At 44.7% G+C, this 57,671-nt stretch carries 53 protein-coding genes (2 of these 53 cut by a window edge); 26 read left to right on the top strand and 27 right to left on the bottom strand.

All coding sequences use genetic code 11. The features are described 5' to 3' along the window. The 5 genes in view from cyoA to cyoE are tightly spaced (at most 13 nt apart) and all read left to right on the top strand, a layout consistent with a single transcriptional unit that may run on beyond the window. Nucleotides 1-913: the 3' portion of a ubiquinol oxidase subunit II gene (gene cyoA, locus JEZ96_RS00500; protein WP_025008325.1), read on the top strand. It extends 131 nt beyond the left edge of the window; 913 of the gene's 1,044 nt are visible here — the last part of the coding sequence; the start codon falls outside the window, past its left edge; the stop codon is at nt 911-913. A gap of 2 nt (nt 914-915) precedes the next feature. Beyond that, a complete protein-coding gene (gene cyoB, locus JEZ96_RS00495) occupies nt 916-2,895 on the top strand; it encodes a cytochrome o ubiquinol oxidase subunit I (protein WP_128090205.1) in 1,980 nt (659 codons plus the stop codon). A gap of 1 nt (nt 2,896) precedes the next feature. Next, the gene (gene cyoC / locus JEZ96_RS00490; RefSeq protein ID WP_006079490.1) at nt 2,897-3,517 is read left to right on the top strand and encodes a cytochrome o ubiquinol oxidase subunit III; all 621 of its coding nucleotides are present in this window, start codon (nt 2,897-2,899) and stop codon (nt 3,515-3,517) included. Further along, the gene (gene cyoD / locus JEZ96_RS00485) at nt 3,517-3,858 is read left to right on the top strand and encodes a cytochrome o ubiquinol oxidase subunit IV (protein WP_011787512.1); all 342 of its coding nucleotides are present in this window, start codon (nt 3,517-3,519) and stop codon (nt 3,856-3,858) included. The genes cyoC and cyoD overlap by 1 nt, the downstream gene beginning before the upstream one ends. Nucleotides 3,859-3,871: 13 nt before the next feature. After that, the gene (gene cyoE, locus JEZ96_RS00480; protein ID WP_025008324.1) at nt 3,872-4,819 is read left to right on the top strand and encodes a heme o synthase; all 948 of its coding nucleotides are present in this window, start codon (nt 3,872-3,874) and stop codon (nt 4,817-4,819) included. A 138-nt stretch (nt 4,820-4,957) separates the two neighbouring features. On the opposite strand, the gene JEZ96_RS00475 is transcribed toward cyoE, so the two are convergent. The 4 genes from JEZ96_RS00475 to JEZ96_RS00460 all read right to left on the bottom strand — a co-directional run bounded on the left by JEZ96_RS00475 (nt 4,958) and on the right by JEZ96_RS00460 (nt 11,575). Next, nucleotides 4,958-7,117, bottom strand: a complete 2,160-nt coding sequence (locus JEZ96_RS00475; RefSeq protein ID WP_061782935.1) for a TonB-dependent siderophore receptor — start codon at nt 7,115-7,117, stop codon at nt 4,958-4,960. A 251-nt stretch (nt 7,118-7,368) separates the two neighbouring features. Continuing rightward, complete coding sequence (locus JEZ96_RS00470) at nt 7,369-8,766, bottom strand: basic amino acid/polyamine antiporter (protein ID WP_025008322.1); 1,398 nt, start codon at nt 8,764-8,766, stop codon at nt 7,369-7,371. Nucleotides 8,767-8,775: 9 nt separating this feature from the next. Further along, a complete protein-coding gene (locus JEZ96_RS00465; protein WP_061782921.1) occupies nt 8,776-9,678 on the bottom strand; it encodes a homocysteine S-methyltransferase family protein in 903 nt (300 codons plus the stop codon). A gap of 367 nt (nt 9,679-10,045) precedes the next feature. After that, nucleotides 10,046-11,575, bottom strand: a complete 1,530-nt coding sequence (locus JEZ96_RS00460; protein WP_061782920.1) for a DUF3612 domain-containing protein — start codon at nt 11,573-11,575, stop codon at nt 10,046-10,048. A gap of 253 nt (nt 11,576-11,828) precedes the next feature. On the opposite strand from JEZ96_RS00460, the gene JEZ96_RS00455 reads away from it, so the two are divergent. Continuing rightward, a complete protein-coding gene (locus JEZ96_RS00455) occupies nt 11,829-12,392 on the top strand; it encodes an aldolase/citrate lyase/malate synthase family protein (RefSeq protein ID WP_025008321.1) in 564 nt (187 codons plus the stop codon). A gap of 287 nt (nt 12,393-12,679) precedes the next feature. Next, the gene (locus tag JEZ96_RS00450) at nt 12,680-13,630 is read left to right on the top strand and encodes a YeiH family protein (RefSeq protein WP_061782919.1); all 951 of its coding nucleotides are present in this window, start codon (nt 12,680-12,682) and stop codon (nt 13,628-13,630) included. Between the two features lie 20 nt (nt 13,631-13,650). Here JEZ96_RS00450 and JEZ96_RS00445 read toward each other — a convergent pair whose 3' ends face one another. The 4 genes from JEZ96_RS00445 to JEZ96_RS00430 all read right to left on the bottom strand — a co-directional run bounded on the left by JEZ96_RS00445 (nt 13,651) and on the right by JEZ96_RS00430 (nt 17,575). Continuing rightward, nucleotides 13,651-13,797 (bottom strand): hypothetical protein, encoded by a 147-nt coding sequence (locus tag JEZ96_RS00445; protein WP_011787504.1) that lies wholly within the window; start codon nt 13,795-13,797, stop codon nt 13,651-13,653. A gap of 248 nt (nt 13,798-14,045) precedes the next feature. Beyond that, a complete protein-coding gene (locus JEZ96_RS00440; protein WP_014609550.1) occupies nt 14,046-14,669 on the bottom strand; it encodes a paraquat-inducible protein A in 624 nt (207 codons plus the stop codon). A 104-nt stretch (nt 14,670-14,773) separates the two neighbouring features. Continuing rightward, on the bottom strand, nt 14,774-15,964 hold the full coding sequence (locus JEZ96_RS00435) for an HD-GYP domain-containing protein (protein ID WP_011787502.1): 1,191 nt from the start codon (nt 15,962-15,964) through the stop codon (nt 14,774-14,776). A gap of 264 nt (nt 15,965-16,228) precedes the next feature. Beyond that, nucleotides 16,229-17,575, bottom strand: a complete 1,347-nt coding sequence (locus tag JEZ96_RS00430) for an ATP-binding cassette domain-containing protein (RefSeq protein ID WP_198779836.1) — start codon at nt 17,573-17,575, stop codon at nt 16,229-16,231. Between the two features lie 624 nt (nt 17,576-18,199). Between JEZ96_RS00430 and JEZ96_RS00425 the strand changes: the two genes are divergently transcribed. Further along, complete coding sequence (locus JEZ96_RS00425) at nt 18,200-19,558, top strand: isochorismate synthase (RefSeq protein ID WP_011787500.1); 1,359 nt, start codon at nt 18,200-18,202, stop codon at nt 19,556-19,558. A 33-nt stretch (nt 19,559-19,591) separates the two neighbouring features. On the opposite strand, the gene JEZ96_RS00420 is transcribed toward JEZ96_RS00425, so the two are convergent. Next, complete coding sequence (locus JEZ96_RS00420) at nt 19,592-20,326, bottom strand: hypothetical protein (RefSeq protein WP_025008319.1); 735 nt, start codon at nt 20,324-20,326, stop codon at nt 19,592-19,594. Between the two features lie 240 nt (nt 20,327-20,566). Here JEZ96_RS00420 and JEZ96_RS00415 point away from each other — a divergent pair, with 240 nt between their 5' ends. Together JEZ96_RS00415 and JEZ96_RS00410 are read left to right on the top strand one after the other, a co-directional pair. Then, nucleotides 20,567-21,226 carry a 7-cyano-7-deazaguanine/7-aminomethyl-7-deazaguanine transporter gene (locus JEZ96_RS00415; RefSeq protein ID WP_014609541.1) on the top strand — a complete coding sequence of 220 codons (660 nt, stop codon included), beginning with the start codon at nt 20,567-20,569 and terminating at the stop codon, nt 21,224-21,226. Between the two features lie 99 nt (nt 21,227-21,325). Further along, the gene (locus JEZ96_RS00410) at nt 21,326-21,784 is read left to right on the top strand and encodes a GNAT family N-acetyltransferase (RefSeq protein WP_025008318.1); all 459 of its coding nucleotides are present in this window, start codon (nt 21,326-21,328) and stop codon (nt 21,782-21,784) included. A 228-nt stretch (nt 21,785-22,012) separates the two neighbouring features. Here the strand turns inward: JEZ96_RS00410 and JEZ96_RS00405 are convergent, their stop codons facing one another. Both JEZ96_RS00405 and JEZ96_RS00400 read right to left on the bottom strand, forming a co-directional pair. Next, nucleotides 22,013-24,136 carry a sensor histidine kinase gene (locus JEZ96_RS00405; RefSeq protein WP_011787496.1) on the bottom strand — a complete coding sequence of 708 codons (2,124 nt, stop codon included), beginning with the start codon at nt 24,134-24,136 and terminating at the stop codon, nt 22,013-22,015. Between the two features lies 1 nt (nt 24,137). Next, the gene (locus tag JEZ96_RS00400; RefSeq protein ID WP_128090206.1) at nt 24,138-25,520 is read right to left on the bottom strand and encodes a sigma-54-dependent transcriptional regulator; all 1,383 of its coding nucleotides are present in this window, start codon (nt 25,518-25,520) and stop codon (nt 24,138-24,140) included. Between the two features lie 286 nt (nt 25,521-25,806). Between JEZ96_RS00400 and JEZ96_RS00395 the strand changes: the two genes are divergently transcribed. The 8 genes from JEZ96_RS00395 to mutM all read left to right on the top strand — a co-directional run bounded on the left by JEZ96_RS00395 (nt 25,807) and on the right by mutM (nt 32,852). After that, nucleotides 25,807-26,631: a substrate-binding domain-containing protein gene (locus JEZ96_RS00395; RefSeq protein WP_011787494.1), complete on the top strand. Its 825-nt coding sequence runs from the start codon at nt 25,807-25,809 to the stop codon at nt 26,629-26,631. After that, nucleotides 26,628-27,335, top strand: a complete 708-nt coding sequence (locus JEZ96_RS00390) for an ABC transporter permease (RefSeq protein WP_011787493.1) — start codon at nt 26,628-26,630, stop codon at nt 27,333-27,335. The genes JEZ96_RS00395 and JEZ96_RS00390 overlap by 4 nt, the downstream gene beginning before the upstream one ends. A 3-nt stretch (nt 27,336-27,338) precedes the next feature. Then, entirely contained in the window at nt 27,339-28,049 is a 711-nt protein-coding gene (locus JEZ96_RS00385; protein WP_025008316.1) for an ABC transporter ATP-binding protein, read from the top strand. Next, nucleotides 28,033-28,620, top strand: a complete 588-nt coding sequence (gene mobA, locus JEZ96_RS00380) for a molybdenum cofactor guanylyltransferase MobA (RefSeq protein WP_011920277.1) — start codon at nt 28,033-28,035, stop codon at nt 28,618-28,620. The genes JEZ96_RS00385 and mobA overlap by 17 nt, the downstream gene beginning before the upstream one ends. 33 nt (nt 28,621-28,653) lie before the next feature. Further along, nucleotides 28,654-30,453: a bifunctional molybdopterin-guanine dinucleotide biosynthesis adaptor protein MobB/molybdopterin molybdotransferase MoeA gene (locus JEZ96_RS00375; protein ID WP_198779835.1), complete on the top strand. Its 1,800-nt coding sequence runs from the start codon at nt 28,654-28,656 to the stop codon at nt 30,451-30,453. Between the two features lie 16 nt (nt 30,454-30,469). Continuing rightward, nucleotides 30,470-31,453: a GTP 3',8-cyclase MoaA gene (moaA, locus tag JEZ96_RS00370; protein WP_011920279.1), complete on the top strand. Its 984-nt coding sequence runs from the start codon at nt 30,470-30,472 to the stop codon at nt 31,451-31,453. A 95-nt stretch (nt 31,454-31,548) separates the two neighbouring features. After that, nucleotides 31,549-32,004, top strand: coding sequence for a hypothetical protein (locus JEZ96_RS00365; protein WP_025008314.1), 456 nt, complete (start codon nt 31,549-31,551; stop codon nt 32,002-32,004). A gap of 32 nt (nt 32,005-32,036) precedes the next feature. Next, entirely contained in the window at nt 32,037-32,852 is an 816-nt protein-coding gene (gene mutM, locus JEZ96_RS00360; protein ID WP_011920281.1) for a bifunctional DNA-formamidopyrimidine glycosylase/DNA-(apurinic or apyrimidinic site) lyase, read from the top strand. Nucleotides 32,853-32,912: 60 nt separating this feature from the next. On the opposite strand, the gene JEZ96_RS00355 is transcribed toward mutM, so the two are convergent. Together JEZ96_RS00355 and coaD are read right to left on the bottom strand one after the other, a co-directional pair. Beyond that, nucleotides 32,913-34,388 (bottom strand): capsule assembly Wzi family protein, encoded by a 1,476-nt coding sequence (locus tag JEZ96_RS00355; RefSeq protein ID WP_198779834.1) that lies wholly within the window; start codon nt 34,386-34,388, stop codon nt 32,913-32,915. Nucleotides 34,389-34,478: 90 nt separating this feature from the next. Further along, a complete protein-coding gene (coaD, locus tag JEZ96_RS00350; RefSeq protein ID WP_011920283.1) occupies nt 34,479-34,970 on the bottom strand; it encodes a pantetheine-phosphate adenylyltransferase in 492 nt (163 codons plus the stop codon). A 380-nt stretch (nt 34,971-35,350) separates the two neighbouring features. On the opposite strand from coaD, the gene JEZ96_RS00345 reads away from it, so the two are divergent. Beyond that, nucleotides 35,351-37,192: a DUF3413 domain-containing protein gene (locus tag JEZ96_RS00345; RefSeq protein ID WP_025008313.1), complete on the top strand. Its 1,842-nt coding sequence runs from the start codon at nt 35,351-35,353 to the stop codon at nt 37,190-37,192. 66 nt (nt 37,193-37,258) lie between these two features. Here JEZ96_RS00345 and rfbC read toward each other — a convergent pair whose 3' ends face one another. The 12 genes from rfbC to JEZ96_RS00285 all read right to left on the bottom strand — a co-directional run bounded on the left by rfbC (nt 37,259) and on the right by JEZ96_RS00285 (nt 47,632). Next, nucleotides 37,259-37,804, bottom strand: coding sequence for a dTDP-4-dehydrorhamnose 3,5-epimerase (rfbC, locus tag JEZ96_RS00340; protein WP_011920285.1), 546 nt, complete (start codon nt 37,802-37,804; stop codon nt 37,259-37,261). Nucleotides 37,805-37,849: 45 nt separating this feature from the next. After that, a complete protein-coding gene (gene rfbD, locus JEZ96_RS00335) occupies nt 37,850-38,734 on the bottom strand; it encodes a dTDP-4-dehydrorhamnose reductase (protein ID WP_061782917.1) in 885 nt (294 codons plus the stop codon). 112 nt (nt 38,735-38,846) lie between these two features. Further along, on the bottom strand, nt 38,847-39,614 hold the full coding sequence (locus JEZ96_RS00330; protein WP_014609534.1) for a glycosyltransferase family 2 protein: 768 nt from the start codon (nt 39,612-39,614) through the stop codon (nt 38,847-38,849). Nucleotides 39,615-39,652: 38 nt separating this feature from the next. After that, nucleotides 39,653-40,711, bottom strand: coding sequence for a CDP-glycerol glycerophosphotransferase family protein (locus JEZ96_RS00325; protein ID WP_025008310.1), 1,059 nt, complete (start codon nt 40,709-40,711; stop codon nt 39,653-39,655). Between the two features lie 59 nt (nt 40,712-40,770). Next, nucleotides 40,771-41,883 (bottom strand): DegT/DnrJ/EryC1/StrS family aminotransferase, encoded by a 1,113-nt coding sequence (locus JEZ96_RS00320; RefSeq protein ID WP_014609532.1) that lies wholly within the window; start codon nt 41,881-41,883, stop codon nt 40,771-40,773. After that, nucleotides 41,876-42,346 carry an acyltransferase gene (locus JEZ96_RS00315; RefSeq protein ID WP_014609531.1) on the bottom strand — a complete coding sequence of 157 codons (471 nt, stop codon included), beginning with the start codon at nt 42,344-42,346 and terminating at the stop codon, nt 41,876-41,878. The genes JEZ96_RS00320 and JEZ96_RS00315 overlap by 8 nt, the downstream gene beginning before the upstream one ends. Beyond that, nucleotides 42,324-42,746, bottom strand: coding sequence for a sugar 3,4-ketoisomerase (locus JEZ96_RS00310; protein WP_061782915.1), 423 nt, complete (start codon nt 42,744-42,746; stop codon nt 42,324-42,326). The genes JEZ96_RS00315 and JEZ96_RS00310 overlap by 23 nt, the downstream gene beginning before the upstream one ends. A gap of 3 nt (nt 42,747-42,749) precedes the next feature. Continuing rightward, the gene (gene rfbA, locus JEZ96_RS00305) at nt 42,750-43,625 is read right to left on the bottom strand and encodes a glucose-1-phosphate thymidylyltransferase RfbA (RefSeq protein ID WP_025008308.1); all 876 of its coding nucleotides are present in this window, start codon (nt 43,623-43,625) and stop codon (nt 42,750-42,752) included. A gap of 43 nt (nt 43,626-43,668) precedes the next feature. Beyond that, a complete protein-coding gene (gene rfbB, locus JEZ96_RS00300) occupies nt 43,669-44,760 on the bottom strand; it encodes a dTDP-glucose 4,6-dehydratase (RefSeq protein WP_025008307.1) in 1,092 nt (363 codons plus the stop codon). 37 nt (nt 44,761-44,797) lie between these two features. Next, nucleotides 44,798-45,778 (bottom strand): glycosyltransferase, encoded by a 981-nt coding sequence (locus JEZ96_RS00295; RefSeq protein WP_014609527.1) that lies wholly within the window; start codon nt 45,776-45,778, stop codon nt 44,798-44,800. A gap of 23 nt (nt 45,779-45,801) precedes the next feature. After that, a complete protein-coding gene (locus JEZ96_RS00290) occupies nt 45,802-46,518 on the bottom strand; it encodes a glycosyltransferase family 25 protein (protein WP_061782913.1) in 717 nt (238 codons plus the stop codon). Nucleotides 46,519-46,588: 70 nt separating this feature from the next. Continuing rightward, complete coding sequence (locus JEZ96_RS00285) at nt 46,589-47,632, bottom strand: glycosyltransferase family 9 protein (protein ID WP_025008305.1); 1,044 nt, start codon at nt 47,630-47,632, stop codon at nt 46,589-46,591. Nucleotides 47,633-47,730: 98 nt separating this feature from the next. On the opposite strand from JEZ96_RS00285, the gene JEZ96_RS00280 reads away from it, so the two are divergent. Beyond that, entirely contained in the window at nt 47,731-48,492 is a 762-nt protein-coding gene (locus JEZ96_RS00280) for a 3-deoxy-D-manno-octulosonic acid kinase (protein WP_014609525.1), read from the top strand. 40 nt (nt 48,493-48,532) lie between these two features. Here JEZ96_RS00280 and waaA read toward each other — a convergent pair whose 3' ends face one another. Then, the gene (gene waaA, locus JEZ96_RS00275; protein ID WP_198779833.1) at nt 48,533-49,798 is read right to left on the bottom strand and encodes a lipid IV(A) 3-deoxy-D-manno-octulosonic acid transferase; all 1,266 of its coding nucleotides are present in this window, start codon (nt 49,796-49,798) and stop codon (nt 48,533-48,535) included. 199 nt (nt 49,799-49,997) lie between these two features. Here waaA and JEZ96_RS00270 point away from each other — a divergent pair, with 199 nt between their 5' ends. The 5 genes from JEZ96_RS00270 to glpG all read left to right on the top strand — a co-directional run bounded on the left by JEZ96_RS00270 (nt 49,998) and on the right by glpG (nt 54,422). Continuing rightward, nucleotides 49,998-50,645, top strand: a complete 648-nt coding sequence (locus JEZ96_RS00270) for a TetR/AcrR family transcriptional regulator (RefSeq protein WP_011920295.1) — start codon at nt 49,998-50,000, stop codon at nt 50,643-50,645. Nucleotides 50,646-50,940: 295 nt separating this feature from the next. Continuing rightward, nucleotides 50,941-52,134, top strand: a complete 1,194-nt coding sequence (locus JEZ96_RS00265; protein ID WP_011920296.1) for a glycine C-acetyltransferase — start codon at nt 50,941-50,943, stop codon at nt 52,132-52,134. An 11-nt stretch (nt 52,135-52,145) separates the two neighbouring features. Beyond that, entirely contained in the window at nt 52,146-53,171 is a 1,026-nt protein-coding gene (tdh, locus tag JEZ96_RS00260; protein ID WP_128090207.1) for an L-threonine 3-dehydrogenase, read from the top strand. Nucleotides 53,172-53,274: 103 nt separating this feature from the next. Further along, nucleotides 53,275-53,580, top strand: coding sequence for a thiosulfate sulfurtransferase GlpE (gene glpE / locus JEZ96_RS00255; RefSeq protein ID WP_006084745.1), 306 nt, complete (start codon nt 53,275-53,277; stop codon nt 53,578-53,580). Continuing rightward, entirely contained in the window at nt 53,577-54,422 is an 846-nt protein-coding gene (gene glpG, locus JEZ96_RS00250; RefSeq protein ID WP_011787468.1) for a rhomboid family intramembrane serine protease GlpG, read from the top strand. Before glpE ends, glpG begins: the two co-directional genes overlap by 4 nt. Before the next feature lie 86 nt (nt 54,423-54,508). On the opposite strand, the gene elbB is transcribed toward glpG, so the two are convergent. Continuing rightward, the gene (gene elbB / locus JEZ96_RS00245; protein WP_011787467.1) at nt 54,509-55,171 is read right to left on the bottom strand and encodes an isoprenoid biosynthesis glyoxalase ElbB; all 663 of its coding nucleotides are present in this window, start codon (nt 55,169-55,171) and stop codon (nt 54,509-54,511) included. 386 nt (nt 55,172-55,557) lie between these two features. Between elbB and polA the strand changes: the two genes are divergently transcribed. Beyond that, nucleotides 55,558-57,671, top strand: the 5' portion of a protein-coding gene (polA, locus tag JEZ96_RS00240) for a DNA polymerase I (RefSeq protein ID WP_011787466.1). It continues 655 nt past the right edge of the window; only the first 2,114 of its 2,769 coding nucleotides appear in the window; its start codon is at nt 55,558-55,560; its stop codon lies beyond the right edge, outside the window.

The following is a 57,671-nucleotide window of genomic DNA, read 5'->3' as shown; positions in this document are numbered from 1 at the left end:
CCTACTCATGCTCATTGTCGTTATCCCTGTGATTGCCATGACATTGTACTTCGCGTGGAAATACCGCGATGGCCGTGATCAGGAAATCTATGCGCCTAAATGGGCACACTCAACGGCGATTGAAACCGTAGTGTGGATAGTGCCGATTGTGATCGTGATAGTGCTAGGTGTGATCACTTGGGGTTCGACCCATGATCTTGACCCCTATAAACCTTTAGAACATGAAGCGAAACCCGTCACGGTTGAAGTGGTGTCGCTGGACTGGAAATGGTTATTCATTTACCCAGAACAAGGCGTGGCATCGGTCAATGAGTTGGCGTTCCCAGCCAATGTGCCGGTGAACTTTAAGATCACCTCTGACACTGCGATGAACTCCTTTTTCATCCCTCAGTTAGGCAGCCAGATTTATTCTATGGCGGGCATGACCACTAAGTTGCATTTGATCGCTAACGAGCCCGGCACCTTCGACGGTATCTCAGCTAACTACAGCGGCGCCGGATTTGCGGGCATGAAGTTTAAAGCGATTGCCACCCAGACACCTGCCGACTTCGATGCATGGGTTGCCAAGTTAAAACAACAGGGCAAGACATTGGACTCAGCGGCCTACGCCACACTGGCTAAACCGAGTGAATACCATCCGGTTGAATACTTTGGCTCAGTCAGCAAAGGGATGTTTGACCAAATCGTGATGCAATACATGCACATGGACTCACATGAGGGCATGAAAGGTCACGAAGGAATGCAACACATGGGTGCCGACCACAACATGGCTGGCATGCACCACGATATGGCGCATATGGCAAGCGAACAGGCTATGCCAAACGCACAGAAAATGGCCGACACGGCAAGCTCAACCCATTCTGACACTTCATCTACAGAGCACTCATCCACTCATAAAGTGGAGGCGGAGTAATCATGTCATTTCTCGGTAAATTAAGCTTAGATGCGATTCCGTATCACGAGCCCATCATCATGGTGACCCTAGCGGTCGTCGCAGTGGTAGGTTTGTATATCACAGCCTTGATCACTAAACACAAAAAATGGAGCCTACTCTGGAATAATTGGTTAACCTCAGTTGACCATAAACGCCTCGGTATCATGTACATAGTGTTGGCTTTAGTGATGCTCATTCGTGGCTTCTCCGATGCCATTATGATGCGTACCCAGCAAGCACTCGCCACCAACGGCGCAGCAGGTTATCTGCCGCCTGAACATTACGACCAGATCTTCACCGCCCACGGCGTGATCATGATTATCTTTATGGCGATGCCATTTATGATAGGTCTAATGAACTTAGTAGTGCCGCTGCAGATTGGCGCACGCGACGTTGCCTTCCCCTTCTTGAATAACCTCAGCTTCTGGCTGACCGCCTCTGGCGCTGTGCTGATCAATATTTCATTGGGTTTAGGTGAATTTGCTAAGACAGGCTGGGTGGCGTATCCACCACTCTCAGAGCTGGCTTACAGTCCGGGGGTTGGGGTCGATTACTATATCTGGGCACTGCAGATTTCGGGCATAGGGACGACCTTAACCGGGGTGAACTTTATCGCCACCGTACTGAAGATGCGTGCCCCAGGCATGAAGCTGATGCAAATGCCAATCTTCACTTGGACTTGTACTTGGGCGAACATTTTGATCGTCGCGTCATTCCCTATCTTAACCGCCGTGTTAGCCATGTTAACGCTCGACCGTTATATGGATTTCCACTTTTTCACCAATGACGGTGGCGGTAACGCCATGATGTATATCAACCTATTTTGGGCGTGGGGACATCCTGAAGTTTACATCCTGATTTTGCCTGCTTTTGGTATTTTCTCCGAGGTGATCTCAACCTTTACGGCTAAGCGTTTGTTCGGTTACACCTCTATGGTGTGGGCGAGCGGTGCGATTTCAATTTTAGGTTTCATCGTTTGGTTACATCACTTCTTCACTATGGGCTCAAGTGCCAACGTCAACGCCTTCTTCGGGGTGATGACTATGGTGATTGCCGTTCCAACCGGGGTGAAACTGTTTAACTGGTTGTTCACTATCTACCGTGGCCGCCTAAGGTTAACGGTACCTGTGTTATGGACGCTAGGCTTTATGGTGACTTTCACCATAGGCGGTATGACAGGTGTGTTACTAGCCTTACCGGGTGCCGATTACGTTCTACATAACAGTTTGTTTTTAATCGCGCATTTCCATAACACTATTATTGGTGGTGCTGTATTTGGTTACTTAGCAGGCTTTGCTTACTGGTTCCCTAAAGCGACAGGTTTCCACTTGAATGAACGTTTAGGTAAAGCGTCATTCTGGTGTTGGCAAATCGGTTTCTATGTAGCCTTTATGCCGCTGTACGTATTGGGCTTTATGGGTATGACGCGCCGAATTAGCCATACGGATAACCCAGCATGGAACCTGTGGATCTACTTAGCCGCTGTGGGCGCTTGCATCATCATGGTCGGTATCATTCTGCAGTTTATCCAACTGTATGTGAGTATCCGTGACCGCGACCAAAACCGCGACACCACAGGCGATCCATGGAATGGTCATACTTTAGAGTGGTCAACCGCTTCTCCACCGCAGTTCTATAACTTCGCTAAGCTGCCACAGGTTGCTGATATTGATGCCTTTACCGATGCGAAAGAAAAAGGCGTGGCTTATCAACGTCAAAAACACTACCAAGCTATCCATATGCCGAAAAATACCCCAAGCGGTATCTTAATGGCGCTGGGGATCACTGCCGCTGGTTTTGCCGCTATTTGGCACATCCTGTGGTTAGCCATTGTGGGCTTAGTGGGCACGTTTATCGTGTTCTTATTCCGTGCCTATAACAATGACGTCGACTATTACGTGCAACCCGATGAAGTGGCTCGCATTGAAAATGCCCACTTAAACAATGTAGTAAGGGGCTGATATGAGTATTGCAATCCCAGCAGATTTAGAAGTAGCTCACGCAGAAGATCACCACGAGCACCATGATACGAGTGGCAACACTCTGTTTGGCTTTTGGATTTACCTGATGACCGACTGCATTTTGTTTGCCTCGGTTTTCGCAACCTATGCTGTGCTCTACATGAACACGGACGGTGGCGTTTCGGGTAAAGACATTTTCGAATTGGACTTTGTGCTGATTGAAACTGCCGCCCTGCTCGTTAGTAGTATTACCTATGGCATGGCGCTGATTTTTGCTAAGCGCCACAACAAAGCCGCGACCTTGGCTTGGTTACTCGTCACCTTCGCCCTCGGATGTGTGTTTATCGGGATGGAAGTCTATGAATTCCATCACCTGATTGAACACGGCAATGGCCCACAACGTAGCGCTTTCCTGTCGTCCTTCTTCACCCTTGTCGGTATGCATGGTTTGCACGTAACCGCAGGTCTGATTTGGATGGCGATCATGATGATTGAAGTGGCGAAAACCGGTTTAGGCAACCGCAGCATCACTCGCCTGAGCTGCTTAAGCTTGTTTTGGCATTTCCTCGACATCGTATGGATTTGTGTATTCACAGTCGTGTATTTATTAGGAGCACTTTAATGAGCGCACATAGTCATACTGATAAGCCTAGCCATGGCACTGACGATCTGGCCGCGAGCATTAAGTCATATCTAATGGGCTTTGTGCTGTCAGTGGTATTAACCGCCATTCCGTTTTGGGCGGTAATGACCCATCACTTCGAGAAAGCGACCACCCTTAGCTTAGTGCTAGTGATGGCGATAGTGCAGATAGTGGTACATCTTAAGTACTTCTTGCACTTAGATTTCTCGAAAGAAGGCAAAGTAAATACCTTCTCCTTCCTGTTTACCGCCCTGATTATTGTCATGGTAGTCGGCCTGTCGGTATGGATCATACTCGAAGCCAACGCTTTGATGATGTAACGAGAAACAGTCTATGCAAATACAAGACAGATTTATGTCACCGCAATGGAAAGCTCGCTTCAAAGGGTATGTGCAGGTTACTAAGCCTGGCATCATTTTCGGGAATCTGATTTCCGTTGCTGGCGGTTTTTTATTAGCCGCCAAAGGCGACGTAAATCTGGTCTTGATGCTGGCGAGCTTAGTGGGATTGTCCTTGGTTGTAGCCTCGGGCTGCGCTGTCAATAACTGTATTGACCGTGATATCGACGCCAAGATGCAGCGAACCTGCAAACGCGTGACCGTCACGGGCGAAATTGCCGTGGGTAACGTACTCGCGTTTGGACTCGCCTTAGGCGTGTTGGGCTTTAGCATCTTAGCCTTGTTTACCAATGCATTAGCCCTGCTATTTGCCGTTATTGGTTACATTGTTTATGTGGGAGTTTATAGCCTCTACATGAAACGTAACTCAGTGTATGGCACTTTGGTTGGCAGCTTCTCGGGCGCAGTACCGCCCGTAGTTGGCTATTGCAGCGTGACAGGGCAAATGGACATGGGCGCGGCTATTTTGCTGTTGATGTTCAGTCTATGGCAGATGCCACATTCCTATGCCATCGCGATTTTCCGTTTTAATGACTATGCGGCCGCCAATATTCCAGTGCTGCCGGTTGCAGAAGGCATGACCAAGGCAAAACTGCATATCGTGCTGTATATTGCCGTGTTCGCCTTAGTCAGTGCACTGTTGCCACTCGCGGGTTACACAGGTATCGCCTTTATGGCGGTCACCTGCGCCACCAGCCTGTGGTGGCTTGCCATGGCATTAAAAGGTTATCGCCACGGCGTCGATATCCAACGCTGGGCTCGCCAAGTGTTTGGTTTTTCAATTATCACTATCATGGCGCTTAGCATAACCATGGCGCTGGATTCTCAAGTGATAAAGGAGCAAGCCATAGGTCAAACAAACCTATTCACCTTAGTAAAGTAGCCCAGTAAAGTCGTACTCATAAAAATGATTGGTGAGGCTAACTCTTACCATAAATCTTAATGTTAGCTAATTGCAAATGGGTAAAAATGAGGGCTGGTGGTCAACCTTAGGTGACCACCAGTTTGCAGCAAGTAAACCTTAGAAACGATAGTTAAAACTAACAGTTACATTTCTAGGGGTACCATAGTGATATATGCTGTATGAAAGTCCAGAAGCTGACATATAGGCATAGTATTTTTCATCCAGCAGGTTTTCGAGGTTCAGTTGCAGATCCATATTTTCCGCTAGATTATAACGAGCCATCAGGTTAACAAGCGAATATGCCTCCTGCTCAATGACAACGCCACCGCTCTGCGAGTAACTGTCGCTCTGCCAGTTAACACCACCACCCACGGTCAACTCAGGTAAATGGTCAACAAACTGATAGGTAGTAAAGAGTTTAAACTGTTTACGAGGGCTCGTGGTCTCCACTTTACTGCCTTCGGCATCTTCAGCGGTGAATTGAGAATAGCCAGCCGAAATATTCCAGCCATCAATAAATTCACCCACAACTTCTAACTCAAAGCCAGTACTTTCAGTACCTTGAGCAGCCTTGTAATTAGTCACTGGTTTGCCGTCAATGGTGACAGTTCCATCTGGCGTTGCCAGATTGTCCTGATCAATTTTGAACAGCGCTACTGTAGTATGTAGACGATCGTCCAAATAAGCGCTCTTCAAACCCACTTCATAGGCTTTGCCTTTTAAGGGATCTATATATTCTCCGTAGGCATTAGTCACATTCTGCGGATTAAATATTTCAGTATAACTGGCGTAAACCCGATGCTCTTCGTTAATGTCATACAGTGCGCCAACATAAGGTACAAATACACCATCATCACCAAAATTAGTGCTAGTACCATAGCTGACCCCTTCACGATTCCAGCTAGAAATACGACCACCAGCAATGATTTTAAAATCATCTGTAATCGTCAGCCGAGTTGCCGCGTAGAAACCTTTCTGTTCAGTATCCATATTTAACTGACGATTAGCGTTCGTTGACCACTGCGGCTCATCGAAGGTGTTACTGCGCCAATCATAAAAGTTTTCAACCACCTTTGAGTCCCAACCCGTCATGTCTTCACGGATAGGCTCATAGGTATCAGCATAGGATTTCTGTTTGCTGTACAAAGCCCCTGCCACAAATTGATGCTCACGGTTAAAGAGCTGGTAATCCCCTTTCAATTGGAAATCAAAATTATCGGAGTTACTTTCACCATGGCTGTGATAACGCTGACCAGTTAATCCTGCACCGGTTTCTTTATCCAGCAAACCGGACATATAGATCATTTTGGTGGTAGTTTCGTATTCCATGCGATTATAGTTCGCCACCAATTGCCAACCATTACTGAAATAATGATTCAAATTAGCAAAATAGTTGATGTTGGTGGTTTCCCAACGACTCCAGTCTGCGGCCGTTGTGGCAGAAACATCCCAATCTGTCGCAGAACCATCGCTGAACATTGCGGGTAAGGCGCCCCACATCGCTCCTTTGGGGTTATTGTTATTGTAACTACCGCCGACGCGCAGCATAGTGTTTTCAGTGATGTCTGAATCCACTACACCATAAAGAATGGTCTTACGATCTTGATAAAGATCCTGATAGGAATCGCTATTGACATATTTAGCCACCATACGACCACGCACACTGCCACTGTCGTTAAGGCCATTGGAAACATCCGCAGTAACTTGTTTTTTATCCCAGCTACCCGTAGCAACATCGACATAGCCCTTAAGTTCAGCACTATCGGCATGCTTTCGTACGAGGTTAATAGACGCGGAAGGATCTCCTGCACCCGTCAATAATCCTGTGGCACCACGAACGACTTCAACGCGTTCATATAAGGAAATATCAGATACTGTCTCACCCGCATCACCGCCTAAACTCCAAGACAATGGCACACCGTCTATCTGGTAATTCTGCACCTCAAAACCACGAGCCATAAAACCATTTCGGACGTTATCTGTTTTAGAGGAAGATAAACCTACGGTATTGTTAACAACATCGACAACGGTATTGAGTGCCTGATCTTGAATCCGCTCAGCCGTCATAATGCTGACAGACTGCGGAGTTTCCTGCAGTGACAGCCCCAAACCTGTGGCAGTGTCAATGGTTCTACTGACGGTATATTTACCCATCACAGTAATTTTTTCGATATTCTGATCTTTTGTTTCTGTAGAAGATTGCTCCTCAGCCAAAACGGACAGAGGATTTAACGCCAAAGTAATAGCTGTAGCGAGAGGAAGTAGATTGAAGCGCATAGTCATTTCAGTAGTGTCTTTAGGATACGCATACGGTAACACTATTACGAATAGTTTTCATTTGTATTTTATGTGATATAGATAACAAACCTGCCACGATTCAGTAGCCGTTAAAGCATGATGGGAGATATTAAGGATTGAAGATTCATTTAGGATAAATAAGAACAAGGGATCCGTGAGGTATCCACAATCATTTATCGCTAAAAAACCCAAAAGATGACGATTAATATCTCATCGCCATCCATTGTCATTCAAAAACCAAATGACCAGAGTGCGGGAATGAGGCTCACCAGAGTTATCCCGGCCAGCAGTCGCTCGCGACCACTGAGCCGCTGATGGTCTCCAAGCTGTCGGCGACTGTAGAGAAACAGCAGCAGGCCCGGCCCGTAGAGCAGCAAGGAGAGCAGCAGGTATTCCACACCGGCGGCATAGAGCAGCCAGAGGCCATAACCGCTCGACACCAGTGCCACTGTCCGCATCAGGCCATTGCCCTCACCACTCAAGGAAAGCTTGAGCAGGAACAGGCCGATCAGCAGATAGGGCACCAGTATCATGGAGGTGGAGATGAGCAGCAGGTTGGTATACCCCTTGCCGAGCAGCCACACCAGCAGCAGGCAGCCCTGCACCGTCAGGCTGGTGAGCCACAGCGACGCTATGGGGGTGCCGTTGCGATTCTGGCGTCGGAAGATGGCTGGGAAGGCACCGTAGCGGGCAGCGCTGTAGGGCACCTCGGCCGAGAACAGGGTCCAGCTCACGTAAGAAGCGAGTACAGAGACGATGAGGCCGACACTGATCAGCACCTTGCCCCAGGAGCCTGTCATCTGGGCCATCAGCCCCGCCATGGAGGGATTGGGCAGGGCAGCGAGCTCGGGGCGACTCAATATCCCCAGCGCCAGTACCGAGATGAGCACATAAAGCAGCAACGCCAGCACTACCCCGAGCACTGTGGCCGTGCCCACGTCCCGCTTGTTCCTCGCACGGGCCGACAAGACGGCTGCCCCTTCGATGCCGGTAAAGACCCAGAGGGTGATCAACATGGTGTTGCGCACCTGCTCGGAGACCGGCACAGCAAGCGTGCTGCCCCCCTGATCCGCCGCAAAGGTCACAGGGTCAAACCAGTAGCAGGCGAACAGGATGAACAGCAGCAGCGGCAGGCTCTTGGCCAGGGTTGCCACCAGATTGAACAGAGCGGCCTGTTGCACGCCACGGGCCACCAGCAGATGCACGGCCCAGAGGATGCAGGACTCGCCGATAAAGGCCGCCAGGGTATTGCCATCGCCAAACCAAATCTGTTCAGGGGTATCGACGAAGCTGCCAAGGGCGGCGAACGCGATCACCAGGTAACCCACCACACCTATGGTGGCGCACAGCCAGTAGCCCCAGGCGGAGAAAAAACCCACCAGATCGCCAAAACCTGCGCGGGCATAGCTGTAAATGCCGCCATCGAGATCCGGTCTTAGCCGCGACAGGTAGAGAAAACTCGCGGCGAGTGCCAGTATACCTACCCCGGTCACGCCCCAGCCGATCAGCACGGCGCGGGCACCGGCCACCTCGGCCATGTTCTGGGGCAAGCTGAAGATGCCCGCCCCCACCATGGAGCTGAACACCAGCGCAGTGAGGGACCAGAGGCCTATTTTGCTCTCTTTCATGTGTTCTCCTTAGCGCAGCCGGCTGGCCAGTGCCTGAATATGCTCGGGGCCTATGCCGCAGCAGCCGCCGATGAGAGAGGCCCCCACGGCGCGCCAGCGCTCGGCCCAGCCGAGATAATCCAGCGGCCCAAGATCGGCGCGGATCTCGTCCAGCCCGTCGTTGGCGGTCGCCTCCTTGGGCTGGGGAGGAAACGCATTGGCATAGGCGCCGAGGCGAATATCCCCTCGACCCAGCGCCTGCAAGCTGTCACCGGCCACCGTCAGCGCGGCCTCGATCACCTCGGGCTGACAACAGTTGAACAGGATGGCGTCCACCCCGGCCGATGCCAGTGCGGTGACGGCATCCGCCACCCGCTCACCGGAACGAAGCGCAGGCTCGCAGCCCGGCGCTTCATCTTCCAGGGTGAAGGAAACCCAGAACGGCTTGCCATCCTGTGGCAACAGCGCCTTGAGGGCCAGCGGCTCGGCAATCAGGCTCATGGTTTCGGCCAGCCAGATGTCCACATGGGGCGTCAGCGCCCGAATGAGCGGTGTGGCCAGCTCGCCCACTCTGTCCGCCTCGAACAGGTCGGCGCGGTAGGAGCCAAACAGCGGCGGCAAGGATCCTGCGACCTGCACCGAGCCCAGTTGCTCATTGGCAACCTCACGGGCCAGCTGGCCAGCCAGCGCGGCCAGCGCTTCCCCTTCGGCGGCAAATCGCTCGGCACCGATATGAAACGGCACCAGGGCATAACTGTTGGTGGTGATGACACGGGCACCGCTCGCCACATAGGCCTGATGCACTTCGCGCACCGTCTGTGGTGCTTCCATCAGCGCCAGCGCCGACCATTCAGGTTGGCGAAATGGCGCCCCTCGCCGTGCCAGCTCGCGTCCCATGCCACCATCCAGTACCCACAATGCCTGCTTCTTCATCAGCGTAATCTCTCCCTTTTTTGTACAACGTCATCTACCAAGGTACTGATTATTACAATAAAAACCTCAATAGCCGTAAAAACACCTAGATGTTTAGATGGCTATATAAATTAAAGGAATGCGAATGCTAGTGCAATTGGTATTGCTACAAATGGATCTAAACAAAACAGACAAATCAGTAAGGTATTGTTATTAAATGAAATAACTATTTAGTCGATTTATCGTGAAAGGTTTTAATCTGATTAATGATGGAAATAGTAAGCCTTAGCTCCCTATAAATTTAAGCAATAGGAGAAAGCATAATTTCAATGCCACACTGAAAAGCGTGTATTGCGATATGATTGGGCTTAGCAAAAACGATCTTAAATTAATCCTCACCACACTGGGACTTGCCAGTTTGATAGCAACTGGGTTGGCGAGGACACACTGCGCCGCGAGAGCAAATTAAGCGGGCATCATTTATAATCCCACGCTCAATCCAATTGATATTTAAGATCTTAGCAACGCTGACTAAATCACTTTTAATGTGTTTGGGGATCTTAACTGAACCACCGCTGGCAACGCAGGCATCCTTTAAATCGTGGGCAATAGATAAAGCATCCTTACCTTGGGCTTCAATTGCCGGATTTAAATCAATGCCGGCGCAGAGCACATGGGGATTACCCGCCGAATCTTCGACCTTAATCGACTCACAGCAGTAAATTCGTGGCTCATTGCCGACATTCAAAATTGAAATCTGTGCCGAAGTGCCCACCGTCGGCTCGCTGATCATCCTAAATACTGCCCAATGCTGGCAGGGGTCTTCCACTAAACGCATATTGCCCCAAGGCAATGGAATACCATTGCCACGGTAAACCGCTTTTAGTTTTCCTGGTGCGTAAGCGTCGAAATAATGCCAATGGGGATAAGGAGAAACGACTGTCATGCGCCGCATGGCAACCGAAGCTGACACTTGTAGTTGCTTATGTACTTCAATCTCATAACCGTGGCGGTCGAGCAATTGGCGATAAGGCACTTTAGGGCACAATAGTGCACCCGCGAAAAAGCTCGATTCAAAGTCGCGCCACGCATGCAAAATATCCTGCGCATTAAGGGTATTGGACTGCATTCCGACCTCTTCATCAACCTCCAATTTGCGACCGGAAATCATTACGCTCTTTAAGCCGTCCTTATTGTGCAACACACAATGACCTATATGGACGGCGAGATCATACTTGAGCCGACTGGGGCGATTTTTAAGCACTTTATTGACGTAAATGGTACTAGGCGGCTCGATATAGGAAGTCACTAATTGGCGTGAACTTCCGCCCACTTCATCAATCACCTCCTGTGGAGCACTATCTATCCATTTGATTTTAAGCCCCATTCCTTTAGCAATATCCAGCATGTCCTCCAATGACAATGGCATACGCTTAAGACCAACCTCTTCGGCAGCCCGCTCAAGATCGGGAAAATGGTTTTGGTGATGTTCCTGATGGGCACGGATCAGTAAATGGGCAAACTGCCGACCAGATATCCCCGTTTGTGACAGCATCTCAGGAATTGCAATTTGCAAAATATCATTTGAAAACAAAAAGCTGGGTTCGAGCGCCATACCACTAATACCACCTCGGCGGCCTTTGTCTGGCGTAATGGCGCTTTCTTCAGGCGCATCATCAAGGAACCAATCAACCTCTTTTTGAAAAACTGCGGCAATGACAGCCAACATGGCAGCACTTGGCACACGCTTTCCGCGTTCGATCATCGACAAATATGACACAGAAGGCGCACTACCCGCATCGACTCTAATACAACGAGCAGACAAATCTTCCATCGTTAAGTTATTACGTTTCCGTAGGTTACGTATTTTCGTCCCGAGGAAGTGTGATTTTCTCATTAAGCTCTGGTCATTGCGCATTTTGTAAAATTCACATTGTAAAATTTTTATTGTGAAATTGTAGTCAAAAAAAGACTAGACTACAAATCAAGCAATCAAGGAAAGGCTAATGCGAACAAGCTAAGCCATTCCGATGTAAGAAATGCTTAACCACTCACACTTGAAGTGGGCAAGTACTCAAAGTGGACAAACTAAATTGAAGACAAACTTCGATAGGCCAAAAGTTAAATCAAAACCCTAAATGTTTAAATTGAAAGAGTGAGAGGAACGAGCGATGAATATGTCAATTATCAAGAGCAACCAGATCCAATCGAATCTAAACAGTCTCATCGCAGAAGAAGTATTTGCCGTGGCCCAAGTGAATGTTGCAGAACACGAGAAGATCGCCAACGCAAAACAGTTTCTTGACCGAGTGTTTCCGCTCAACTCTGGCTCACATCAAGATGTCAGTAGCTATGTCGTCTACTACCAACATCTCTTAGCATTTTTTGTCGATGGCAGTCACAGTGGTTTACGTCAGCCAAAACAATTTGTCGCCTTTGGTGGAACGAAAGACTCACCCAGCGCCGTAGTGTTACAGGATCAAGGTTGCCATGTTGAGCTCAGTTTCGATCGCAATGGCATGATAGGCACCAGAGATGTGGCTAATCTGGAGGATATCCAAATCGAGACACCATTAAATATGGTGGCAGGAACACCAGAATCACGCTCAGCCGCATCACGCCATTGGCTAAGTCTGTTGCACGCAGGAATGTCCAGCGCCAACGACACGCTAGAGAAGCAATTCACAGCCAAAGATGGCAGCGATTACAGTTTGAAAAGTATAGTAAATTTATAAAATCATTCTTTATAATCTAGCAGTTACAATCTAGTAGAGGAGATGAACTGAGTTATGTTCATCTCCTCTGATTTACCTCTTTGCTCCTACGCCTCCCTCTTTAAGTCAATAAAACTGACTAGCAAGATAAGTTTAATTGATTTTATTGAAGCGAATACTCACCGCTATAATGCTCCCAAACATCTGCCGCCATAATTAATTGAAACTGAGAGTAATTTAATATCAGTTACTTAGCGTGAAGATTTATAGTGAGCATGATCAGACAGTATCGCTCCCCCTAAGGCGTTATGAATTTATTCTCGACATCACACCAATTTAACAAGCGCCATAGCATTATTTTCATCTGTGTAGGCTTATTCTGTCTTACGCCTTTTATCTCATCCCCTATGGCGCTAGTGTTAGGTTTTACCTTAGCCAGCCTTGGCTGGGTACCAGTGCAATGGGATATCGCCGCGCTCACCAAAAAACTCCTGTCTTATTCGATCATCGGCTTAGGGTTTGGGATTAACTTAAACGCGGCGATAGAAGCGAGCACCCACAACTTTGGCCTGATTGTAGGCTCAATCTTTTTTACCCTCAGCCTTGGTTTTCTGCTCACCCGTGCGCTGAAATTTGATCAGATTACAGGCCATTTAATTGCCTCTGGTACCGCTATTTGCGGTGGCAGCGCTATTGCCGCAGTGGCGCCGGCCATCAATGCGCGCAACGATCAAACCGCAACGGCGTTAGCCTGTGTGTTTGTGCTGAACTCAGTCGCGCTGTTTTTATTCCCCGCACTGGGTCACTTGCTCAACATGAGCCAATACGATTTTGGTGTGTGGAGCGCAATTGCCATCCACGATACCTCATCGGTTGTTGGCGCAGCTTCGGCCTACGGTGATGAGGCCTTAAAAACTGCAACGACGATTAAACTCGCTCGCGCCCTGTGGATTATCCCAATCGCATTAGCCAGTGCTATGCTGTTTGGGGGCGATAAGCGCAAACTTAGCCTGCCGTATTTTATCGGTTTTTATTGCTTAGCCATTGCTGTGGCACATTGGTTACCGCAATTCCATGCCATTTATGACACCTTATTTATGGTATCGAAACGAACATTAGTGCTGTGTTTGTTTTTGATTGGAGCAGGAATTACCGTACAAAAAATGCGGGCAAGTGGCCCCAAACCTTTGTTACTTGGGGTGATGCTATGGGCAGCAATTGGCATAACGTCTTTAGTGTATATACTGTATTTTCAATAAGTAAGAGTTAGTTCAACAACTTACTCTGCTGTAGGTTTTATGCGCCAAGCCCAGTAGAGGACGCCAACGAAGGCGGAGAATTCGATAAGTGAGCGCACGAGTCCAGTGGTTTGCGTCGAAGCGACCAAGGCAATCAGGCAAAACACGATAATCAGCCAGTTTTTCAATGGCATCTTCCTACAAACTTAGGGGATGCTCATTATTGTTTAGAACTAAAAGCTCAGCCAATATCAATTTTCAATAACAAATAGCTATAACAGCTAAGCTTATCTTCCGCCTCTCTTATAATTTGGCACCACTGCTCTCACGACAAGATCTTGATGATGCTAAACCAATGTTCAGCACCGCTAGCCACTTTAAATCTGAGGCATACTGACTTTATCGCTAACGTTAGTCTGCCTTTACTTTAAAATATCTACAAAATTGGCGTTGGGCGACGCACTAAATAACCACTCAGGATCGATAAAATGCAGTAAGCGGTAAAGAAGTAAAAACCGTTTTCAAATTGTGCCTGGGTTTTTAACATTTCCCCCATGCCGCCAGAAGCATTTCCCGCCATAAACGTAATGATCAGCGCCACCACAAACACATCGGCCATCGACCACTTGGCGAGCGCATTAACAAGGGCATTAACCCGCAGTTTCAACCCAATAGAGCTAACACATTGCTGTGCTAACATTAAACTTAACTTCAACGCAGGAATGACCACACTAAACAACATGACTAATGCTGCGACCAATCCATTGCCAGTGGTGTAAAGCTCGGTCACTGTCCCCCATATACTGCGGGTTTTCTGCAGCACTTCGACTTCACCCTTAAGGCTGTTGAGCCCAAGTAAACTACTGACCATGTTTAGCATGCCGCGGGCATGGTCACGCCCCGCATCTTCATCAAACCTTTGGGTAACTTGTTCTATGCCTTGCTCGGCAAGCTTAGCTTTATCGATACTGCCGCTAATGCTCAAAATAGGTTGAGTCACCCCAGGAACTAGCAATGCCAAGGATAAGAGAATAATGAAAATAGAGAATAACGGTTTCATAATACTGCCCAACAAGAGAGATGGGTTCAGTTTACGGTTTTTAACTCGATAACCACAACGCCAATCATAGATATGATTGGCAAGACATGATTAACTTTGATGATTTAATAGAAAGGAGTCGGATCGATATCCAAAGAGCTAGGTGAAACTCCACGCTCAATATTAAGCTCAGATTTTAGCAAATCCACCATAACAATATCCGTATAACGCTTGGATTTTAAAGAGTAAAAACATTTAACTATTGGATGTAACGCATCTCTATCTTTTGACGTCCAAACAATTCCCACACGACCATCCGACAATTCAACCAAGGACCCAACAGGATATACGCCGATACAACGGATAAACTCATAAACCAATTCTTGATCTAAATGAAATGGCGTGAGACTGAGTAAAATTTTAAAAGCGGCGGCCGGGCTCATGGCTTCTTTATAGCAACGTGTTGCCGTTAAAGCATCAAAAATATCGACGATACAACTCATACGACCGTGGAGAGGGATTTCATCGCCCTTCAATCCCCTTGGATATCCCCGACCATCTAACTTTTCGTGATGCATTAGGCAGATGTCTTTGCTCATCTGCGATAATCCTTTAGCTTCATTCATAATATCGAGTGCAAACACTTGATGCAGTTTCATGTGTTCGAACTCTTCTGGGGTCAGCTTGCCCGGTTTATGTAATACTTTATTATCGACCTTAATTTTGCCGATATCATGCAAAATACCGCCAATCGCCATTTCTCGCAGCATGGAACGATCAAGTTGTAAATATTTGCCAAACGTCACAAGTAAAAATGCCACATTGACAGAATGTTCGAGTAAATACGCATCCTTTGAACGCAGAGCAGACATGCATTTGAGTGCATCAGCATCTAATAAAGCCGACTCAATCATGCTGTCGGCAAGCGCGCCAAAAGGAGCCACTTCAATCGCTTTGCCTTCAAAGGTTTCTGACAATACTTTACGAATTAAATCTTTAGCTTCAGTAAGAATAACCTTAGCCTGCGCTTGTTGTTTCTCTCGCGTGAGTGACGACTTTTTGGATTCTAACTGGTTATCCTGAGATGCCTTTTTCTTAAAACCACAATGATCGGCTGACCGTTCGGTATCGACCCAAACATACTTAATACCACTTTGAGTTAATCGAGCAATTGCATCCCTATGCTTGATTTGCCCAGCATTAGCGATAGCAAGTTGGCCTTGGTCATGTTTGTCTATTGCACTAACAAACATTCCTAATGTCAGTCGTGATACTGGCAACTTGATTAGGTCAACGGATTCGACCGACTCACTCATATCTGCAACCCCGAGAATGACTTAACTTAATTAAAGTACAGCAATGCCCACTCGATACGGACAGGCTTGGTTTACTTCCTTTGGTAGTATAGAACAAGCCTAGAACTCATTCTAAGCTGTGCATTAGAAAATCACCATGTACTTTATATACGAGTAGACTAAAGAATAACGGGAGGGAAATAACATAATGGTTATCATTGGTTAACACTTTAAAGCTTATCGTCCTGCTGAAGTGTCAAACATTCGAAACTATTCATTACCCATCTACATTGATTCCGACACCAATTGCCTATTACGCAAACACCATTGTCGTGAAACTGCATCATATTTAATGTTTCTATGGCTACTGAGTAAAATGGCACTACCTTGAGAGCTTAGGCCTGTCAGCAGGTGCCAAACTTTACCGTAGTAATCTTTATCCATACCCGCTAAAGGGTCATCCAATAACAACACCCGAGGACGTAAACAAACAATGGATGCTAAGGCGATCAAGTGTTGTTGGCCGTAGGACAGTTTGTGGGGGGATAATTCTGCTAAAGAGGATAACGCTAGCTCATCTAATATTTGGATTGCGCGTTCCTTCGGAAGCTTAAATCGCTTTAAACGAAATTGCATCTCGGCTAGCACGCTGGTTTCAAACAGTTGTCGACTTGGTCTTTGCATTAATAAGCCAAGTTCTGCCCCATACACGCCGAGTTTTGGCCTTCTTCCTAACACTTTGATAGGTAGTCTTTGTCTTATATTAAGCACCCCGGCGAGGATTTTTAGTAGACTCGTTTTACCTGAAGCGTTATCGCCAACTAATGTCACAATCTCCCCTGACTGTAGTTGAAATCCCTGCGGGCAACTAAATAAAACAGGGTTATTATCGTAACCAAAATCAAACGCATCAGCCTTCACGAGTACTTTACCTAAGTGTTCTCGTTTACAGTAGTTTTGCCACTTAAATACCTCAACTTGCGCTGAATCAGTGGCAGGATAAATCCCTTCGGAGAGTTTGCCCCGCTCTAACTGCCAGTAATGCTGGATAATATCGGCAAAAGCATGGGCGTTATGTTCAACCAATACCAACGCCATACCCTCTTGCAGTAAATTCCGCATCACCCCCAAAAGTTCGCTTACACCATGATCATCAAGCTGTGCCCAAGGCTCATCGAGTAACAGCAAATGTGGTTCACATACCAGTTGGGAAGCGATCATCAGCCGATATTTTTGCCCAAGGGAAAGCGTACTCACTTGGGTATCAAAGCTCAGAAATAACCCGACTCGCCTCAATGCTAACTGCACTTTTGGCAGCATACTCTCGGCAGGAATACCAAGATTCCCCAATGCAAAGGCGACTTCTGCACCGACTGTTTGCCGAAGTAGCTGGAGTTGTGGATCCTGCATAACCAAACCTGTGACTAGCTCAGGGTGCCGCCAAATATCCCCCTCATGCGGACGAGTCAATACGCCCGCAAGGAGGTTTAGTAGGCTCGATTTACCCGACCCCGTAGGTCCACTCACACAATGGCATTGGCCAGTGCGAATGCTGAGGTTAACCTCCTGAAATATGGTAGTTAACTGACAACCATAGTTAAAGCTAACATCTTGGGTTTCTAGAAGTTTCATTTTAAACCTGCCAATTGATATCAATAGGATATTTAAACTCTTCTCACTACCACCTGATGACCTGATAGATGCAAATATCGTTACCATCCGCGGTTAAGCAGTGCCTAGGCTTGAACCTCTGTCAGTTAACCCACTACAACATTGTGAACATTTTTACCCGCTCAAAAAACAACACCCGAAAGAAGATATTCATGATCATCATATTATTGTTGTCATAGGTAAAAAATGAAGATGTACCCTCTATTGTGGGCAGAGATTGTCCAGCCTCAACTGAAAAATCATCAAAAGCCAACTCTGATCGACTAATTCAAACAAAAGGGGAAGGTGATTACGGTGACAAAAGACAAAATGTCTAGATAAGTTAGCTTTCACGACAAAAAGACCCATTTCAATCACATTTTTTATCGTCATAAAATGAGACTATGGCAAAAGTCACATGCTTAGGGCTTATATCTTGACACCTGCGGCAACGGCCTTTAATTTTAGCGAAAGATTCTTATTTACATACTCGAATTATCAAGATGTAAAGTACTTGAAAAAACGCATTAACTTGAGTCAAATTCACCGTTGCTAACAGCGTTATTTAGCCTTCACCTTTACAATTGATGACCCTTGGAGTTCTATTTGCCCGTTCATGCGCTGTCTAAAGACCTCAAGTCTCTTATCGACAAACTCATTCAACTGAAGCAAGTTTCGCCGACAGAACCGATAGTGCAGTTGTCCATAACAACTGTCTCTATGCCTTTAATTTCATGGCTTGCCTCCCAGACTCAGTACCCACGTATCTACTGGCATGGACGCGATAGAATTGAAGAGGTCGCAGCAATCGGTGCCTGCAAAGATTTTAGATTTGAAACAGGTGTCGACGATCAACAACTCGCCATGGTATACCAACAACAACGGGCATTATCGACAAATCAAGATATTCGTTACTATGGTGGTGTCGCCTTTGATCGCACCATTGAATCTTGGCCAGAGTTTGGTAATAGCCGTTTTGTATTACCTCGTATCGAATTTAGGCGTAGTGGTACACATTTCAGTTTGAGAGTGAATCTGAACTTTGCCGATAATGCTCCCCATACTGAAATCGACAATGCTATTGCCGCTATCGAAGCCGTCATGCCAGCCAAGCCACTTGCCCCACCGACAAAGTTAGCGTTGTTAGGACGTAGCGACAGACCCGATTTTCAGCGCTGGAAAACATTAGTCGAACAAGTCGTTGACCCTAAATTTAATGCAGATACGCCAAAGGTAGTGCTATCACGACTCACTCAACTGGAAGTCAATGAACCCGTTGATCCTTGGATGGTGCTTGCCTGCTGGCAAGGTCGTAACCCCAACAGTTTTCAATTTGGATTTCAATTTAGCCCTGAACGCACCTTTATTTCCTGTTCGCCAGAGCGTTTATTTCGCCGGCGCCAACAGGAGTTGTTCACCGAAGCGCTAGCAGGAACAACAGTACGTGGTTTAAACCAAGAAGAAGATATAGCGCTGGCAAATGCCCTGCTCGAAGACAATAAAAATAGTGTTGAAAACCAACTTGTCCGCAGCCATATAGTTAATATGCTCACGCCGTTGAGCCATTATGTGGGTGCCGATGAACTGGCTACAATTTTTAAACTTAATCATATCCAACATTTACATAGAGCTATTCGCGCTGAACTCAAAGCTGGAGTGAACGATTTTCAACTGTTGCAAGCATTGCATCCCACACCTGCAGTCGGAGGATTACCTCGGCATTCAGCCATGAACTTTATTCGGCAGCGTGAAGGCTATATGCGCGGTTGGTATGCTGGCGCCTGTGGCTATTTCAATAAGTACGAGAGTGAATTTTCGGTCGCCATTCGTTGTACCCTGATTGAACCAGGTAGGATTAATCTATTTGCTGGTGCGGGAATTATCGCAGGCTCAGATCCTGAGGCCGAATGGCAGGAACTTGAGAATAAACTCGCCACCATTATGTCCATTCTTATCGAATTATAGCGCCCAATATTAAATCCTTTAGATATGAAGGTTTTAATTGTTGTTCGCCTTTAATTTTTCGATGGTTTCAAGGTGGAGCCTCTCTTGTTCCCCCGAATCAATTAAGCGCTTATGCTCACGATCAAAATGCTGTTTAAGCATCATGCCTTTGTCTGTATCAGCAAAAGCAAAATAGGCTTCAGCCTTAATAACCCCTTGAATAATATTAAAGTTCTTGGGTGACTTAAGTCTTGGCACTAAAGCAAGAATATCTTTTTGGTAGTCTAAAACCGCATCAATACGACCCGCATTTAAACTGTTAAGCATAGTGAGCATATTACTGCTTTCTTCGTAGTACATAGGTACTGACGTCAGCATGTTATAGCGATAGGCCAGCATAGCTTGCACTTTTTTATGGGATAAACTTTCAATCCCAACCCAGCTTGCCGCTATCTCAGGCGTAACGGCCGCATCGATAGAGTCGATTTCCACTGGATTGTCGCTCAGCAAACTATGTTTAATATCGCCCGGATAAACACTGAGAGCCATATCGGCACGCTGGTGCTCGATAAGATAGAGTGTTCGAGCAAAAGGTATAAACTGCACATTAAGTTGCCATTGTGATGCAGGGAAAACCCGCTGAAGTATATCAAAGTAATAACCTGTCCCATCAGGATTAGCATAACCTTCCCAAGTAGAGGTCACCACATTGACCACCACAGGATTCGCAGCCGCGGCAGATGATAACGCAGCCAAGCATAAGTAAAATATGGCAAGAAATCGTTTCATCGCTTTCCTCCTTTGGCGTCTTAAAAGTGTAGGATAGTTTCGCATAGATAGCTCAAAACGTCCCGAGTCATCGTTTCATCTTCTAAATTGGTGAAAGATAATAAGTGAGCTTGCATCTTAAAAAGCGGCCACTATAATAGCGGCCCCGATTTCAGTAAGCTGTAATCGGTCAGCGTAAAAATAACAATTGAACATTAGCGGGTTCCCTCACCCCGCCCTACACAACTAAAAAGGCCACAAATGTTAATGTTAACTACAGCGCAGCTCCGCCGCGCCTTACTCCTATTAGTAGGATTCCATATACTGATTATTTGCGTCAGCAATTACTTAGTACAATTACCATTTCAGCTGTTTGGCTACCATACCACTTGGGGTGCATTTAGCTTTCCATTTGTGTATTTAGCGACCGATCTCACAGTACGCATTTTTGGCCAACAGGCCGCCCGAAATATCATCCTCAAGGCGATGATCCCTGCGTTGATGATTTCCTATGTAATGGGGGTGCTATTTCATCAAGGTAGTTTTCAAGGCGCTGATTCACTTGCACAATGGAACACATTTGTTTTCCGTATCGCGTTTGCGAGCTTTGCTGCCTATTTGATTGGCCAACTGATGGATATCACAGTATTTGCTCGCATACGAAAAAGTCGTTCTTGGTGGGTTGCGCCAGCAGCATCCACTCTAGTGGGTAATTTCGTCGATACTTTAGTCTTCTTTAGCGTGGCTTTTTACGCTTCATCCGATAGCTTTATGGCATCTCACTGGCCTGAAATTGCCACTGTCGATTACAGCTTTAAGCTACTCGTCAGCTTAGGACTATTTTTACCCGCCTATGGTGTGTTACTCAAAGTCTTACAAGATAGGATTTTGCAAACCAGTCCGCAAAAATCACTTTCCTGATTAACTCAACTGGCCAGACCTGTTACAATTTGACCAGTTAATAGCTCAGCCTTACTCAGGTTTACACTTGAATAAGGCTGATTTTCATGAGAGATCATTATGTATTCTATTGAAATTAAAGCTGAGACAAAACTCACGTCTGAGCTAGCCATACAACTAATTGAACTCAGTCAGCAAATTCCTGAACTCAATCGCCCTCTTACACATGAAGTCTTGGCTGAACGACTAGATGACAAAACCAGTTTAATTTTATTGGCTTTTGTTGAAGGAGAACTTGCAGGTTTCAAACTGGGTTATGAGCAAGAAGAAACGATATTTTACAGCTGGTTAGGAGGTGTAGCCTTAGACTTTCGCCGCCTAGGGCTAGCTCAAAGCCTCCTTGAATACCAAGAAACATGGGCACGTCGTCAAGGCTATAACCACATTCAAGTTAAGACGATGAACCGTTTCCCTGGAATGCTTAATTTATTGATAAATAATCGATATATGATTACAGAACTCAAAGCTGATCCTAAAAGTCTTGTCGATCATAAATTACACCTCAGTAAGACGATCTAAATCGACGAGGCGTAAAGGCAATGTCTATTTTGTAAAGATCTGCTTTTTTTTGGATAAATAACTTGCAAACACAATTGAGAATGATTATCGTTAACGTGCGTTCCAAAACTCATCTTTAACACCGATGACTGGTAATCTGAAGTTGTTAAAGTGCTCCTGAGTTTGCAAGCACGACATTGCTCACACACACTCTTTTGTGGCCGGACTCATCATCCGGCTTTTTTTTGCTTAAATTTCAGATCCAGAGAAATGTAATCCGTCATAGGGATTATTCTCCTGCTCTTCTTTCGCCTCATGGTATAAACCAATCGTGAATACAGTACCTTTACCTAAGGTTGAACTGACCTCTATTGTCCCACCAATTCGTTTTATAATTCCATAACTTAAAGAAAGCCCTAACCCAGTACCATCCTTACGGGTGGTATAAAATGGGTCAAAAATTCGACCCAATAACTCAGGCGCAATTCCAGAGCCTTCATCTTCAACCTCAATTTTAACGCCTATGGGCACATCTTGTTGCAACCAGTCGTAAGTCCTTACCCAAATACGACCTTTACCGTCCATTGCATGCGCTGCGTTTACCACCAAATTAATCAAGACCTGCAATAGCTGCGGTCGATTGACTTGCACAAGGCAAGTCGCACTCAACTCAGTGATCAAGATAACTTCTTGTTTTTTAATCGAATGACGAACCAGCACCATAGTCTCTTCAATAATGGGAGTAATAGACTGCATTTCTAGTGGCGCATTAAATTCACCGGGACGGCTGTACTGTAATAAGCTGCGAATAATGGTGCTGATACGCATCACTTGCTGGATGACTAAATCAATTTCTTCTTTAACGAGGTCCGCATTATCCCCAAGCTCGTAGCGCATTAGCTCCATATTACCGAGAATAACCGCGGTGGGATTATTAATTTCATGGGCTATGCCTGCGGTTAACTCACCGAGTGCGGTGAGTTTTTCGTTAGTCACAAGCTGCTGGCGGGTTTCATTTAGCAGTGCGACGTTACGTTCTAACTCTAAGGTTTTGTCCTGAAGACTACGGGTACGTTCTTCGACCTTCATCTCAAGCTGCTCAGCAGCAGATTGGATCTGTGCATTACGACGTTGCAATAAGTCGAGCATACGATCAAACTGCTCGGCCAAATTCGATAATTCGTTTTCTCTGTCCAAACCTAAGGCGCCGATACGAATATTGCGCCCAGACTGCACCGCCTGCACGACATGATGGATCCGTTCTATCGGTAGCAACAGGCTATAGGCTCCGCGATAAACCAGTAAACCTGATACGAGTAGCACCAACATCAGAATTGTGCCTAGCTCAATGATATTCAAAAGATAATTATGAATAAAGGGTGACTCAGAGAACCCTGTGTAGATCATGCCCACTCGCTGGCCTCGAATATCCTCCAAAGGCGCATAGGCAGAAATAAACCAATCATTGAACACAAAGGCACGATCCACCCATAGCTCACCACGATTGAGCACTTTCTCACGTACCTCCTCAGACACTAAACTACCTAAAGCTCGACCTTGCGTTTCATTGCCTTGAGGAAAAAAGTGCAACGGCACATTAGTAGAAATACGAATGTTATCTAGAAAAATGGTAACCGTACCAATTGAACGCTCTGGGAGCGTGCCTTTGTCGTATACCAAATCCCGAATATGATCAACGATGCGTGTATCGCGGTTAAATAAGATGCCACCATCCAAATACCAAGCAACCTTACCCGCTAAATCAGGTACTGGCAGTAAACTACGACTGAGTAAACCACGCCCTTCCACCCCTTTATCCGGATTTTGGGCCCGTAAGGTTGCAACAATGGGAATACTCGCGGTAACGGCTAGCTCAGGATCAATTCGTGCTAAACGCTCCGGCGATAACACCATCAGGCCAGAATAAGGCAATAGACCGCCCATTTTGGGTAAAATCAAGCGTAAATCGGGATCTGTCGCCGCCTCTGAGACACTGACTAAACGTAGATAATCGAGATTAAGCAGTTGTTTTTGTTCATTCAGAAAAGCATCAATATTGGCCCTATGATTCATTTCTCCGTTCAATATAGGGCGAAAATCATTTTGAAAAGTCCAAGATGTCATCACCTTTTCGAGCTGTTTTTCCTGACGAACTTGCACTTGTTGTAGGGTATTTTCAGCCACTGCTAAGTCAGCTTTTACCTTCATAAATAGCTGCTTACCTGTGTAACTAATGTTCCAGTAAATGGTGATAAAAACTAAACTCACCAGCGTCAGTAAAATAGGCAATAAGGTAAGGATTAATATGCGATAACGCACCTTGGCCTGCATTTGCTGCCAACTGACACCAAAAAAGTGAGTAAAGAAAGACACCCTAAGACTCCTGTTCGCCGCTTAAGCCAAACCACTCTTTATATTTACGATCTAAGGTTTTACGAGAAACACCTAAGTCTCTCGCTGCCGCAGATTTATTACCAGAATGTAAATCTACCACGCTGGTGACATGATGTTTTTCGACATCCTTTAATGGCCAATCTAAGGGATAACCTTGGGAAGCTGAAGATTCACTCTTTACCTGTTGTTTCCAATATTCCGCGGGGGGTTTACCAAGTAAAATACAACGCTCGATCATATTACGCAGCTCACGGATATTACCCGGCCATTCATGCTGTTGTAGCTTAACCATATCCTCATGGCTCCACACTACTTCCCTGACACCAAGCTCAGCGGCAAGCTGACGAGTAAAGTGATGGGTTAGCTCAACGATATCCTCAGGGCGATCCCTTAACGGCGGAATTAAGATGTCGAGCACATTGAGTCGATAATACAAATCTCGACGGAAGTTCCCAGCATCAACCTCTTCCAAGAGGGTTCGGTTGGTTGCAGCAATAACCCGAACATCAATATTCACTTCTTTTTCACTGCCGACAGGTCGGATCGCTTTTTGCTCTAACACTCTAAGCAACGCTGTCTGCATTTTCAGTGGCATTTCACCTATTTCATCCAGAAAAATCGTCCCACCAGAGGCGAAACTAAATAACCCCTCTCGATTTCCCTTCGCCCCCGTAAATGCACCCGCAACATGGCCAAAGAGTTCACTCTCGAGCAACTCAGGGGCTATAGAGCCGCAGTTAACGGGTACAAATGGCCCTTGTCGGCCACTCAATAAATGCAGTTGTCTTGCGACGAGTTCTTTACCCGTACCTGATTCACCTTGTATAAGCACAACGGCATTAGTTGGAGCCACACGTTCTATCACATGTTTTACTGACTCCATGGCCTCGCTACTGCCAATAATGGTCGATGAATACCCAATAGATACCTCACGGCGCAGCATCAGATTCTCGCGCTTGAGTAAACGACGCTCAATGCAACGATCTACAGCCGCCATCATCTGATCAAGATGAAAAGGCTTCATAATAAAATCGGAAGCACCCGCCCGCAGCGCAGTGATTGCCACTTCCATATCGGCATAGCCCGTCATAAAGATAATATCCGAGCGACGCCCCTGCTCATCTAATGCCTCATGCCATTCAATACCAGAGCGCCCCGGCAAACGAATATCGACAATCAGCAAGTCGAAATGGCAGCGGCTACGTAATTGCTCCGCATCCTCAATACTGCCAGCGGTTTCGACTAAGGCGAACTTCTTCGAAAGGGCTTTATTTAAAAAACTTCGCATTCCAGGCTCATCGTCGACGATAAGCACTGATACGGCTAGAGGGAGAGGCTTGAGGTTATTATCAATCTGGCTCATAGTGTTCGCTTCTGGACATTTTGACTCAATTGCGAGTAATTCTAGCATTGAAACTAAGTAAATAGGTCACTATGAACCACAAGAAGCATGAGCTGCGACAATTTGTCTGCAAAATATTTGTTAAGGCTGCGACAGAGTTCACATTTTAGATCGGCTTGTGATGCAAAAAGTACCATTATCAGTTTGGCATCTAATTTGCTTCCACCCCATCGCATTGCCATTTCTGGAATCACCAACTTAAGTAGGCATTTGAGTTGGAATCCTATTTTTTCGCCAAGGAGTATCCATGCTAAACATGAAATCCCATATGAAGTCACTGTTAGGTCTAGTTGTTACCGCCAGTTTGCTCACAGTGTTACCTGCTCAATCGACAGAAATTATTAAGCTCGCCACCACAACAAGTACCGAAAACTCGGGTTTGTTACAGGATTTACTGCCTAAATTCGAAAGTGAATCTGGTTATAAAGTACAAGTTATCGCAACGGGTACGGGTAAAGCCCTCAAACTGGGCGAGCAAGGGGACGTTGATTTAGTGATGACCCACGCCCCAAGTGCTGAGGCAAAATTTGTGGCAGACGGTTTTGGTGTCGAACCTCGTGGCATCATGGAAAACGATTTTGTGGTATTAGGGCCTAAAAACGATCCTGCAAAACTGCGTGAAAGCAAAACTGCCGAAGAAGCTTTTGCTAAAATTGCAAAATCCGGTTTACCTTTTATCTCTCGCGGTGATAATTCAGGCACTCACATTAAAGAGTTAGAAGTATGGAAAGCAGCGGGTGTCACTCCTGATTTCAAAGGTTATACTTCCGTTGGTCAAGGCATGGGGAAAACCTTACTGATGGCAAACGAGCTACAAGGTTATACTCTGTCGGATCGCGGCACATTCGTCGCTTATAAAACTAAACTGGATCTCAGTGTCGATTTTGATGGGGGTAAAACCTTAGCCAACCCATACCAAGTGATCCTAATCAACCCTGCTAAGTATCCAGATCTGAACCATAAAGGCGCTAAAGCTTTCAGTGATTGGTTAAGCAGTAAAGAAGGTCAAACCATGATTAACAACTTCAAAGTTGAAGGTGAGCAATTGTTCAAGGCAACTTATAGCGAATGAACGACGGTTGGCTAGCCCTGTTACAGCAGGCCCTAAACCTGCTGTTTTCATTGGACCCTGAAGTCTGGTCCATCATTTATGTCTCGTTTTCAGTATCTTTCGCGGCACTGCTAATCACCCTGATCCCGTCGATGGTACTCGGGTTCGTACTGGCATTTGCGCCATTTAGGGGGAAGTGGTTAATCACCAATTTGGTTCAAACACTGCAATCTATTCCCACTGTGGTTATCGGCCTGTTGGTATATTTGCTCCTCACCCGAAATGGCCCTCTGGGCGATTTAAAGTGGTTGTTCACTCAAGAAGGGATGATCCTCGGACAAATGCTCATCTGCGCCCCCGTGCTTATCGCCATGAGCCAAGCCGCCTTTACCAGCGTTGATCGCAGAGCCTGGGAAACCTCTCAAACCTTGGGCGCTTCATGGGTACGTGCCGTATGGACCGTCTGCCGCGAGTTACGCATGCCACTACTTCTAGCGATTGTTGCAGCGTTTAGTCGCATTCTCACAGAAGTGGGCTGCTCAATGATGGTGGGGGGCAATATTCTTAACCTAACTCGCAACATTCCAACAGCTATCGCCCTCGAAACCAGTAAAGGCGATTTCGCCCAAGCTATCGCCCTAGGACTCGTGCTGCTAATCTTATCCTTGATCCTTAACTTTGCCTTAGGTAGTTTACGCGGCAAAGCGATGCCAAGGAGCCATTAAGCTATGACTAATGTCAAACTCGTTGCCCGTGACTTAGAGATGTCTTTTGGTTCACGCCGACTCTTTAACGCCGAGTTACTCGAACTGCGTCAAGGGGATGTCATATATCTTCAAGGCGATAATGGTTCAGGTAAATCAACATTAATGAAAATTTTAGCGGGTTTAATATCACCAACAAAGGGGCACATTGATACGATTGGTTTTGCCAAAAACAAATGGTGGCAACGTAACCCATTGTTAGGTAAAGCGGTATACCTACACCAGCATCCTTATTTATTTGATGGCACAGTGGAATACAATCTTACCTATGGCCTGAATTTTAGTGCTGAAATAAAAGCTAAGGCGAAACAACGTATCCATCAAGCGACTGAGATGGCACAGCTTGGCTCACTTTTACATGCAAGGGCGAGCAATCTTTCCGGTGGAGAAAGACAAAGGCTTGCGATTGCACGAGCGTGGATCCTGCAACCTAAGTTATTAATGCTGGACGAACCCACCTCGAATATGGATAAGGACTCCCAAGCGTTAGTCCTACAAATGATCCAACAATTAAAACAGGAAGGCGCAGGTATGTTACTTAGTAGCCACCAGAACTGTGCTTTAACCGCCATTTGTGAACAACAATGGCACATAGAAAACGCACTGGTGACCACCTCTAGTCAACAAACCCATTTTCACGCTGCACAGGGAGTTCTATATGCCATTGCACATTGATGCCGTAATTCTCGCAGGAGGCATGGCCCGCCGCATGGGGGGAGACGACAAAGGCTTAGTCGAACTAAATGGCCAACCCATGATTAAACACACGATTGACAGGATAAAACCTCAGGTTAAGGAGATCCTGATCAACGCAAATCGCAATCAAACACGCTATGCTGAGTTCGGTTTTAAGGTAATCAGTGACGAACATAGCGGTTTTCTTGGCCCTTTAGCGGGTATGCTAGCCGCATTAGGTCAAACTAAAGCGGATTATCTGCTCACCGTTCCCTGTGACAGCCCTCAACTGCCGATGGATCTTGTTGAACGCATGTTAAATGCGATTGAAACTAAAGGCGCTGATATGGCCGTTGCCAGCAACGGTGAGCAAGAACAGCCCGTAGTGCTGCTGATGAAACCAAGCCTTCGTGATTCTATGGAGGCATTCCTCAAAGCTGGGGATCGCAAAATTTTACTTTGGTATGCTAAGCAAAATTACGCTGTTGCGACATTTGCCGATCAGCCAAATGCATTTATGAACATCAATACATTAGAAGAAAAACAGCAATTTGCCTTAGACCAAACCTAGTTAAGGCCTAAATAACTCAAATTAGAGGTGCAAATGAGTAACCCCTTCGTCAATCCGCTCGCTATTCCCGCTCTCGGATTTTGTGCCTACAGTGGCACGGGGAAAACCACCTTACTCAAGCAATTGATCCCCGAATTAAATGCACGTGGTTTACGCTTAGCCGTCATCAAACATGCACACCATAACTTCGATGTCGATATTCCGGGTAAAGACAGCTACGAAATGCGTAAAGCAGGCGCGAGACAAATGTTAGTCGCCTCACATGTGCGCTGGGCACTGATGACTGAAGATGCGCGCGATGGCGATCCGGAGTTAGTCCACTTGCTAAAACAAATCGAAGCCGACAAAGTGGATATAGTACTGGTAGAAGGTTTTAAAAAACTCGCATTACCTAAAATCGAATTGCATCGTGCCGCCCACGGCAAACCATTTATTTACACCCATGATGAGAACATTCTCGCTATCGCCTGTTGCGATGATACCCAGTTACCCAGTGAACTACTGCGACTGGATATCAATAATGTCAACCAGATAGCTGATTTCGTCGTGGAATATACCCAAAACTGGCAAGCTCCTAACGTTAAACTGCCTATCTCTCCTGTTGATAGCTGCGCTATAGGCAATAGCAAAAACCTCACCGTAAGCCAAGGTTTAGCGCAAATTTTATCTCATGTATCACCCGTGCAAGACATTGAAGAAGTTGGCTTAGATGCTTTAGATAACCGCGTACTCGCGATTGACAGTATTTCGCCTGTCAATGTCCCCCAGCAAACCAACTCAGCAATGGATGGTTATGCCTTTGCCTACCAAGCGCCCATGCCAACCACTTTAACTTTAGTGGGTGAAGTGCTTGCCGGTCATCAATATTCAAATACGCTTAATGTGGGCGAAGCCGTACGGATTATGACAGGCGCCACAGTGCCCGCTGGCGCTAATACAGTGCAACCACGGGAACTGGCAAAAGAAGTGGATGGCATAGTTAGTCTAGAAGGCAGCATTGACTTAGGTCAGCACGTTCGTCTTGCGGGCGAAGATATTGCGAAGGGCCAAATCGCGCTCCCCAAAGCGACGCGTCTTGGTGCTGCTGAACAAGGTTTGCTGGCTTCTCTTGGCTTAAATTGCATCAGTGTTTATCGTCGTCCAGTTGTTGCTGTATTCTCCACAGGTGATGAAGTCAGCCAGCCGGGTGAGACGCTTAAAGCCAACTGTATCTACGATTCAAACCGTTTCACCATTAAAGCAATGGCAAAGCGTTTAGGTTGTGATGTTCTCGATTTAGGGATTATTGAGGACTCTGAAGCAGCTCTGGAGGCCACACTTGCCAAAGCAGCAAAACAGGCTGATGTTGTTATTAGCTCTGGTGGGGTATCTGTAGGTGATGCGGATTATATAAAAACCGTGCTAGCCCGCTTAGGTAATATCGATTTTTGGCGGATCAACATGCGCCCAGGTCGCCCACTCGCCTTTGGTAAAGTGGGTTCTAGCTTATTTTTCGGTCTACCCGGTAACCCTGTCGCAGTGATGGTCTCCTTCCTGCAATTTGTGCAACCTGCCCTGCGTAAGTTAGGTGGAGAGATAAACTGGCAAGCACCCTTATTTCCCGCCATAAGTGACGAAACGCTACGTAGCCGTGAAGGTCGTACCGAATTTATTCGCGGGATTTATCAACTTGGTAACGATGGGCGACTGTACGTTCGCAGCACGGGTAACCAAGGTTCTGGCATGCTCAATTCGATGGTGAAAGGAAATTGCCTTATCCTCATTGGTGATGAAGTAGAAACCGTAAGTGCAGGCGAAACTGTGTTTATTCAGCCGTTTGCGGATCTACTTTAGGAGCGAGTAAGCGCTTATGAGTTTAATAGTGGATTCCTTTGGCCGTAAGGTCGAGTACTTGCGCCTTTCCGTCACCGACCGCTGCGATTTTCGCTGCGTATATTGTATGACAGAAAATCCCTGCTTTCTGCCAAGGGATCATGTACTTCACCTCGAAGAACTCGCTTGGATTGCCCAAGCTTTCACTGAACTTGGAGTAACAAAGATTCGCCTAACGGGGGGCGAACCTTTAGTGCGAACCGACTGCGATCAGCTTGTCAGCCTGCTTGGTAAACTCCCTGGGCTGAACGATCTATCTATGACGACGAATGGCTCAAGACTGACAAAATTCGCAAAACCTATGCGCGATGCGGGCCTAAAACGTCTCAACATCAGCTTAGACACGCTTAATCCTGAACTTTTCACGCAATTAACCCGCAATGGAAAGCTGGAGCGCGTAATAGAAGGCATTGATGCGGCGATTGCCGCAGGCTTTGAACGTATCAAGATCAATGCCGTTATTTTAAAAGAACAAAATGACCATGAAGTGCTTGATTTAGTTAATTTCTGCCGTGAACGTGGGTTAGATATTGCCTTTATCGAAGAAATGCCCCTAGGCGAAATGGATGACCGTAAACGGGCGCGTCACTGTAGCAGCGATGAAGTGAAATCCATCATTGAGTCTCGCTATCCGCTACAACTCTCAAACAAACGCACAGGCGGTCCTGCACGTTATTACACTATGGCTGATAGCCCCATTCACATCGGTTTTATCTCTCCTCATAGCCATAACTTTTGCCATGAATGTAACCGTGTACGAGTGACAGTCGAAGGCCAACTATTACTCTGTTTAGGGAATGAACACGCGATTGATCTTAAAAGCATCGTTCGCGAATACCCTGGTGATATTGAGAGACTTAAAGCCGCGATTCTTGCAGGAATAAACCTTAAACCCAAACAACATTATTTTGATAATAATGACGTTCAAATCCTGCGTTTTATGAATGCTACGGGCGGTTAAAAACCGCCGACAACATGCCAGACTCACCACAGGGCTAGCATCTCAATTCGAGCGTGATAAACTCAGGTCATCACCCAATCTTATACATGCTTGCTATGGCCTTAACCCGCAAACAATGGAATAACATTATTATTGTCGCCTGTGTTTTTATGGTGGCCATACTCACATTTTTGGATAATAAAACCCGCCATATTCCAACCGAGGCCCAGCGACTCTTTGATGAAAATGCACAGCTTGAACAACTACAAATCGATGATCTTTGGCTGCATAAACAAGCATTTGATTGGCAGTGTGATATCAAAGTACTCAACTGCAGCGAATGGGCAAATGCGTGGCAAAATATACGCGTTTCTCCCTTAGATACCATACCTGAAACCACTGATATTCCACAGGAATTAATCATTCAAATCGTCGATATAAGTCAAACACAGCGCTGGCTTTATTTCACCAATGAAGGCTTACTAAAATCTCCCGCGGATAATTGGTACCAAATACCGCCAAGTTTAAGATCAAAACTACAACCTATTCTCGATGCAAAACCTGCGTCTTAACTTATCCCTATTTAACGATAAAGACAGAGTCCATGCCAGAATTACCAGAAGTTGAAGTCACCCGTCAGGGTATTGCCCCCTTTCTCATTGAGCAAACTGTCTCGGATCTTGTGATACGTAATGGCTCACTACGTTGGCCAGTACCTGATATCGCTAAACACATTATTGGCCAAACCATACGCCAAGTGCGCCGACGTGCTAAATATCTGTTAATCGATACAGATGCAGGCACGACTATCGTCCATTTAGGTATGTCGGGAAGTTTGCGGATCTTGCCGCACAACACTCCCGTTGAAAAACATGACCATATCGACTTAGTGCTCGCCAATGGGCGTATATTACGCTTTAACGACCCTAGACGTTTTGGTGCTTGGCTTTGGTGCGAACTCCCTGAAGAAGCCCATCCATTACTCGCCAAACTTGGGCCAGAACCTTTAACCAATGCCTTTAATGTTAATCAATTAGCCACCGCATTAGCGGGAAAAAAGAAGGCAATTAAACTCTGTTTAATGGATAACCATATTGTCGTCGGTGTGGGGAATATTTACGCTAACGAGGCGCTATTTGCAGCAGGTATTCACCCAGAAGCCGAAGCGGGAAAAATCGATAATGAACGCTTAAGCCTATTAGTTGCTGAGGTGAAGCAAATCTTAGCTCACGCGATAAAGCAGGGAGGAACCACATTGAAAGACTTCACTAATGCTGAGGGTAAACCGGGATATTTTGCTCAAAAACTCCATGTTTATGGTCGAGGCGGCGAAACCTGCACAAACTGTGGAAACCTACTCAGTGAAATCCGTTTAGGCCAACGTACCACCGTTTTTTGTAGTATTTGCCAAACTCGTTGATTTAAAGAATGCCAAGCAGAAGCTTGGCATTCACTTTACTATTTGAAGAGACATTAAGACTCAAAAGCGATACTCAAAATTACTAAAGAAGGTGGCATTGGTATCATTGTCTTGAACATCAAATTCCGATCTTGATACTGTCCCTCCCAAGCTCAACATGCCTTTCCAGACTGGCATTCGATAGGAAAGCTCAAGCATCAATAAATCCTCTTTAGGAGGCTGTGGCGCCCACGTATTAATCACATTGGTACCATCTTTATTGAGTTGAGCATAACGCAGCAGTGAGGTAAAACCGCGGCTATCATTAAACTGCCCTACCAAGCCCAACACAAAGACTTGGGCATCACTATCATAGGTTGAGTCTAATGCACGGCCATAATAGCGAGAACCGCTTAAATAGACGGGATCTTCATAGAAGCAATTTGCACTGTCGCCATCACACTTAACATAGGTGTCAGAGTATTCCATAAACAGCTTAAACTGTTTACTCGATGTACCAAAATGCGTATCTATTCCCCAAAGAGAACCGCAGTCGCTACCATTCTCACAACTACGCTCTAGATATAAGCCCACAGGAATATCCTGCCAAGTGTCGGCATAGCGCATATCGATACTCTGTGTTCTGTGGCCCGCATCGCGGCGCTGATCAAACGCACAATCGTTCGAACCATCAATACAAACTGAATGACTAACAACCGCATCCCACCATGAGCTAACATCACATTCTTGGCCTTCACCACAAAATAATGTCGACCAAGATAATCCCACTTCAATCTGTTTAATCGGCCTTGCACTGAAGCGCATATCCCACTCAGCAGTCTTAGGCACGGCGCGGTCAACTTCCGTTAAGCTAAAGCCCGTTTTAAAGGTCCAAGGGCCAATCCAAGATAACCAAGGTGTTTCTAAGGCAGACGCATTATTACGGCTTAGCGTCAATGATTGCATAGGGCGAGCATTGTTAGAGCGGTGAAGCGCAGAGTCAAACCCCGCTCCCCACCACTGCTCGACCGAACCTAATGTAGCAATCCAATTCCCAAAAATAATCGCAAAATAGGATTCATCGAGACGGAAGTTTTTATCATCTTGGGGATCATAAGTTTCTGCGACTGTGGTTTTATAGGCTATACGCGAACCAAGGTACTCATAGGATGCCAGCGCCTCTCCTTTTTCACGATAATCAGAACCGTAGTGCTGAAAACGTGCAGGATCGGTTGCAGCGGACAGTTTTATCCGTGTATTTCCACGATTATCGACAGCATTGTGATAATAAAAATTAACCCGCGCAAAAGCTTGTACTAATGCAGGTGAAAGTAGCTCAGGTTCAACTTTCGCTAAATCTCCACCAATCCCAGACCACATCAAAGGATAAGTATTGACTGGCACAGTAATAACACCCGCATCAGCTAACGCTTGAATATCGGCTCTAAGATAAATATCTGAGGCATCGACCCAAGGTGCAGCGGTAAGTATTGAAGAAAATAATAGACTAGAGGCAACGCTAGTAGCGAGGATAGTGGGGGTTAAAAAAGCCTTCATAACATCCTTTTAGGTATCGTCGCGAGGTCACAATGCCTCAAGAATAACACAACTTATCTAGGTAAAAACCAAATAGGTTAGCAGCAAAAACTAGGTATTAATCGATGTAAGTTTTGCCGCTAAAGCAGCCGCTACCTCTGGGTGCACAAATTGGCTGACATCACCGCCATGTAAAGCCACTTCTTTTACTAGCGTGGAGGAAATAAAAGAGTTCTCCTCGGCAGGCGTTAAAAACACGCTTTCAAGATCTGGGCTCAATCTACGATTCATATTAGCGAGTTGAAATTCATACTCAAAATCAGACACTGCACGCAAACCACGAACGAGTACACTGGCTTTTTGCTCCTTGGCAAAATCCACCAATAAACCAGAAAAACCAACCACATCAACATTATCCAGATGCGCAGTAACACGATTAACTAGCTCAACACGTTCTTCTAGGGTGAATCTAGGTTGCTTAGAAGGGTTAGCAGCAATACCAATAGTCACATGTTTAAATAGTTTAGCCGCACGCTCTATCAAGTCCACATGACCATTAGTGATAGGATCGAAAGTTCCTGGATAAATCGCTCTTGTATGCATAGAAAAGTACATCCTCACTGTCATAATTCATTAAAGACACCAAAACACCCTTTCAATCCGTCGCAGACTCAACGTGTACCCGTTGAATACAATTATTTTTTAACTAATTAATTCTATTGATAAAAATAGCCGCGAAAACATAACGATGACTTTAATTTTTAAGCGTATTATATACAAATTTAATACAGATATCTGATAATCGTCACCCAAGCGTAAATCGTTAAAAATGACTTTCGGCACAATCCAAACTAAGGCGCGTAGCTAACCGAATAAAAAAAGTTTAAAATATACAGAATTCAAATGAAATACAAAAAGTTACGATGTTACTTTGCTATTCACAGCAAGAGTCATATTAAGAATCTGCAATTAAAGGTGTTCAAGTGATAGACCACTCCCTTAAATTAAAACTTCATTCTCATGGGGCATTAATACTCGTTAATGCACTCATAGCGATGGTCATTGCTAGCCGCTATTTTGCTTTTTTACCTGAACTACCTAGCGATAGTCTCGGGATTTTCTTCTTGCTTGTGAGTACATTCTCGCAAATGGCTCTACTAGCAGGGATTTTAGGGTTAGTGACACTGCCATTAGTTTATTTACCCACCACATTAAGGCAATGTCTCCAATCCGGATTGGCGGCATTAGCAATTAGCGTCTTAGTCATTGATACCTTTGTCTTTGCCCAATATCGTTTTCATATCAATTCTGTTGTACTCGATCTTATTCTCGCGGGCCAAATTGTCAGTTTCCCGTGGTCAACTTGGGTAATGGTCTGCGTTGGAGTTGGAGTCTTATGGATGGGGGAATGGCTGCTTATCCGTTGGTTAGAAAGCACTCCTTTACGAAAAAAATCATTAAATCGATATTTTTTATCGTTAACTATCATAGCATTACTGTCAACCCATAGTGTACATATCTGGGCGGCAGCAAATGCATACCAGCCCGTCACCCAGCTAAAGCGTTACTTGCCTTTGTTCTATCCTGCAACAGCAAACAGCCTAATGCGTAAATATGGCTATATCAACGAATCGGCTATTGCTCAACAAAAGGCGCTTACCTTAAAAAGTCAAAGTGACTTACGCTATCCCATTGAACCACTGAGTTTTACAGAAGTATCAAAGCCGACCAATATTTTATTGCTCGTGATTGACTCTTGGCGGGCGGATACTTTTAACGCAGAAAATACACCTAACCTATGGGCGCTCGCACAATCCGGTGTCATCTTTAACCAGCATATCGCTTCTGGCAACTCAACAAGGGCGGGTATTTTTGGTCTTTTTTACGGTATACCTGGTACTTACTGGCACGCCATGTTAGCCAATCAGCAAAGTCCCTTAATCGTAGACCGATTACAACAACTCAACTACCAGATGGGCATCTTTACTGCCGCGCAATTGCACAAACCTGAATTTGATCAAACCGTGTTTGTGAATATTGATAATTTACGTATTGGCTCATCAGGCACAAGCCCATCGGCACTGGATGCGAATCTGGTTAACGATTGGACAGCATGGTATGCACAACGTGATAAACAACGGCCTGTATTTTCATTTTTATTTTTTGACTCGCCACACGGTTACGATTTCCCCAATGATTACCCCCATCACTATGAACCGATGCTAGGTGAAGTAAACTACTTAAAATTGGATAATAACTCGGATCCAGTGCCATTTTTTAATCGCTATAAAAACAGTGTTCACTATGTTGATAGCTTAGCTAAAAACGTATTAGAAACACTTAAGTCATCAGGTGAGCTCGATAACACGCTGGTGATTATTACGGGCGATCATGGCCAAGAAATTAATGATAATAAATTGAATTTTTGGGGCCATAACAGCAATTACACCGACGTTCAAGTGAAAGTGCCATTTGCGATAGTGGGGCCTAAAGTGAATGTTGATAGGATGTCAAAGAATCGCGATAAACTCACAAGTCATCAAGATTTAGTGCCAACAATAATGGAAAACTATCTGGGTGTAACTAGCCCAATTAACCATTATTCAGTTGGAGAAGATCTTCTCAATCAAATAAATGATCGTCCTTGGATCATCTCTTCAAATTATAGTGGTTTCGCAATAATAACTAACGAATCAATTTTAGAGGTAGAAGCCAGTGGCCAGTATGATCTACTGGATAAAATGAATAGACCACTTAAAGATCAGCAACCTAACTTTGACTATTTGAAACAAGCACTCGAACAGCTAAGTCGATTCAATAAGTAAACCCAAAGGATGGCGTAAAAAATTATTGGAAAAACCTTACAAGGGGAAACACGTTAACCGGTAATCCTAGAGCAAACGCTTAAAATCGAGAAAGGTTTGGGCTTGCTGGTCTTTTAGGGATAATAACGGACTTTTTATAGGCCATTGAATATTCAATTGCGGGTCATCCCAACGGATGGCCCCCTCACTCGCTTGATGATAGTAATCTGTGGTTTTATATAAGCACTCGGCAGTATCACTCAAAGTCAGAAAACCATGGGCAAAGCCCTGAGGGATCCAAAGCTGGCGTTTGTTTTCCGCCGTTAAACTCACACCCAACCATTCACCAAACGTGGAAGAGTTCTTTCTAATATCCACAACAACATCAAACACCTCACCCACAACACAACGTACTAACTTAGCTTGTGCATGGGGTGAACCTTGATAATGCAGGCCACGCAACACACCTTTACTCGACTTTGAATGATTGTCTTGTACAAACTGAACTTGACGACCAATGGCGGCCTCGAATTGCTGTTGGTTAAAACTTTCAAAGAAGAAACCGCGTTCATCACCAAAAACCTTAGGTTCAATGATTTTTACATCGGCTATTTTAGTATCAATAATGTTCATTTTTTCTCAGGAATTGGTCATAAAATCGTGCCGATGTGTAAATACTCACCACTGGTTCAGATTTTTTAACGCTGCTTGCCAGTCACTCGGTGCAATTCCAAACTGCTTCATTATCTTACGGCAATCTAGCTTGGAATTGGCAGGGCGTGTCGCCTGTGTCGGGTAGTCAGTTGTTGTAATGGCATTTACCCGAATTTCTTTATTGATTAATCCCACATCAAATGCCTGCTCAAAAATATATTCAGCAAACTGATGCCAGCTAACATGGGGCTCACCGGAATAATGATAAATACCGAAATTAGCACCGTTTTTTAACCGTATCGCTTTAGTTATAGTGATCAAGCTAGCAGCAATATCTGCCGCATAGGTCGGCCCACCAAACTGGTCTGCAACAACCCCTAACTCATCGTGCGTTTGTGTGAGCCCCAGCATGGTGTTCACAAAATTTTTACCATGCTCTCCGAATACCCAAGCTGTACGCAAAATAATATGACGAGGGCATAGGTTTGCAACCTCAATTTCTCCTGCAAGCTTGCTCTGGCCATATACTCCCAGAGGATCAGGGATATCATCCTCTGTATATAAACCGTGTTTGCGACCAGAAAATACATAATCACTTGAAATATGTAGTATTAATGCACCAACTTGATTTGCAGCCTCGGCGAGATACTTTGGGCCATCACGATTAATTGCATAACACAACTCAATTTCCTGCTCTGCTTTATCCACTGCAGTATAAGCCGCAGCATTGATAATCACATCTGGATGAAATTGATTTACAACGGTATAAACCTGCTCACGGTTTGTGATGTCTAACCGCTCACGCTCTAATGCACATAAAGTAATAGAGGACATAGTCTGCATTTGTGTAACTAAACACCTGCCGACCTGACCATTACACCCAGTCACTAATACTTTTATGGCCTGCATATTTATACCTAAGCCTCAATGGCTAAACGATAAGGATACAGTTTAAAGTCATTTTTGAGCATAGGTTTATGCTAACGCCGAAATTTGAGCTAATACTAAGTTTAGGTAAAAACTAGCACCGTTTATTTTCAAGTAACCATAATCCAACATATTTATTAAAGTTGACTTGTGCATAGGTCATTGCAACGATAAAGCCTACTCGACCATCTAAAAAGCCTCGGCGTAAAAAGTAAATATGTAAAAAAGTCCATAATCCTCTTAAAAGCGCCAACATGAGACCATGGGATTTTTTACCCTTTCGGTGATATTTCTGGGAACCAAGCCAAGCATATTGAGCGGCTTTATTTAAACCATGCCCATAATCACGGTGGGTATAATGTAATAATAATCCTTTTAACTTACCAATATTGCCATCCGCTGGAATCACTGTTTCATGAACTTCATCAAGGGTATAGCGCGCCCCCTCCCGCTTAAATAGCCGTAAAACAGCCCTAGCACTACGCCCATACTTCAATGTTTTACCATAAAGAGTGACTCCCCATGGCAAGCAAAAAGCCGATTCTTTGATCTGTTCCTGTGATAACAACGCAACTAAGGCATTTCGCATCGTGTCATCGAGTGCTTCATCTGCATCAATTGACAATACCCAGTCACAGCTCGTTTGATCCAAAGCCCTTTGCTTTTGTTTACCAAATCCTGGCCAGTCGGTAACAGTAATTTTGTCAGTATATTTTTGACATATCGCGAGAGTGTTATCTGTTGAACCGCTATCAAGCACGATAATTTCATCGGCAATATCTGCGATAGACGCGAGGCAACGCTCTACGCGATCGGCCTCATTCTTGGTGATTAACATAACGGATAACGAGTGCTTCTTCACTTAATAACCTCAAATATCAATTCTTTATAAAAAATGGCCTAGCATTTCCAATAACCTAACTTTCGACGCATTTTAAAATGACGCAATAAATTTTTCGGCTTAGGTTTTAGCCAATCGGTTCCCTTGTCAATCAATGCATCTGTAGCTGCGAGCACACGTAGGCTAGACAGACCATCGCTTGTGGGATGGATCTGGTTACAGTAATCATGGATATGCGCCATTAGATCATCGGGTCGGCTAAGTGCTCTGGCTAATGCAGGCTCAATATCTTCGACTCGGCTAATATCGATTAAATGCTCCTTAGGTGACTGATTTTTAAAGGTCACCACAGGTTTACGTTGCATTAAAAACATCAGTAGAATCGATGATGTATCACATAACATTACGTCCCCAGCCTGCAATAAAGGGATCACATTATCAGTTTCGACAAACTGCAAGTTATCATTTTCTAACGCCTTATACTGCTCAACAATTTTATGATTCATCTTAGGATGGAATTGCACAAGCCAACGCCATTGCCCTTTTTGCGACAATGCTTTTATCTGTTCAAAGACGACAGGCGCGCAAGTCAGACTAGGTGAAAATGTTGAACAAAAGAGTACAACAGGCCTTGGATCATCAGGCTTAATATAGGGATTGTCTGTATTTTCAATAAATAAGGGATCGAGTGCTGGCCAGCCCGTTTCGGCAACTGTAAAAGTACCTAATTTCTTTTCTAGTGCAAGGAAAGGCAACGTAGTGTCTGGGCCTTGGGTACAATATAAGTCAAAGCAATCACGAATTTCGAAGTGATCTTCACGCCCCTTACGATTTATTTTGCCCGCATTAAAGCCATGGAAGACACCAACCTTTACGCCAGGGATAAAGCTTGGCACTACATTACCAGGCACAAATACGGCATCGGGTTTCCATGCTTTTACCGCATCGATATCAGGTAAACGCTTTTCATCTTCTTTGAGATATTTGGGGTCGACTTCATTGCCCTCTAAAAACCAACGGACTTCGTCGCCACGCGCCAGAATCACTTGTTGAAGCGGCCTTAAAATGGCATAGGAATAATTTTGCGCTATATACAATAAATAACGTTTTTTATTCATTTTACTGAGCGTAGCCTTATCGTTATTTGGAACAGAAGTAACAAATGATCCATATGTAATTAATTACGGATGTTGTTAAATTGATTAATTACATTTACCACATAAATCACATCTTTATCGGTCATAACTGAACTGATGGGAATACTAAGAACCTGTTGATGAATTAATTCCGTCAATGGTAATACTTGTGAATTCATATATTGATATGCATGTTGTTTATGAGGAGGGATCGGATAGTGAATTAATGTTTGTATCCCCTCTGCGGCTAAGAATTGCTGTAAAGCTTCACGCTGCTCACAACGTACAACAAATAGATGCCAGACATGGGTTAATTCATCCGACACTTGTGGCAAGATGATTAGCGGATTAGTGATACCTGTACGATAAACTTGAGCAACCTGTTGGCGTCGCGCAGTTTCTACCTCAAGATGGTTTAACTTCACTCTTAACATAGCAGCCTGAATTTCATCAAGGCGACTGTTCACTCCTTGATAAAGGTTTTCATACTTTTGGTGAGAACCATAATTACGAAGCGCCTTAATAGCTAATGCGAGTTCGTCGTCGTTAGTAGTAATGGCGCCAGCATCACCCAAAGCACCTAAGTTTTTACCCGGATAAAAACTAAAACCTGCAGCATCTCCCCAGTTGCCAGCACGCTTACCGTTAATTTCTGCACCATGAGATTGCGCACAATCTTCTAATACTAATAGATTAAATTCTTTTGCAAGCGCCATAATCTCCTGCATCGGAGAAATTTGGCCGTATAAATGTACGGGTAAAATCAGTTTAGTTTTAGCGGTAATTGCTTTACGTACAATTTCAGGCTCTAGGTTATAAGTTGTAGGATTCGGCTCAACCAATACTGGAACTAAGCCATTTTCTGTAATAGCTAATACAGACGCAATATAGGTATTTGCTTGAACAATTACTTCATCACCCGCTTTTAGCTTCCCAAGCTCTTTCCATGCTCGAATAGTGAGAATTAAGGCATCTAATCCATTAGCAACACCAATGGCATATTTAGTTCCACAATAAGCCGCAAATTCTGCTTCAAACTGCGCTAGCTCATTGCCCATAATATACCAACCAGAATCAATCACCCGAGCACAAGCATCTTTCAGTTCTTGCTGATATTGACTATTAATAGCTTGTAAATCTAAGAAGTTAATCATTTTGCGTCTCTATATATCGAATAATTTTGGCTGGATTACCTACGACAACAGCATAAGCAGGCACATCTTTAGTCACGACAGCACCTGCACCAACCATGGCATGCTTGCCAATAGTAACCCCTGGCAATAGAGTCGCATTTGCACCAATTGAAGCGTACTCTTCGACAGTTATTTTAGAAAATGCATCAGGATATACTTTAGAACGTGGCATTTTGTCATTAGTAAAAGTGGCGCAAGGACCAATAAAAACATTATTACCAATACAGGTACCATCCCAAATATAGACCCCAGATTTAACAGTCACGTTATCACCAATAGTGACATCATTTTCAATCAAAGTATGGGCACAGATATTACAATCACGGCCAATTTGAGCATCTTTTAAAACAACAGCAAATTGCCATACACGAGTACCTTCACCAATTTGGCTAGATTGTACATCACTTAATGGATGAATAAACATTTGCGCTAACCGCCTCAATGAATTGTGAATAATCCCTAATATAGTCCGACTCATCATAGAGTTGATCTGCAAGGACTATTAATACGCAATCCTCAGAGAAGTCGTGCATTTCTCGCCACAGGAAGGATTCGATTAACAATCCTTGGGCTGGGTTATTTAACCAAATTTCAGATCTTTCAGTGCCACTGTCCAACACAAAACGGCAGGAACCTTTAAGACAAATAGCAACTTGCTTTAATGCCTTATGAGCATGAAAGCCTCTTGCAACACCTTGCGCTGTGCCATAAATATAATAAACACGCTTTATATCAAAAGGAATTTGGTGATTTGCCTCTAAGGCAACTAGTGAACCTCGTTCATCTCCAAGTGTTTTTAAATCAATTATTTTAATCAGGCTCATAGACTAACCTTTTGAATCTTTTAGTAAATCAAGGAGATATTTACCATAACTATTTTTAGCCATCGTTTTAGCGACAACTTTAATCGCTTTATCCGTTAGCCAAGCATTGCGCCATGCAATCTCCTCTAAACAAGCAATTTTAAAACCTTGGCGCGTTTCAATAGTTTCAACAAATGAGCCTGCTTCTAAAAGGCTTTCGTAGGTTCCTGTATCTAACCATGCAAAGCCTCGACCTAACAGTTCGACATTCAGCTCACCCATTTCAAGATAGGCTTGATTGATACTGGTTATTTCTAATTCACCACGAGCTGAGGGTTTAACATTTTTGGCAATATTGACGACTTGATTATCATAGAAATATAAACCCGTGACCGCAAAGTTAGATTTGGGTTTTGACGGTTTCTCTTCAATACTAATAGCCTTCTGATTTTGATCAAACTCAACCACACCAAAACGCTCTGGATCTTTGACTTGATAACCAAAAACCGTTGCTCCCGTTGTTCTTGCAGCAGCTTTTTTGAGTATTGGAGAGAAACCTTGCCCCCAAAAAATATTATCGCCAAGAGCCAAACAAACACTATCACTACCAATAAATGCTTCGCCAATAATAAATGCTTGGGCTAAACCATCAGGGCTTTGTTGCACAGCGTACTGTAGGTTAATACCAAAATCGCTGCCATCACCAAGAAGACGTTGAAATGAAAACTGATCCTCTGGGGTAGTAATAATCAGAATATCCCGTATACCTGCGAGCATTAGCACAGAAATTGGATAGTAAATCATGGGCTTATCATAAACAGGCAATAGCTGTTTTGATACCCCTTTAGTAATAGGATAAAGTCGCGTGCCAGAGCCACCGGCGAGAATAATTCCTTTCATAAATCCTCAAATCGATAACAGTAAAAAATATGGAAAATAAACTTTAAATCCCTAAACGCTCTCGTTGATAGCTACCATCTTGGACACGCTGACACCACTCTTGATTGTTTAGATACCATTCAATCGTTTTGCGTAGACCTGTTTCAAAGGTTTCTTGGGGTCGCCAATTAAGCTCTCGGCTCATCTTTGTTGCATCAATGGCGTAACGACGGTCATGCCCTGGACGATCTGTTACATACGTGATAAGTGTCGAATGCGAGGTGTTAAGAGGGTAGCCGCGTTCATGCAGCGGTACTAATTCATCCATAATGGCACAGATGCTGTTAACTACTTCGATATTTTGCTTCTCATTTTGACCACCAATATTGTAGGTTTCCCCAATTTTACCTTCTGTGACTACTTTATATAAAGCGCGTGCATGGTCTTCAACATACAACCAATCACGGATTTGATCACCTTTACCGTAAATAGGTAAAGGTTTACCTTCCAGTGCATTAAGGATGACTAATGGGATCAGCTTTTCAGGAAAGTGATAAGGCCCATAGTTATTAGAGCAGTTTGTCACTATTACTGGTAATCCATAGGTACGTAACCATGCCCGTACTAAATGATCGCTAGAAGCTTTAGACGCAGAATAAGGGCTACTCGGTGCATAGGAGGTTGACTCCGTGAATAGCGGTAAGGATTCCCCTATGCCCATTTCATCTGGATGAGGTAAATCGCCATACACTTCATCAGTTGAAATATGATGAAAGCGAAATCTAGCCTTGCGCTCAACATCAAGCTCCATCCAATACTGTCGAGATGCCTCTAAAAGAGTATAAGTACCCACAATATTAGTTTGAATAAAATCTGAAGGGCCAGTGATCGAACGATCGACATGAGACTCTGCGGCTAAGTGCATCACTACATCAGGTTGGTACTGATTAAAAACTCTACCTAATTCATCGCGGTCACAAATATCTACTTTCTCAAAGTTGTACCGAATATCTTCAGCAACAGAGCTTAAAGACTCCAAATTACCCGCATAGGTTAATTTGTCTAGATTGATTACGCTATCAGTTGTGTTTTTAATAATATGACGTACGACTGCAGAGCCTATAAAGCCAGCACCACCAGTAATAAGCACTTTCATACTTTACACTCCAAATCTATATGAACAATTCAATAACTTACTTAAACAAGCGTTTTATCTTAAATAAAAAATAATCAAAAAATATTTTTAATGCTTTATTCCATCTAGCACCATCAGACAACGCTTTAAATAATTTTAATAATGCATACCTAAAGACAAATGGCCCTTTACTTAAGAACAGCAATAACTCAACCTCTGCCAATCTTTGCTTAACATAAAGTTGCCCCTTATCATTACCAACAAGCCTTAAGTCTTCTGCATTTTGTATTAAATCATCATATTCCCTTATTGCACTTTTACGTCTGTGCTCATATAACTTTAGGGCATAACTATCCCCTGTCACTGCAGATATACCAGTCCCAACTCGATAGTCTACTAATTTTTCATCAATATATTTTATTCCATTCAGCAATGCGGATCTTAACGGAATAGTTTTATCTTCGTTAATAACCGCTTTGTGTAAAGAACCAAATTTATCAAAAACCTCTTTAGTCCAAGCATGAGAACAACCAAAGACATAACTCTTCCTAAATATTAGGTTTTTTACTAACAGATCTTTATCAATATCGAAAATTTCGTTGGACAAATGCTTTTCACCACATAAACCGCCCACTTCATCAATCAGATTTACAGCTGAAAAGATTGAGCTAGGCTTGCCATTTTTCAACCAAAAATCGACCAAACGATAAACTCTATCACGAGAAGATACATCATCAGATGCAAAGGCAATACAAAGTTCACCCTTAGCTAAACTCATACATTTATTTATGCTCTCAGCTATCCCTTGATTAGTTTTATTTATAAAAAACTCCAAATTTTTTAGCTGATCACAATCGTCTAAATTATCAATAAAACTTTCAATTTTTGTAACAGAATCATCAGTACTACAATCATCACAAATTATTATTTGTAGATTAGCATAAGATTGACCAAATAGACTTGTCATAGATTCATTCAAAAACCGACCATTGTTATAAGAAAGAAAAATCAAAGTCACTAAAGGTAAACTAGTATCCATATAAAACCCGTATAATATGTAAATTATTTAACATAAAAAAATCTGAGAAACTTCTCATAAAGTCTGAAAATTTCTATATATATTTTCTTAGTTACACTAATATTATTTTTTATTTTCCTAGCGCTACCTATTGTGGATGCGAGATTTGCTCTATAACAAATAAAAGGCATAAGACTATAGGCTCTAACCCTATGTAACCATGGTTTTTCCATAAAATCATCTACAGGTTCCACAATACGATCACTTGCTTTAATAAAACATTTGGCCACATCAGGGGAAACTATATATCCTGTTGTAAAACAAGTATTTTTAGTATAGTGCCCAATAGAATGGAATGTATCTATTTTTTTATCTTCAATAAACTTTCTAGCTTTAAGAGGTGCTGATAATTTAATATAACCAAACTCATTTATATGCTGAAACGCAATAGCTAATGTTGCCTTAAAATCATCAGTTAACTCCGCATGATCTTCAACTATCACTATCGGCTGATTCATTTCAACACATTTTTCCCACAGTAAATAATGACTGGCATAACAGGCAACTTCACTATTTAGTAATTCATATCCTTTACGTTTTTTGGTGACATTGGGCGCAACTCTGTCGGACAAAGTAAACCCTTCTTCCGACGCATCAACAGCATTAAAAAATTCGAATTCAATACCTGCTTTGGCAAACTTAGCAATCATTTGGGTTCTGCGCTCTATTGAGCGCTCTAAGCTAATGACAAATATTTTCATACAAACCTCACACCTATTTTATACGGCTATGCACTTAAAATAACGACAACACTTCCACCAGTCATAGGCCTTAAGTGAGTATCTGCTGAACCACCAGATCAAACTTCTCAATCACAGCATCAACACTGATTAGCGCCATCAAGTGCTCGCCCTTCGCACGGGTGCCCCATTTAACTTCACCGCTTTGTTGTGAAGCTATGACCTCATCATAGACACTCACCACAAACTGCTGTGATAGGTAAGGCCCTGTTCGGCCAGGGTTTGAATGGGCATATAAACCAATGACTGGCGTGCCTTGTGTAACCGCCATATGCGCAGGGCCCGTATCCGGAGCTAAGACTAAGCTAGCGCGTTTTAGCAGCGCCAATAATTGAGTTAGACTGGTTTTACCCACTAAATTATCGATTTTAGAGGGACACGCCTGCAAAATTTGCTCGGCTAAATCCTTCTCAAGCTGAGTTGGGCCACCACAAAGCATGACTCTAAATCCTTTGGCAATCGCATGGCTGGCAACGGCGGCATATCGCTCAGGCAGCCAATTGCGCTCAGCCTTACTGGCCGCGGCGCAAATAATAAAGACACTTTCATTGTCTTTAATATGCATTTGTGCAAACTCTGTATCGGCCATCGGAATAGGGATATTCCATTGAGGAGTAAGATCGTTAACACCTATCGCCTTAGCAAACCCCATAAAGCCTTCGAGAACATGGGGCTTAGCTAATGGTTCAACCCTATGATTTGTCACTAACCACTGGCCTTCTTTGGCGCGGGCACGGTCAAAACCTATACGTACTTTTGCTGAAATCGCTAACGATGCCAAAGTCGCGCGTAGCGCCACTTGCATATGCAGCAGTACATCAAAACGTCGACCTTTTAGTGCTTTACGCAAACTAAAATAACTACGCCACCCTTGGGATTTATCAAAAATAACAAACTCAATGCCGGGTAAATGCTTTAGCAATTGATATTCAAGCTTGCCTATCACCCAAGTGATTTTAAGCTCTGGATATTGCCGCTGAATCGCCTGCACCATAGCCACGGCATGACAGACATCACCGATTGCAGATAACCTAAGTAGACAAAGAGAATTCATGCTATTTGGATTTAAACTCATTGGGATTGAAGCTCATGGCTTTTAAGGTTGTTTAGCGCAAGCCGACGATCTTAATGTAGAATGGCCGCAGGTGCCACGCTTAAGTCAACAATTCTCCGATGAATAGACAGATACAAATCATAAAAACCACCCAAGGTCATATGGCGATTTGCCAGGATACACCAACCAATATTACTCCTGCGTGGTTTTCCGTGGATTTTTGGCGCGCGAAAGATGCCATCGTCGGCTCATCCAAAGGTCGCTATACCACTTGGTTTGTCACATTTGAACACAATCATTGGGTATTACGTCATTATTGGCGCGGTGGCCTTATGGAAAAATTCAGTAAAGATGCTTACGTTTATACAGGCCTAGAAAATACCCGTGCCATGGGCGAGTTACGCTTATTAGACATCCTGTATCGGGAAGATTTTACCGTGCCCAAACCCATTGCAATCAACATAGTACGTGATGGATTATTTTACCGCGCAGATATCATTATCGAACGAGTCGAAGGCGCCGAAGATTTAGTCGCTAAACTCGGCAAAGGTACAATGAGTACAACACAGTGGCAGATGTTGGGTGCCACTATCGCCCAATTCCACCAGCGTGGTGTGTACCATGCTGATCTCAATGCTAAAAATATCTTATTCCAACCAATGCAGACTGAAGGACAACAGGAACGTTTCTATCTTATTGATTTCGACCGTGGAGAGTTAAAAATACCAAATCCACAATGGCAGAAATCAAATCTCGATAGACTGTTACGCTCCTTTAACAAAGAACAAAGCAAACAACCAAACCTTGCTTTCACTGCTGATAACTGGACAACACTCATGCAAGGCTATCAAGCAGTAATGCAAAGCCCATCAACGCCTTAACTTTGGGTAATGTTTGAACGTCCTTCATTGACGAACGGCATTAAGCGTTTAATAAGGATTGCACAAGCTCAAATTGCCGTTCAAGCGCACCGCGATTTGCCTCGACCACAGCGAGTCCTGCATTCACGGCCTGCTGACATCGCTCAGGTTCTGCAAAATATTCAATCAAGTTTGCCCCAAGTTCATCCGCCGAAGAAACAATTCTTAGCCCTCCTGCATCCGATAGCATTTGAGTAATTTGGGCAAAATCTCGGTAATTGGGTCCAACCATTACAGGTATGCCCATGGCAATAGGTTCCAATGGATTATGACCACCATGGAGAATCAAACTCCCCCCGACAAAGGCTTGATCCGCCGCACCATAAAAGGTCAATAACTCACCCATGGTATCGCCCACCAGCACTTGAGTCGTTACCGTCACGGGAAGATGATTACTGCGGAGAACTGATTCAAACCCTTGGTTTTTAACTATTTCAGCAAGATTAGCAAACTGTTCTGGATGACGCGGGACGATAATCAGCAAAGCATCTGGCCACTGAGCCAATAAGTGCCGATGGGCGGTAAGCATGGCGTCAAACTCACCAGGGTGCACACTGCCCGCGACCCAAATTGGTGATGTTTCACGCCCCCAAGCCTGACGTAACAGTTTAGCGTTGGCTAAACGCTCTGGCGTAATACAGAGATCAAACTTCAAGCTACCACATACCGTCACTCTGTCTGGCGATACACCTAACTCGACAAAACGCTGCGCTTCCACTTGAGTCTGCACCGCAATAACATCGAATCGCTGCAGCATCGGCAGACTAAGTTTAGGATACCGAGCATATTGCGCCGCAGACTTGGCCGAAAGCCTCGCGTTGGCGAGCATCAAACGCACACCTTGTTTGGCCGCAATCGCAACTAAGTTAGGCCACAGCTCAGTCTCCATAATCACACACCACTTGGGCGAAACTTGGCGCAAAAAACGATTCACACACCAAGGTAAGTCAAAGGGGAGATAGCAATGTTGCACCCTATCACCAAACGCTTTGCGCACTTCGGCAAACCCCGTTGGACTGGTTGTGGTAACCGTAATGCTTAACTCAGGGTGTGATTGCATAATCAAACGGATCAATGGAATGGCTGCCAGCGTTTCCCCCATAGAGACTGAATGGATCAGTAAATCCGTCGATTTTAGTCGAGTTAACCCAAAGCGCTCCCCCCAACGACCGCGGTAATCCGAACTTTTGATCCCACGAAAGGCTAAATAGATAACTAACAAAGGAGATAACAAATATAAAATCGTGGAATAGAGAAAACGATTCATAAAAACGTGCTTATGGGTTTTGCCTGATGAATAGCGGCAATGTTAGCATAATACTCATCGTATTGAATTTTTGTTCATTTTGCGAAATGCAAAAATTGAATGCTGTAGGAACTTAAATTAGGGATAATTTACCAGCAGTATGGCGGTCGTTGGTTAACTCTCTCAATTATGTGGCGCTCACTCGCAATTTGGATCACTTATGAAAACCCGCGACAAAATAATCTATGCCAGCCTTGAATTATTCAACGAGCATGGCGAAAGAAACATCACCACCAACCATATAGCCGCCCATTTAAATATGAGTCCAGGGAATCTTTATTATCATTTCCGCAATAAAGAGGACATTATCCGCTCCATTTTCAGCTTGTATGAAAATCATCTCGAATCAGGTTTCCAACCCTATGAAGATAAGCAAGTGGATGTAGAACTGTTAATCGGCTACTTTGATGCCATGTTTTACACTCTGTGGCAATTCCGTTTTATGTACGCCAATCTTGCCGATATTCTTGCCCGCGACGAAGCATTAAAAAAACGTTATCTGCACGCACAACAACAAGTGTTAACGCGCTCCAGTCATGTGTTGCATAAGCTAAAACTCGATGGTTTTTTAAGTGTCGATACTGACAAAATCACGCCACTCGCGGATACCATAAAAATGATCGTCAGCTTTTGGATTGGTTATCAACTCACTCAATCCAGCACCTCGACCATCACTAAAGCGACCCTCTATGAAGGTGTTTTGAGGGTACTAATGATTTTCAAAGCCTATGCAACACCGACATCCGTCGCGACGTTTACTCGCCTAGAGCAGCACTACCACGCGCTAGCGAATCAAGAATCCCTCTAGCATCATCATAAACGCCTATTGCGCCTACGTAGAGAACTCGCATTCGGTACTAAACTCAAAGCAATCATAGTACTGAGTGCGAACTCATTTTTCGCTCTACACTCTTAAAAGAAGACTCTGCCAAACAGTGGCAAACTTATGTTGCACATTAGTTTTTATAATGTAAAAACCACTTTAGCCCTAAACTAGTTTATCTTGCGAACCTGCATGAAAAAAAGGCTGTAGGCCGATAGGGTTTAGCGTTAGAATGCCGCAACTCCCAAAATCAGAATAAAGTTAACTAAGGAGATATCAGGTGGCCTCTACCTCATTCTACGCACAGATTAATCAACAACTTGCAGATATCAAAGCCGAAGGCTTATATAAAAGCGAACGCATTATCGCCTCACCGCAACAGACCGCCATTCAAGTTAACCATCAAGAAGTTGTTAACTTTTGTGCCAACAACTACTTAGGCCTAGCCAACCACCCAGAACTGATCAAAGCCGCACAGCAAGGCCTAGACAGCCATGGCTTCGGTATGGCGTCAGTCCGTTTTATTTGTGGTACCCAAGACATCCACAAGCAACTCGAAGCCAGCCTGAGTGAGTTCCTCGGCATGGAAGACACGATTCTGTATTCTTCTTGCTTCGACGCCAACGCTGGTCTGTTCGAGACCCTGTTAGATGCCGAAGATGCGATTATCTCCGATGCCTTAAACCATGCCTCTATCATCGATGGTGTGCGCCTATGTAAGGCTAAGCGTTTCCGTTACGCTAACAACGATATGGCGGACTTAGAAACGCAACTGATCGCCGCAAAAGAAGCCGGCGCGCGCAATATTTTGATCGCCACTGACGGCGTGTTCTCCATGGACGGCGTGATCGCCAACCTCCAAGGTGTGTGTGACTTAGCCGATAAATATGGCGCTCTAGTGATGGTAGACGACTCACACGCCGTAGGCTTTGTTGGTCAAAACGGTCGCGGCTCCCACGAACACTGTGGTGTGATGGGCCGTGTCGACATTATCACTGGCACCTTAGGCAAGGCTTTAGGCGGCGCATCGGGCGGTTTCACTTCAGGTAAAAAAGAAGTCATCGACTGGTTACGTCAACGCTCTCGCCCTTATCTGTTCTCTAACTCATTGGCGCCGTCGATTGTGACAGCCTCTATCCATGTATTAGAGATGCTTAAATCAGGCCAGGCGCTGCGTGAAGCGGTATGGGAAAACAGCCGTTATTTCCGTGAAAAAATGTCAGCGGCAGGCTTCACTTTAGGCGGCGCCGACCATGCAATTATCCCTGTGATGATTGGCGATGCGAAACTGGCAAGCGACTTCGCGAACCGTTTATTAGAAGATCATATCTACGTGATTGGCTTCTCCTTCCCTGTAGTTCCCAAAGGACAAGCCCGAATCCGTACGCAAATGTCGGCGGCCCACACCCGTGAGCAACTCGACAAAGCGATTGAAGCCTTTACCCGTATCGCTAAAGAAATGGCGATTATTTAGGACCCTACAAAATGAAAGCACTAAGCAAGTTAAAAGCCGAAAAAGGCATTTGGTTAGTCGATGCGCCTAAACCTGAAATGGGCCACAACGATCTGCTGATCAAGATTAAAAAGACCGCCATTTGTGGCACCGATATGCACATCTACAACTGGGACGAATGGTCACAAAAAACCATTCCTGTGCCTATGGTGGTAGGTCACGAGTACGTGGGTGAAGTGGTTGATATCGGTCAAGAAGTGCGTGACTTTAAAATTGGTGACCGCGTTTCTGGTGAAGGCCATATCACCTGTGGTCACTGCCGTAACTGCCGCGCGGGTCGCACCCATCTATGTCGTAATACCTCAGGTGTGGGTGTAAACCGCGAAGGTTCATTTGCCGAATACTTAGTTATCCCCGCCTTTAACGCCTTTAAAATCCCTGATGATATCAGCGATGATTTAGCCTCAATCTTTGACCCATTTGGTAACGCAGTACACACGGCACTGTCATTCGATTTGGTCGGCGAAGACGTGTTGATCACAGGCGCAGGTCCTATCGGTATCATGGCAGCAGCAGTATGTCGTCATGTAGGTGCTCGCCATGTGGTGATTACCGACGTTAACGAATACCGCTTAGAGCTGGCCCGAAAAATGGGGGCGACTCGCGCTGTAAACGTATCAAAAGAAAATCTAAAAGACGTGATGAAAGAACTCGGCATGACCGAAGGTTTTGATGTTGGATTAGAAATGTCTGGCGTACCATCGGCCTTCCACGCCATGTTAGATACCATGAACCACGGCGGTAAAGTCGCTATGCTCGGTATTCCGGGTGGCGAAATGGCCATTGATTGGAGCAAAGTGATCTTCAAAGGTTTGGTCATTAAAGGCATTTACGGCCGTGAAATGTTCGAAACTTGGTACAAGATGGCAAGCCTTATCCAATCTGGCTTAGACATTTCCCCAATCATCACTCACCACTACAAGATTGATGATTTCCAAAAAGGCTTTGACGCTATGGGCTCGGGTCAATCGGGTAAAGTCATCCTCAGCTGGGATTAATTCCCTTAGCTATAATACCCATCACGGGGCTGTACACATGCAGCCCCTTGTTGCACACTTATCCCATCTTGATTTCCATCTCTTAGCTTTGTCGGGTTTTATTATGTCTTCCTTTAAACACTTAAGCGTTAATCAATTGCTGCAAATGACCGAAGCACAGCCAGTGCAAATCGTCGATATCCGCGATGGCAATAGCTTCACCAATGGCCATATTGCTGGAGCAACCAATCTGAATAACGAAAATCTCGCACAATTTATTAGCCAAGCAGATATGGATAGCCCACTCGTAGTCGTTTGTTACCACGGTATGAGCAGCCAAAATGCCGCGCAATATTTATGCGAACAAGGTTTTGATGATGTTTACAGCCTAGACGGCGGCTATAGTGCCTGGCATGAGGCGAATGCATGATAGAAATTGGCAGACTCCCCAACAGCAGAGCCGCGCAGGCATTTGTCGATTACCTCAAAGGTGAAAATATTGACTGCCAAATCGAGCCGCTGGTTCAAGGTGTCGCCATTCTTGTTATCCATGACAAAGATGTGGAACAAGCACGCCAAGAGTTTGCCCATTTTATTGCCCACCCTTACGACAATAAATATCTGCAAGCCTCATGGGAACATGGCGATACTCAGACCAAACTCGATTATGGCGCCCCTTCGCTACAGCTCTTTACCCAATTTATTACCGGTGCAGGCCCAGTCACGCTGATTGTATTTGCGGTTTGTGTACTCATCTTTGCAGCGATGAACTTAGGATTCGCCAATCCAATCTACGAAACGCTGTCCTATTTTGGAGCAGTATCTCAATCAGATCTCAGCCAGTTCTGGCGTGTTTTTACACCCAGCCTGCTACATTTTTCCGCCATGCACGTCATCTTTAACTTGCTCTGGTGGTGGTATTTAGGTGGCCGAATCGAAACCCGTATCGGTACTACACCGTTGCTCATCCTACTTTTTATGGCGGGCACATTACCAAACATCATCCAATACTATGTCAGCGGTCCTAACTTCGGTGGCCTATCGGGCGTTGTGTATGCAGTGGTGGGTTACACTTGGATCATGGGAATACGTAAACCTGCCGCAGGCATAGGATTACCGCCTGCATATATGGGATTTATGATGATTTGGTTGGCATTAGGGTTCACGGATATTCTAGGGGTTTCGGTTGCTAATGGTGCCCACATTGGTGGCTTATTTATAGGTTTAACCCAAGGGTTATTCGATAGCCGCAAGTCCCCGAACTCAATCTAATTTCGTTATACCAAGATAAATCCTGAAACGCATGGGGATTTATCTTGGTTCAATGACGCGCTCTCACACGCAACAAGCGGCTCAAACTAACGCTCGTCAGTCATCTCCAGCACCTTGGCAACCAGCTTCTCGATGCCTGAGTGCGCTTCAGCAATACTGCCTGCCAACATATAAGCGGGAGTGCTAACAATCCGATTCGCTTCATCCACGACTATCTCATGCACTGTTGCAATATGATGCTCACCGCCCATCAAATTAAACGCTGCGACAGTCTCGCTATCATTACCGATCGTGCCTTTTACGCCATGGGGATATAAACGCGGGATCATCATAGGGGCAATACAGATAAAGCCAACGGGCTTTTTCGCCAGAATGAACTCATTGATAAAATCGGCCACCAGTGGCTCCACTTCACACTCACTACCATTAGTCGCAAAATTACATAGGTTTTTAGCCGCGCCAAAACCGCCAGGAATAACTAATGCGTCAAATGCTGCAATCTCTAGCTCAGTGGTTGACTTTATTTCCCCACGGGCGATACGTGCCGATTCCACCAATACATTACGCGTCTCGGTGACATCGACTTCTCCAGATAAGTGATTAACTACATGCATTTGATTGATATCAGGAGCAAAACATTGATAATGTGCGCCAGCTTTCGATAGAGATAATAGGGTTAAAACCGATTCATGGATCTCTGTTCCATCGAAAACACCACACCCGCTGAGTAACACTGCGATTTTTTTCATTAAAAATATCCCTCTTATGTGATTTGGTTTTAACAAACTGCAAACAAATTGGTTGATCTGATTAAAAATCGTGCTAACTTAATTCGTCGAATCTGAGCGATGTCGAAAATTAAGTCAATCTTAGATGTATTCTACGGAGTCAATAAAAAATCCACAAATTAGGAAAATTTTTCAAGAAACAGTATTGAACTCACAAAAATCAATTTTAAACATAAAAAACAACAACTTAAAAATATCGCACTTAGTCGTATACAAAGCCATTATTCATAGTTGACTTTTTCACTCACAGACTTATCCACAGGCTGAGTGTCAATTTGCCATGGCTGAAATAGTGCTTCTGTGGCATGCTAACCGCCATCTAAGTCATCGATAAACGAAAAATACTTATGCCTACCATTGCAAATAACCCACTTGTCCTTGTGGATGGATCTTCTTATTTATACCGCGCCTATTATGCGCCTCCTCACCTGACAAACTCAAAGGGCGAAGCAACGGGTGCCGTCTATGGCGTAGTAAATATGTTACGCAGTCTATTGAGCCGTTACCAACCGAGCCATATCGCCGTCGTATTCGATGCTAAAGGTAAAACCTTCCGTAATGATATGTACAGCGAATACAAAGCACAGCGCCCACCGATGCCGGATGATCTTCGTTCACAAATCGAACCTCTGCATAGGATTATTCACGCCCTTGGTTTACCCCTTATCTCTATCCCTGGCGTTGAAGCGGATGATGTTATCGGCACAATTGCCCGCCAAGCAAGCCGTGAGAATCGCGCCGTACTCATTAGTACTGGTGATAAAGATATGGCCCAATTGGTTGATGAAAATATCACGCTGATCAATACCATGACAGATACCATCATGGGGCCCGATGAAGTTGCAGCAAAATATGGTGTAGGTCCAGATCGTATTATTGATTTCTTAGCCTTGATGGGCGATAAGGCCGATAATATTCCTGGCTTACCTGGTGTCGGCGAAAAAACGGCATTAGCTATGCTGACTGGCGCAGGAAGCGTGGCCAACCTACTCGCCGCTCCCGAAAAGGTCTCTGACTTAGGCTTCAGGGGCGCAAAAACGATGGCGGCAAAAATCACTGAAAATGCCGACATGCTTAGACTCTCCTACGAACTTGCTACCATTAAAACCGATGTGGAACTTGAGCAAGATTGGCATGAGCTCACTGCCAAACCCGCAGATAGAGACGAACTGATCAAATGCTACAGCGAGATGGAGTTTAAGCGCTGGCTTGCCGAGGTCTTAGATAATAAAGCACCAACGACCGTAGTCGCGGATGCGGCTAAAGTCGAAACCCAAGAAAGCTCTATGCCAAATCCTGCACTTGAAACTCAATACGACACGATTTTAACCGAAACTCAGCTTGATGAATGGATTGCCAAGCTGAAACAGGCATCATTAATAGCCGTGGATACAGAGACCACGAGTCTCGACTATATGGTCGCGGAACTGGTTGGCATGTCTTTCGCTGTGGAAGCAGGCAAAGCCGCTTACCTGCCTTTAGCTCACGATTATGTTGGCGCGCCTCAACAGTTAGATAAGCAATTTGCGCTCGAAAAACTACGCCCCATTTTAGAAGACGACAAGGTCAAAAAAGTCGGCCAGAACCTGAAATATGACATCAGCGTTTTGGCTAATGCGGGCATTAAATTACAGGGTGTCGTATTTGATACCATGCTCGAATCCTATGTTTTTAACTCCGTGGCTTCACGCCATGATATGGATGGATTAGCGCTCAAGTATCTAGGCCATAAAAACATTGGCTTTGAAGATATTGCAGGCAAAGGGGCGAAACAACTTACCTTCAATCAAATCCCGTTGGAAGTTGCAGCCCCGTATGCTGCGGAGGATGCGGATATTACTCTGCGTTTACACCAGCACCTATGGCCAAGGCTAGAAAAAGAACCTCAATTGGCCTCAGTATTTACTGAAATTGAATTACCCTTAATCCAAGTACTATCAGACATTGAGCGCCAAGGTGTATTAATTGATAGCATGTTACTCGGCCAACAGAGTGATGAGCTAGCGCGTAAAATCGATACCTTAGAAGAAAAAGCCTACGAGATTGCAGGTGAAAAATTTAATCTCGGTTCACCCAAACAACTGCAAGTGCTATTTTTTGAAAAACTAGGTTATCCAATCACCAAAAAAACACCAAAGGGCGCGCCATCGACCGCGGAAGAAGTATTAGTCGAATTAGCCTTAGATTTCCCACTGCCAAAGGTGATCCTCGAGCATCGCAGCCTATCTAAGTTAAAAAGTACTTACACAGATAAACTACCGCTGATGGTCAATGCCAAGACTGGGCGCGTTCACACAAGTTACCACCAAGCTAATGCGGCAACAGGGCGCTTATCGTCAAGCGAGCCTAACCTGCAGAATATTCCTATTCGTACCGAAGAAGGTCGCCGCATTCGCCAAGCCTTTATCGCCCCTGCAGGCCGTAAAATTTTGGCCGCTGATTATTCACAAATCGAACTGCG

This window comes from Shewanella putrefaciens (assembly GCF_016406325.1).
GTDB classification, from domain to species: domain Bacteria; phylum Pseudomonadota; class Gammaproteobacteria; order Enterobacterales; family Shewanellaceae; genus Shewanella; species Shewanella putrefaciens.
Note: the sequence above shows the minus strand (reverse complement) of the source record. Positions and strands in the feature narration are given on the sequence as shown.

What these genes read in the sequence shown, in the direction of transcription:
- cyoB (WP_128090205.1), top strand. Translation starts at nt 916, where the DNA reads ATGTCATTTCTCGGTAAATTAAGCTTAGATGCGATTCCGTATCACGAG.
- cyoC (WP_006079490.1), top strand. Translation starts at nt 2,897, where the DNA reads ATGAGTATTGCAATCCCAGCAGATTTAGAAGTAGCTCACGCAGAAGAT.
- cyoD (WP_011787512.1), top strand. Translation starts at nt 3,517, where the DNA reads ATGAGCGCACATAGTCATACTGATAAGCCTAGCCATGGCACTGACGAT.
- cyoE (WP_025008324.1), top strand. Translation starts at nt 3,872, where the DNA reads ATGCAAATACAAGACAGATTTATGTCACCGCAATGGAAAGCTCGCTTC.
- JEZ96_RS00475 (WP_061782935.1), bottom strand. Translation starts at nt 7,117, where the DNA reads ATGCGCTTCAATCTACTTCCTCTCGCTACAGCTATTACTTTGGCGTTA.
- JEZ96_RS00470 (WP_025008322.1), bottom strand. Translation starts at nt 8,766, where the DNA reads ATGAAAGAGAGCAAAATAGGCCTCTGGTCCCTCACTGCGCTGGTGTTC.
- JEZ96_RS00465 (WP_061782921.1), bottom strand. Translation starts at nt 9,678, where the DNA reads ATGAAGAAGCAGGCATTGTGGGTACTGGATGGTGGCATGGGACGCGAG.
- JEZ96_RS00460 (WP_061782920.1), bottom strand. Translation starts at nt 11,575, where the DNA reads ATGCGCAATGACCAGAGCTTAATGAGAAAATCACACTTCCTCGGGACG.
- JEZ96_RS00455 (WP_025008321.1), top strand. Translation starts at nt 11,829, where the DNA reads ATGAATATGTCAATTATCAAGAGCAACCAGATCCAATCGAATCTAAAC.
- JEZ96_RS00450 (WP_061782919.1), top strand. Translation starts at nt 12,680, where the DNA reads ATGAATTTATTCTCGACATCACACCAATTTAACAAGCGCCATAGCATT.
- JEZ96_RS00440 (WP_014609550.1), bottom strand. Translation starts at nt 14,669, where the DNA reads ATGAAACCGTTATTCTCTATTTTCATTATTCTCTTATCCTTGGCATTG.
- JEZ96_RS00435 (WP_011787502.1), bottom strand. Translation starts at nt 15,964, where the DNA reads ATGAGTGAGTCGGTCGAATCCGTTGACCTAATCAAGTTGCCAGTATCA.
- JEZ96_RS00430 (WP_198779836.1), bottom strand. Translation starts at nt 17,575, where the DNA reads ATGAAACTTCTAGAAACCCAAGATGTTAGCTTTAACTATGGTTGTCAG.
- JEZ96_RS00420 (WP_025008319.1), bottom strand. Translation starts at nt 20,326, where the DNA reads ATGAAACGATTTCTTGCCATATTTTACTTATGCTTGGCTGCGTTATCA.
- JEZ96_RS00415 (WP_014609541.1), top strand. Translation starts at nt 20,567, where the DNA reads ATGTTAATGTTAACTACAGCGCAGCTCCGCCGCGCCTTACTCCTATTA.
- JEZ96_RS00410 (WP_025008318.1), top strand. Translation starts at nt 21,326, where the DNA reads ATGTATTCTATTGAAATTAAAGCTGAGACAAAACTCACGTCTGAGCTA.
- JEZ96_RS00400 (WP_128090206.1), bottom strand. Translation starts at nt 25,520, where the DNA reads ATGAGCCAGATTGATAATAACCTCAAGCCTCTCCCTCTAGCCGTATCA.
- JEZ96_RS00395 (WP_011787494.1), top strand. Translation starts at nt 25,807, where the DNA reads ATGCTAAACATGAAATCCCATATGAAGTCACTGTTAGGTCTAGTTGTT.
- JEZ96_RS00390 (WP_011787493.1), top strand. Translation starts at nt 26,628, where the DNA reads ATGAACGACGGTTGGCTAGCCCTGTTACAGCAGGCCCTAAACCTGCTG.
- JEZ96_RS00385 (WP_025008316.1), top strand. Translation starts at nt 27,339, where the DNA reads ATGACTAATGTCAAACTCGTTGCCCGTGACTTAGAGATGTCTTTTGGT.
- mobA (WP_011920277.1), top strand. Translation starts at nt 28,033, where the DNA reads ATGCCATTGCACATTGATGCCGTAATTCTCGCAGGAGGCATGGCCCGC.
- JEZ96_RS00375 (WP_198779835.1), top strand. Translation starts at nt 28,654, where the DNA reads ATGAGTAACCCCTTCGTCAATCCGCTCGCTATTCCCGCTCTCGGATTT.
- moaA (WP_011920279.1), top strand. Translation starts at nt 30,470, where the DNA reads ATGAGTTTAATAGTGGATTCCTTTGGCCGTAAGGTCGAGTACTTGCGC.
- JEZ96_RS00365 (WP_025008314.1), top strand. Translation starts at nt 31,549, where the DNA reads ATGGCCTTAACCCGCAAACAATGGAATAACATTATTATTGTCGCCTGT.
- mutM (WP_011920281.1), top strand. Translation starts at nt 32,037, where the DNA reads ATGCCAGAATTACCAGAAGTTGAAGTCACCCGTCAGGGTATTGCCCCC.
- JEZ96_RS00355 (WP_198779834.1), bottom strand. Translation starts at nt 34,388, where the DNA reads ATGAAGGCTTTTTTAACCCCCACTATCCTCGCTACTAGCGTTGCCTCT.
- coaD (WP_011920283.1), bottom strand. Translation starts at nt 34,970, where the DNA reads ATGCATACAAGAGCGATTTATCCAGGAACTTTCGATCCTATCACTAAT.
- rfbC (WP_011920285.1), bottom strand. Translation starts at nt 37,804, where the DNA reads ATGAACATTATTGATACTAAAATAGCCGATGTAAAAATCATTGAACCT.
- rfbD (WP_061782917.1), bottom strand. Translation starts at nt 38,734, where the DNA reads ATGCAGGCCATAAAAGTATTAGTGACTGGGTGTAATGGTCAGGTCGGC.
- JEZ96_RS00325 (WP_025008310.1), bottom strand. Translation starts at nt 40,711, where the DNA reads ATGAATAAAAAACGTTATTTATTGTATATAGCGCAAAATTATTCCTAT.
- JEZ96_RS00320 (WP_014609532.1), bottom strand. Translation starts at nt 41,883, where the DNA reads ATGATTAACTTCTTAGATTTACAAGCTATTAATAGTCAATATCAGCAA.
- JEZ96_RS00315 (WP_014609531.1), bottom strand. Translation starts at nt 42,346, where the DNA reads ATGTTTATTCATCCATTAAGTGATGTACAATCTAGCCAAATTGGTGAA.
- JEZ96_RS00310 (WP_061782915.1), bottom strand. Translation starts at nt 42,746, where the DNA reads ATGAGCCTGATTAAAATAATTGATTTAAAAACACTTGGAGATGAACGA.
- rfbA (WP_025008308.1), bottom strand. Translation starts at nt 43,625, where the DNA reads ATGAAAGGAATTATTCTCGCCGGTGGCTCTGGCACGCGACTTTATCCT.
- rfbB (WP_025008307.1), bottom strand. Translation starts at nt 44,760, where the DNA reads ATGAAAGTGCTTATTACTGGTGGTGCTGGCTTTATAGGCTCTGCAGTC.
- JEZ96_RS00295 (WP_014609527.1), bottom strand. Translation starts at nt 45,778, where the DNA reads ATGGATACTAGTTTACCTTTAGTGACTTTGATTTTTCTTTCTTATAAC.
- JEZ96_RS00290 (WP_061782913.1), bottom strand. Translation starts at nt 46,518, where the DNA reads ATGAAAATATTTGTCATTAGCTTAGAGCGCTCAATAGAGCGCAGAACC.
- JEZ96_RS00285 (WP_025008305.1), bottom strand. Translation starts at nt 47,632, where the DNA reads ATGAGTTTAAATCCAAATAGCATGAATTCTCTTTGTCTACTTAGGTTA.
- JEZ96_RS00280 (WP_014609525.1), top strand. Translation starts at nt 47,731, where the DNA reads ATGAATAGACAGATACAAATCATAAAAACCACCCAAGGTCATATGGCG.
- waaA (WP_198779833.1), bottom strand. Translation starts at nt 49,798, where the DNA reads ATGAATCGTTTTCTCTATTCCACGATTTTATATTTGTTATCTCCTTTG.
- JEZ96_RS00270 (WP_011920295.1), top strand. Translation starts at nt 49,998, where the DNA reads ATGAAAACCCGCGACAAAATAATCTATGCCAGCCTTGAATTATTCAAC.
- tdh (WP_128090207.1), top strand. Translation starts at nt 52,146, where the DNA reads ATGAAAGCACTAAGCAAGTTAAAAGCCGAAAAAGGCATTTGGTTAGTC.
- glpE (WP_006084745.1), top strand. Translation starts at nt 53,275, where the DNA reads ATGTCTTCCTTTAAACACTTAAGCGTTAATCAATTGCTGCAAATGACC.
- glpG (WP_011787468.1), top strand. Translation starts at nt 53,577, where the DNA reads ATGATAGAAATTGGCAGACTCCCCAACAGCAGAGCCGCGCAGGCATTT.
- elbB (WP_011787467.1), bottom strand. Translation starts at nt 55,171, where the DNA reads ATGAAAAAAATCGCAGTGTTACTCAGCGGGTGTGGTGTTTTCGATGGA.